Genomic DNA, 57,671 nt, shown 5'->3' on the forward strand with positions numbered 1-57,671 from the left:
CCCCAGTCCCCAATCCCCAATACCGAAGCCTTCAAGCAACGCTTATCCCAAATGCAAGTTGTCCTGCACAATCAAGATAACCGCGAACACGACCTACTTGATTCTGATGATTATTACCAATTTCAGGGTGGCTTAACCGCAGCCGTGCGTTCTCTACAGGGAAAAAACCCCCAAACATATTTTGGTGATAATTCCATACCCGCTCAACCACGAGTCCGCCAACTCAAAGAAGAAATTTCACGGGTGTATCGTTCTCGTGTAGTTAATCCTAAATGGATTGCCGGAGTTATGCGCCACGGTTACAAAGGTGCTTTTGAAATGGCGGCGACAGTAGATTTTTTATTCGCCTACGACGCTACAGCTAAATGTGTAGAAGATTATATGTATCAAGGCATAGTAGAGGCTTACTTGCTCGATCCAGTTGTGTCAGAATTTATTCAGGAAAAGAACCCTTACGCTCTGCGTGATATTGCTGAAAAATTATTAGAAGCACACAAGCGCAATTTATGGGAGGATGTAAATATAGGAACATTAGAAGCTTTGAGGAACCTAGTACATCAAGCTGAAGCAGTTATCGAAGAAAAATCAATGGTGTAGGAAACAAATATGGAAAATCTTGCGTATTTGCACCTAGCTTTCGCCTACGAAGACAGCACACCCAGTGAATTGGTATCCCTCAGTTCTTTGTTTAACAAAGCAGCTGCACCAGACTGGAAACGGCTTTCTGGTAGGGCTTGGAAGTATATGTTGCCCCTTGCTCTGTCCTTGTCTATTCTTGGCGCTGTCAGCAGCGTTATAGCACTCGAAAAAGGCGATCAAGGCCCCTCTGTTAGAAATCTCCAACAAAAGTTGAGAACAGCAGGTTTTTACCAATCCTCTGTTACCCAAGTATATGACGCATCCACACAAGAGGCTGTGCGCCGCTTCCAAAAAGCCGCCGGTTTACCAGTGGACGGCATTGTTGGAGCAAGCACACTGCAAAAGTTAGAAAACTGGCAAGCTAAAAAGCCCAGTACTACGACAACACAAGCAAAAAAAGCCACTGTTGTCAGTACACAAGCTAAAAAGCCCAGCACTACTAGTTCGGTTCGTTCAGCCACCAACCAACGCCGTAATCCTAACTACCTTGCTAAGGGTGATGAAGGTGAAGCTGTCAGAGCCTTGCAAGAACGCTTAAGAATCGCAGGCTTTTATTATGGGAACGCCACAGGAATATTTGGCCCAATTACCGAAGAATCTGTAAAGCGGTTCCAAGATTCTTATAAATTAAGCGTTGATGGAATTGCTGGCCCCGCAACATTGCGTAAATTGCCAGGAATTGGCATTGGCGATGGAGAAGAGGCTCCCAAAAAGGTAGTCAATCGAGACAAACTCCGTGTAGGCGATCGCGGTGAGTCAGTTAGAATCATCCAAGAACAATTGATCCAGGCAGGATATTTAGAGGGAGAGCCAAATGGCTACTATGGCCCCTACACTGCCGATGCTGTACGAAGATTCCAGGCAGCTAATTTCTTAGCAGCAAGTGGCGTTGCTGGCCCAACTACACGAGCTAAGTTATATAGCTCAGTTAATACTGCTAAAAAAAGCGAATTTAATACCCTGGAAATCCAAACGCGACTACGGGAGCGGGGTTTTTATAAAGGCAAGCTGAACGGTGTAATGGCAGATGACACCAAAAAAGCGATTAAACAAGCCCAAGAATTCTACGGCATCAGCCTCAAGGATCTTAAGAGCGGACGCTTTTAACATCCGCTTTGGTGTTGTTAGTATCAGTTCCCAACTCGTTGCTAGCCTCTAGTAACAGCAAATTACGAACTGCTCAAAATTCCACTTATTTGGTTAATTTGAGTAGGTTCGTCTGATTATTTACCCAAGTGCTAAAGCGGCATCAGCGCCCGTTGGCACTTGGGACACACAGCATGGATTGTCATTTGACAATCAAGCAGGTGGAAACCTTCTTTTTGAGCAGTTTTCGATCCAATTTTTAAAATTGAATCATTTTTAAACTCAATAGTTGAGTTGCATCTAACACAAATCAAGTGATGGTGATGATGAGGATAAGGCTGGTTGATCTCATAATGCTTATGTCCTTCACCCAGTTCTAATTCCCGTAAAATTCCCATCCTGGCCATCAACTTCAAAGTCCGATAAATAGTTGACAGACTGATCCCTTCACCATCAGTTTCTAACCGATGATAAAGATCCTCCGCACTTAGATGTTCACCTTGCGGAAGTTCTTGAAAAATGTGTAAAATTGTTTCGCGCTGGGGAGTTAATCGCCAGCCTCGCCCGTTCAGTTCTGCCTTGAGTGAAGTAGTTGTGTAGACAGTCATACTAATATTTCTCAACAAAGCTTGTTAGTTGAGAATATAACAAATCTTGGGAGCAATTTGCAACAATCATTGCCTATTGAGAATTTATGCTAAATATTTAAGAACAATTCATAAAATCTTGATCAAAATTCAAATAATAAGCTGTATTGCATTTAATTTGCATACAGTTAATAGTTAGGATACTTGTAACGATTGCATCCCTTGACTTTAAATTTTAGATGAGTGAATTTTGAATTGTTTAATCGATCCCCACCTTCAAGATATCTGAGCAAAGCTCTGGGGGAACTCTTATCTAATTAAATGCAAATTACTTGCTATAAGCGTCTAAAAGGCTTTCAATCTGTGATAAGATCAGTCCTTTGTCCCTAGTCATTTGTCAAGTGTAGTTTTCTAATGACAAATGACTAATGACAAATGACTCTCGATCATTGACTAACTTAGAGATTCCAAATAATCGCGGATCAGGTTGCGACGCTTAGGTTGGCGTAGCTTTTGCAAAGCCTTGGATTCTATTTGTCGAACTCGTTCGCGGGATAAGTCGAGAGCGCGGCCAATTTCTGCTAAAGAATAAGGATGACCATCTGCCAAACCAAACCGCATCAAAATTACATCGCGTTCCCGGCTAGTTAAATCTGACAGAAGATGATGCAAGTCTCTTTGTAAAGATTCTCGCATTAACATTTCTTCTGGGGTTACACTGTCGGTTTCTAGTAATTCGCCTAACTCAGTGTCTTTATCTTTTCCTACTTTGGTTTCTAAAGAAACGGAGCGAGGAACCCGCAACAAAACTTCTCGTACTTGAGTCGGTGTCATCTCTAACTCAGTTGCTAAATCTTCTAGAGTTGGGGTGCGACCTTTTTCTTGAGCAATTTTGCGTTGAGCCTTTTTGATTTTGTTTAACTTTTCGGTAATATGAACCGGAAGGCGGATAGTGCGACTAGAAGTTGCGATCGCTCGTGTAATTCCCTGACGAATCCACCAGTAAGCATAAGTACTGAAGCGATAACCCTTAGTTGGGTCAAATTTTTCTACAGCCCGCTCCAAACCTAGTGTGCCTTCTTGGACTAAATCCAACAATTCCAAACCACGATTTTGATACTTTTTAGCAACAGACACAACTAAGCGAAGATTCGCCTTAATCATGTGTTCTTTTGCTTGGAGTCCTTGGGACTGAACTTGCTCCAACTCTTCTACAGTCAACTTGGCAATTTCTGCCCAGCGACGTTTGCCATTTGCCAAAGTTGGCCTAAGATCGGATAAAACTATATCAGCAGTAGCAGCCCATCTTTCCAAAGATGGGCGATGTCCTAGTTCCGAGGTTAGACGTTCTTGAACTTCAATTAACCTCAAATAGGGCGTAATCACTTCATCCCCTTCCTTGGCGGCCTTAGCAAGTACTATCCGCATCCGCAAGTAACGCTGGACTTTTTGAGCTTCTGAAACCTCTTCATCGCGCCCCAACAAGCGAACCCGACCAATTTCTTGAAGATATAGACGTACTAGGTCTGTACTCCGACGGTTACTGCTAGCAGCAAAGTTAGCATTGTCAACAGAAGCGATCTCTAGCTCCTGTAGGTCATCTACCGATAACTCACTGTCATCAACCGTGAGATCCGAGTCCAAAGCCTGGCGGGACTTTTTGGTGTTGTAGGGGGCGTCTGCATAAAAAGATGTTGCTGGCATAAGATCGTCTCAATGGCTCCAGGTAACAATAGATTTCGGTCAGCTTAGATTACGGTCAGCTATTCAACTGTTGCTATTGTTCCCGCGATTAACGATGAACTAACATAGTTGAAGGTTCCATTACAATTTTTTTAGAAATTAACTGTAATGGTTTTATTGGATACAGTATTACTGGACTTAATTGGCTGCTAAATTTTTGATTTAACCAATAGCTATTTAAATCGGCAGCTAGGCTTTCAATATTTCAACTACTTAGTTAACATTTCAACCTTGGTGGGTTGTGATTGTAACTTTTGTAACACAGTATAAACATCCTTCAGTGAATGTCATCTTTATAATTGGCATAGTCACATTTACATGGTTACAAAAGTAATATCCTGACGATTTAGCAATTTTTTCTCAGGATTATTCAGGTATAAGTAGAACTAATAGATATCGGGCAAGTGATTAGTATTAACAGCAAAAATTCTATCGATACGGAGATAGAAAACGTAGGAAAGTTATTAAATACTCTCTCCGTGTCTTGCTAACCCGTCAATTTCAACTTGAATATGATTTACGCAAAACTATACTCATGCTGTAGGGGCAATTCATACCTGCTACAGCATGGGTATGCTCTCAATACTTTTCGGTTAAGAGGGAAAGGGGAAAGGGAAAGGGTTTAAATTTACCTTTACCCCAAACCCAGTAAGCTTTCCCCAGACCAAAAGAGAGATTATTGGGTTTATCCGAAAAGTATTGGGGATGCTCTAGTAGTTGTACTCTGGCTTGATATCTCGCAGCATCAGTTCATCAAGCGCTTGTCGGGGTGTGATTTCTCCCTGAAGTAACCGATAAACTTGCTCAGTAATTGGAACTGGAATGTTTTGTTGCTTGGCTCGTTGCATCAAAACCTGGCAAGTGTTCACTCCTTCGGCTGTTCCTTGTAAATTTGCAAGAGTTTCTTTAAGTGTCTTACCACCAGCTAGCTGGTAGCCGACTTGGTAATTGCGGCTTAAGGGACTATTGCAGGTTGCTAACAAGTCTCCTAGACCCGATAATCCATAAAATGTTTCCGTCTTTGCACCCCAGTCGTTACCGATGCGAACCATTTCTGTGAGTCCACGGGTGACTAAAGCAGCTTTGGCATTGGTTCCTAGATGTAAACCATCGCACACACCAGCTGCGATCGCAATCACATTTTTTAGCGTTCCCCCCAGTTCCACCCCCAAGGGGTCGGGATTGGTATATACCCGGAAACGATGAGAAGAAAATACTAACTGCACTACTTCCGCAGCTGTGGGAATATTACTGGCTACCACTGTTGCTGCTGGTAACTCTAGTTGAATTTCTTTAGATAAATTAGGCCCAGACAAAACAACCACTGCATGGTTAGGGAATACTGTTTGCCAAATTTGCGACGGCGTGCAAGTGGTTTGGGGATCTAAGCCTTTGGTCGCCGTCACAAAAATCGTCTCTGGAGAAAGGGGGAAAGACTTGACTTGGGAAGCAACATCTCTCACACCAATCATTGAGATAGCGGATAGGATTATTTGGGCATTTTCTAACACTGTTTGGAGAGTTTGGGAACCTTGACGCGACCACACGCGCACCTGATGACCATTCGCTGCGGCGAGATTTGCCAGAGATGCACCCCAAGCACCCGCACCAAGAATTGCTACAGATTTTGAATTAGTCATTAATCACCATTCTCCCCATTACCCAATCACCCTATTCTCTTAGCAATCTAAAATCTAAAATCTAAAATTAGCGCCGAGGATAACGTTCCATTAATTCCCTGACCTGTTCTGCATGATATGAGCTTCTTGTCAATGGAGAAGAAACAATTTGTAAAAATCCGATTTCTTCGCCGAATGTCTTCCAAGCAGCAAATTGTTCTGGGTTGATAAATTCATTTACTTGTAAATGTTTTTGACTGGGTTGGAGATATTGCCCAATTGTCAAAATGTCGCAATCTACGGTTCGTAAGTCTTGCATGACTTGGCGAATTTCGGCATCAGTTTCACCGAGTCCAACCATAATCCCAGATTTTGTGTATGTGCTAGGAGAAAGTTGGCGAGTTCGCTGTAATAATTCTAATGTGCGATCGTAGTTTCCTTGGGGACGCACCCGGCGATACAGTCGTGGAACAGTTTCGGTATTGTGGTTTAATACCTCTGGCGCTGCTTGTAGAATCAACTCTAAAGCATTCCAATTACCGCACAAGTCAGGAATTAGCACCTCAATTGTGGTGTTAGGTGAAACAGAGTGAACCGCATCAATACACGCCACAAACTGAGATGCACCACCATCAAACAAATCATCTCGATTTACAGAAGTGATTACTACATGATTAAGGTTCAGGCGGCGAACAGCTTCTGCTAGTCGTGCAGGTTCCGTGGGGTCTAGTGGTTTCGGTTTTTTCTCAAAATCAATATCGCAGTAGGGACAAGCGCGTGTACAAGCCGGGCCCATAATCAAAAACGTAGCAGTACCGGCATTGAAGCATTCGCCAATATTCGGACAGGATGCTTCCTCACAAACTGTATTGAGGGATAAATCCCGCAAAATGTCTTTAACGTTACCGATGCGCTCACGCTGAGGTGCTTTTACCCGCAACCAGTCTGGTTTTACAGTCACAATCCGCTTTTACCACTAGAGTTATACAAATTTAATCGTAGCAAGCAAAGCCTTGGGTGAAGCGATCATATATTCATATATATATAGATGTAATTCTGTCATTTAGCACGGGTTGTGATATTCTTAATTTACAATGCCATTTTTATGGCGGGATGTGGCGCAGCTTGGTAGCGCACTTCGTTCGGGACGAAGGGGCCGCTGGTTCGAATCCAGTCATCCCGATTTTGTTGTTGTAGAGCGACAAATTATTTGTCAACTGCTTTCCTATGGACTTAATGTAGCTGAATCTCTTTGAGTACACAAGGCACGCGATTGCTACTAAACTCATGGAGTTTTAGACAATCGGCAACCCAAAGATTAACAGAACTTGTTACCTACCACTGCGTGAAATAAGTCTCAAGATAGTGTATGCCTCACCACAGAAGGACTTAAGCTTGGCGTATAAGTTTTGGGAAATAGTGATGAATAAGGAAACAGTTCCTAGTCAAGCTGAAAAATCGAATCCAGAAGGTGAACCGTCGCAACTAAGTCCAGAGCTACTGGACAAAATCAAACACCCTGCGAGAATTGACGATGTTATTCGGGAGCAATCGCCAGAAGAACGCAAGAGTAACCCAGCTTTAGTACCAGAAATGATTGATGATTCAAGCGAGCAATGATCGGGTTGGCGATGGAGTAATCTAAAAGCTCAGGTTTCTAAATTTTTAGATAAGCCAATAATCTTGTTAGTAATTGTTGCTGTCTAAGACTAAACAGTTTTTCTTGATATAGTTCCGGCGTGTTGATGTGTAGTAGCACCGCCGGAATCTCATGTTTCACTTGATGAATTAGTGGATAAAATTATCTGTTTTTTTTAAGTGCGTTCACGTAGTTTGTCGGAGACATTCGCATCCCATTACTGAATAAAGATAGATGTCTCATTTTACCTTTCTAGCTGGGTGCATTAATCAACTATAAGTTTTTTTCTAAATAAAAATAAGCTAACTTTTTTCAATTATTTAAACTACCATGATTAAGCTGTAATCCATAATTTGTCTAAATAGATTCAGCCTAATTCAGTATACATAAAATTAGTATTAATTGAGTAAAATTGCTGCCCAAATGCCCGACTTCTTCAAGAACGGGGAATTTAAATCTAGCTTCAGGAATTTCATTCAACTCTAGATTACCCTTAAATTTAAAGTTACTTTCTGTCATCTATATTAAGTTAGATTATACAGAGTTTTAATTTTCTAACCAGGGTTGTATATACAGGAGTTATCACAAAATATATTCAGGAATTATGCAAGATTATGGAATAATATGAAACATTTACAAAGCGTCTCATTGGGGCAGCTTCTCCTGGAGAATAGAAGTAGCCTGCCGCAAAGTTCTTGCGAAAGTCTTCATATTATGAAACCATAGTTTGTAACTTACTGATACAAATGAGGCTAGTACGGCACGGCGTAAATAAACCACCTATTCCAAATCAACGAAATGCCTATGCTGTATTCATTTTTAATTTTTAATTTTTAATTTTTAATTCCGCCTTGCGGTACTAGCCTGTCTCTCGGCTCACTCCAGAAAAAAGTACTGGTACTAGTAACGATAATGACACGCTCTCCAAATTCAAAAAATAATCAGGAACCATCTAATCCTCGTTTATGGCTCCTCCTTTTAGGACGTACCAGTTTGGCTCTCGGTGTCATTTTGCTGGTTGGAATTGCAGTCGGTGCTTGGTGGGCTAGAAGCTATGTATATAAGGATTTAGCGCCATTAGTGCAGCAAAATCTCGAACAATTGCTTGGGCGACCAGTAAAAGTAGGGAAAGTTGAACGTTTTTCGCTCTCTAGTTTGAGATTTAGCTCTTTATCCATACCAGCAACTACCACCGATGCAGACCAAGTGGTAGCAAAAGCCTTGGATGTGCAGTTCTCGCCTTTGCAAGTTTTCTTAACTCGAAAACTGGTATTAAATGTAACTTTAGTTCAGCCCAATGTCTACATTCAACAGGATCGAGATGGTCGTTGGGTTACAGCCCAAGTCAAGGCTGGAGAAGGAAAAGGTGCTATTCAAACCGATTTGGAAACACTTCAAATTCAAGATGGAAATGTGGAGTTGATGCCGTTCGCCGCACCAACTAGACCGAAAGGTTCAGTAATATTAAATCAAGTTGGTGGTGTTGCCCGATTTTTTGATCAAAATCAAAGGATTGGTTATGACATCAATGCTCAACTGGCCAGGGGAGGCGCAGTGAAAATCGCTGGTGAAACCCAACTAAAAGCTCAAACAACTAGCCTCAACCTTTCAACACAAAATTTACAAGCATCTGATATAAGTCGATTAATTGAGTTACCAATTGCCTTGCAAGCAGGGTATTTAAATGCTGACTTAGCAGTTCAGATTCCACCCAAACTGTCAGACATAGCAATTACAGGCACGGCTACTGCTAATCAAATCACTGCCAAAATTCAAAATATCCCTCAGCAAGTTTCTAATTTTAATGGGAGATTTTCATTTCAAGGTCAGACAGTTGCTTTAGAAAATTTGAGTACGAACTTTGGCAAAGTCCCCATTCTGGCTAATGGAACAATTAATAGTCAAACTGGTTTTAATGTCTCTGCTCAGATAAAACCAGTTAGTGCTAAAAATATTTTAGATACATTGAATGTAAATTCGTCAGTCCCAGCTAGTGGCGAAATTCAAGCAAATATTCAGGTGTTAGGCGCACTTCAAAAACCAGTCCTTAGCGGTACAGTAAGCAACACAAAACCTATTCAAGTTGACCGCGTTCTCTTCAAAGCCATCAATACTGATTTCCGCTTGAATGTCTCTCAAACGGCATCTCAACTTGCTGTCTCTAATTTGAAAATAGTTCCCGCAGCCGGTGGTGAAATCACAGGAGGCGGTCAAGCTAATTTAGGAGCCAAAAGCGACATAAGATTTAATGCTCAAGTTGACGGTGTATCTGGGGATATATTAGCGCGTGGCTATGGCGTTAGTTTACCGATCGCAGTTGGAAATGTCTCGGCAAAAGCAGAAGTCTCTGGCTCACTTGGTAAACAGCCGTTGAACCTTGATGTTTCCAGTGTTCAGGTAACGCCGCCAACAGGGGGGCAAATTACAGCCAGTGGTCAAATTCAACTCGCTCCCCAAGGTCAAGTAGATATAGGTATTGAAGCTCAAGGTTTACCAGGAAATGTGATCGCTCAAGGTTACAATATTTCAACTCCTCTAAATCTTGGTGGTATATCTGCGAACGCTAAAGTTTCTGGATCGCTAGGTACACCTTTAAATGTCAATGTTGCTCGCGTTCAAGCAAATCCAGAGGTGGGAGGGCAAGTAATAGCTAGCGGTCAACTTCAGCTTGCACCTCAAGGTAGGGTGGCGTTGAATGTCCAAGCCCAAAATTTACCAGGGGATGCGATCGCACGAGCATACAAATCCTCACCCAGCATTACCATTGGGAATGTATCCGCAAATGCCGATATTTCCGGCACTCTGAGCAACCTGCAAGCAGTCGCGCGGGTGCAAGCGCCGAAAGCCACCTATCCCACTACCGGCAGGGTTGTTGTTACCAAACAAGGAGAGAATGTCGTCTTTCCAGATGCCGTGTTGAACGTGGCAGGTGGGACAATTAGGGCGAAAGGTCAACTTGCACAACAACGCTGGCAAGCAGCTGTCAACACTGCTCAAATTCAACTCAACCGTTTTTCACCACAACTACGAGGACGGCTCAATAGCAATCTTCAGTTATCAGGCACAACACAATCTTTCCAGCTTGCAGATATTCGCGCCGCCGGGCAAATCCGCCTTTCCCAAGGAGTAGCGCTACTGGCGAAACCGCTAACGGCTCAATTTCAGTGGAATGGAAAGCAGATTATAGTTGAAAACGCAAGTACCCAAGGATTGAGTGCTAATGGTGCGATCGCTATTCAGTCTCCACCAACAGGCGCACCTAAAATTGCGGGATTTGATTTAAATGTACTGGCACAGAATTTCAACTTAAAAAATACTGGTTTTCAAGTTCCTGGTGACGTAGCGTTAGCGGGGGTACTTGATTTTAATGGAAAAGTTACAGGTACTCCAGATGTACCTCAAGCTAACGGCAATATCCGGCTGCGGAATTTCCAGGTTAGTAATTTAGCGTTTGACCCACTTTTAACTGGAAACGTGAATTTTCAAGGGGGACAGGGAGCAAGTCTGCGATTAGCCGGGAAGCAAGACAGGATTGCGCTTAACCTGGGTGCAGATTATCGTCCAACTTCATTTTTAGTCAAGCGGGATGAGGCAGTTACTACAGGTAGAACTGAGGGAGAGAACTTACTCATCAACGCCCAACAGTTTCCGATAGCTTTGATTGGGGGCTTTTTACCTAACAATCAGTTGAAACCTTTAGGGGGGCAATTATCAGGAAATTTAGTTGTCAATCTTAATAATTATGCAGTTGCGGGAGACGTTGCGATCGCAGGGCCTCGTGTTGCCAGAGTTGCAGCAGACGAATTTCGCGGCAGCATCAATTATGCTGATGGTACTGCTAGCTTGGCTAATGGTCGATTGCGGATTGGAGATAGCAACATCGCCCTCAGTGGAAATGTGAAAACAGGGAATGACCCGCAATTTCAATTACAAGCTAATTTAGACCAAGCCAGAATTGAGAGACTTTTACAAGCATTTAATATCTTCGACTTTCAAGACCTTGGCACCGGATTGCAGCCTCCAACCTTGGCTGGAGCAGAAGTACTTAATACCAAGCCGATCAGTTTGCCTAATGCAGATTTGAAAACACAGTTAGCATATTTCTCTAATATTGCGGCATCCATAGCAAAACAACAGCAAGTAGAGGCAAAAAGAGACTTATCTTTACCCACCCTTGCAGAATTAACGGGTGCTTTGAGTGGAGGAATTACAGCTAATGGCTCATTAAAATCTGGGTTGAATGTCGGCTTTAATTTCCAAGGTGCTAACTGGAAATGGGGTGAATACTCCATTAATCAGGTTGTTGCTCAAGGCAATTTTGCTAATGGAATCGTCACACTTTCGCCCTTGAGTGTTGGGATAAATCAAGGATTAGTGGCTTTTTCGGGACAATTAGGAACTGAGCAGCTATCTGGAAAATTGAATGTAGCAAGTCTACCTTTATCACTTTTACAACCTTTTATAGAAAGATATCCCATAGATATCACTGGTAATGTAAATGCTGATGCCACATTAGGAGGTAGTTTACAAGATCCCAGAGTGCAAGGGGAAATAACACTGGCGAATGCAACTCTCAACCAGCAACCTGTACAAACAGGACTGGTGAACTTTGACTACAACAAAGCTCGTTTGAATTTCGACAGTACCTTATTAGTGACAGGAACACAACCAGTTACAGTTACAGGTAGCGTACCTGCGCCGTTACCATTTGCCGCAGTGCAACCAGATAGCAATCAAATCAGCATCAACGCCGATGTGAACAATGAAGGATTGGCACTGTTAAATCTGTTTACCAATAATCAAGTAACTTGGGTAGACGGTCAAGGAAAAATAGACTTAAATGTTCAGGGTACTTTAAACGAGCCAATTATCAATGGAAACGCCACAGTTAACAATGCAACTGTTCGCGCTCAAGCTTTATCTGAACCCCTAACAAATTTGACAGGGACAGCGCAATTTAATGGCAATACGGTCAGCGTTGAAAACATTCAAGCTACTTACAATAAAGGGCAAATCACTGCATCAGGCATCCTGCCAATTGTTGATCCTCAGCCAGGCGCAGCGAATCCTTTGACAATATCAATAGCAGACAAACTCAACTTTAAGCTTGCAGGACTGTATGAAGGCGGTGTCGGCGGCGATGTTGTAATTCGCGGAACAGCCCTAAAACCTGTAATTGGTGGAGACATTAACCTGAGTGATGGTCAGGTGATTATTGGAAATACTGCTAAAGCAAAACCAGCCGCTACAACAGAAGCTAACAGTAACGTCATAAATTTAAATAGAGAACAGGTTAACGCTAATGCTATACCTACAGCCCAAAGTAGCGCTAGCGCAGTGACTACACCAGAGAGTAGCGGTAGCGCAGTTACTAAACCAGATAATAATGCTAATGCCGCAGCAACTCCACCCAATTTACCTGTAGAGTTTGCAGATTTAAGGTTGAGTCTAGATGACAATGTTCGTGTTACCACTGAGCCCCTACTAAGCTTTGTACCAGGAGGAGCCGCATTAAGTCAGCCCATACTGAACTTTGAGGCAAAAGGCGACTTGACCATTAATGGTACATTAGCCAAGCCACTTCCTGAAGGATTGATTCGTTTGACAGGAGGACGACTGAGCTTATTTTCCACTGAATTTGCTTTGGCGCGAGGCTACGAACAAACTGCGCGGTTTACTCCCAGCCAAGGACTTGACCCTACTTTGGATGTCCGCCTGACTGCGATCGTACCGGAAGCATCAGCAATAAACAATAGAATTTTGGAATCCCCATTGTCTGCTGAAATCAGCGATGTTTCTGCGACTAACTTCGGTACTTTACGTACCGTTCGCGTTCAAGCAAGAGTGGACGGGCCAGCTAGTGAACTAGGCGACAATCTGGAACTGACAAGTGAACCTAGCCGTAGTCGGGGAGAAATAGTTGCTTTACTGGGTGGTTCGATTCTTGGTTCTTTCGGTCAAGCAGATGCAGGGCAAGGGCTGACTAATTTCGCTAGTTCTACCATTTTAGGTGGTTTGCAAGGAACTATCACTGCGATCGGTCAAGCTGTTGGTTTCAGCGAATTTCGGATATTCCCTACCCCTACTACTAGTAATGAAACAAGGACAGCTTCAGTTCTGAATTTATCAGCAGAAGGTGTGTTTAATATTAATAGAAATTTCTCTGCTTCTTTATCACGCCCTCTTTCTAGCGATGAGTCTTTCCGTTATAACGTCCTTTATCGACTCAACGACGAAATTTTGATGCGAGGCTCAACTAATTTGGGAGATGAAAATCAATTCCAAGTTGAGTATGAAACTCGATTTTAGAGGTTGTTTGAAAAGCATTTTGCTGTGACTTTAGGCACTTTGAGATCCCCCCTAACCCCCCTTAAAAAAGGGGGAACCGGAATCAAAGTTCCCCAATCTATCGAGGGATTTAGGAGGATCTAGAACTTTTGATACTGACAAGAGGACTTTTCAAACATCCTCTTAGATTGCTGCAATGTTGTTAATGCAGACTGATGCAATGCCATTGTTGCCCAATAGATTAGTTTGTCACTGATGATTAAACTAATGGTCTGGATGTTCATGATTTGTGACTACAGGTGATACTGCCGTTACTGCACTTTCTTCTTGGGCTTGCATTTACAGCAATTGGGGAATTGTCACAAATCGATTCTCTGCGAAACGCTACGCGTTAGCGGAGCTTTCGCTTTAGCGATACGCTCAGAGAAAGTGGGCATTGGGCATTGGTGCTGTAAAATATGTTAGATGAAGCGAAAATTTCAACAATATTTTTGGCGTTGTGCCTTAATAGTGTTTTTAACATTAACTGGATGTGGATGGGGTGTGGAGTCAGCGCAAGCACTGTTGCGTCAACATCATGATTCTCCCGGTATCTTACGCTATCACTCACAAGTATCTATCAAAGATGAAAAAGGATATGCTTGGCAAGTACTGCTGTTCAAACAGAATTACACCAGTGCAGTAAAAGATTTACGCTTACGCTTAGTTGCTTTTCCGGGTGTCGTTGAAATTGCTCACCCCCAACCATTATTGATTGAGACAGTAGCCGGAAAATTACTCAGTGCATCGGATGCTTATGCTTTAACTGCACCCGTCCCCAATGTGGGGGAATATAACTTAACTGATATCTTAACGAAGTTGCCAACAACTGATGCGCTCAAACTATATGTACCTCTCTCTAGTGGACAGCAATTGGTTCTCAACATATCCAAAACTGTAGTCACTGAGTGGCAATGGCTAGTTACAGAAATTGATTAGTAAAAGCATTTGAATATAAAAATAACCCAATGGTGATGGGGGGCATAATTACTGCCTGCGGAGGCAGAAATCCTGTCTTCATATATTTATAACGACGAGTTAAAGCCTCCCACATCACACGCAGGAGTAATGTTAGTCTTGAGACTCCTCAGAGATAGTTTCCGATTCGGTTTCAAGTTCTTCTGTTTGGACTTTGGCGACTGGAGGTTTAACGGGTTTTGGGCCACGCGCTAGGGCAGGATTCCCCTGCTGCCTGTTTTCATCTCCGTAAGATGCTTTTTTCCCTTTGTCAGACGAGCGGTTACGGCTCGGTTTTGAGCTTTTGGGGTTGGATTCAATAGGAGTTATAGAATCCTTATTTTCGGAATTGTTGTCAGTATTTGCTTGGGACTGACGTTCCGATTTTTTGATTGGACGTTCTACCATTGTTGATTTTTGTAAATTTATCTGTATAGTACATCGGTTTGGTGACTGTTAAACTGTTAATTAGCATTTTTTTAAAAGTTTTATTGTTAAAATTATTAAATAACTATGTTTATTGATTTAGAAAAGAAAGTAGCTACCTAACTTTATCAACTACATCAAAAAACATTCTTGCAGAAGAATTCAGGAGCCAGAATCAAGAAAAAACTTTCCAGGTTTTTCTATGACCACTAAATATATATATTTAGTAGGGGTCTTAAACTAATTTATTTATCTGCTTTTTCGCTCAGAATTAATTCTGTTAGCGGATAGCTAAGGTTTAGCCCATTCTGACTCCTGATCCCTGAATCCTAATCAACAAAATCAGGTCGTGCCTTACCTGTTGATTTCAACTTTTGCTCTAAAACTGTCCAATTTTCTTGCTCAATTAAATTAGTTAATTCATCAAGATTGTGACGATACTGTTGCAGCGATCGCAGCAATGCTTGACGATTATACCGCGCCATCATCACGCCCAACTCTGGATTCCCACCACCCACACGGCTAGTATCTCGAAAACCGGAACTAGCTAACTTTTGAGCTAATTCCAAAACATCGGGGTCAGTTTCACTCAAACAAGCAGCAATCAATGAGGAACTGACCATTACAGGTAAATGGGAAATCCAACTAACAGCGCGGTCATGTTGCTCTGGTTGACAATAGTAGATATTAGCTCCTAGCGATCGCACAATTTCTTCTACAACCGTAATTGCATTAGTTGGTGTTGTAGCTATCGGTGTTAATACATAAGGTTTATCAACAAATAAATTCCGTTGTGCAGCTTCTATGCCACTATCTGTTCTTCCCGCCATTGGATGACCGCCGATAAAATTATCCCAAAGGGGAGAAATCGCTTTGACTATCTGTGCTTTTGCTGAACCCACGTCAGTCACAATGGTAGCTGTAGACAAATGAGCGATCATTTGCTCCAATTGGGGCACAATAAGCGCTAGAGGTGTACAAATAAATACAACCTCTGCGGCTGCTAACAGACTCAGATCAACTGATGCTTCATCAACACTGCCGATAGCAACTGCCTTTTGACAGGTAGATTCACGGCGACTGACTCCTAAGATATGATGTCCTTGCGATCGCAAATCAAAACCCAAAGATCCGCCGATCAATCCCAACCCTAAAATCCCAATATTCATTTTTAATTTTGACATTCCGTTTTTATGACTTTACCAACTATTAAAGTTGGCATCCAAGGGGTAGCATCGATGACTGTAGAGGAATTACTAGAAAAGTACGCAGCAGGAGTCTTAAACTTTAGTGGTATTGACCTTGCGGAAGCTAATCTAAGTGGGGTCAAACTCAGTGGCGTGAATCTTAGCGATGCTAATTTGAGTATAGTTAACCTCAGTGGCGCGAATCTGAGCGAAGCTAACTTGAGCAATGCCAAGCTGAATGTAGCCAGACTCAGTGGCGTGAATCTATCCAACGCCATCTTAAATAACGCTAGTCTCAACGTCGCTAATTTGATTCGAGCCGATCTCAGCCGCGCTCAACTTAAAGGAGCCTTATTGATTCGCGCTGAGTTAATTCGCGCTGACCTCAGTCGTGCTGACCTGTCAGAGGCTGACCTCACTAGTGCTGATTTACGAGAGGCGACACTGCGCCAAGCGAATCTCCGCCACGCTAACTTAAGTGAGAGTGTCTTGAGAGGGGCTTCCATGACGGGAGCAAATTTAGAGATGGCTAACTTAAATGCCAGTGACCTCAGTCGTTGCGATCTCAGTGGTGCAAATTTGCGAGATACTGAACTCAGACAAGCGAATCTTAGCCATGCTAACTTGAGCGGAGCAGATTTGAGTGGGGCGAACCTCCGTTGGGCAGATTTGAGTGGGGCGAACCTCCGGTGGGCAGACTTGAGCGGTGCAAAATTGAGCGGGGCTACCTTAATTGGCGCAGATTTAACCAATGCGAATTTAACGAATACAATTTTTATCCACGCCGATTTAACTCAGGCAAAATTAATTAGGGCGGAATGGATTGGTGCTGACTTAACCGGAGCAACATTAACTGGGGCCAAGCTTTACGCCACCTCCAGGTTTGGTTTAAAAACCGAAGGTATGATTTGTGAATGGGTCGATCTTAGTCCAGCCGGCGATCGCTCCATTATCCAAAAGTTCCATTCCGAAGACTCACGAGACTTTTTTAACGAAACACCGCCGACAATCCGCATTATTGTTGATGCAGCCTTAGAACACGAAGCCAATTTTGCGATCGCAGGCGCTTACTATCAAATTGCTCAGGAATATCGTGTACTAAGACAACCCCCAAGCATCGAAAGTGGTCGTCGTCGAACTGTTTTCACATTTTATGTAGATAGCGATGAAGCATTATTTTCCACTGCTTACATTGTGATTCTTCCCTTTCTAGATGCGGCATCTACTCAAAATAATATTTCCAGTGTCGTGGAAATGATTAACAATGAAATTGTTGCAAATCAAGATTTAAAATTGCCAAAATCGCCTCTAATTGTGAAACAATTAAATATTCTTCTAGAGCAAGCCATGAGTCAGGCGACAACAATTAAACAGACGAAAAAAAATATTGAAGTAGCCACAAAGTTAAATTTTTGTAAAGCCCCAACTCAAATAGTTTTAACGAATTCTAGCGCCCACACATTGATTGTCCATGACCATCCCAACTTTGGGAAAAGATTTATTAATCGCTCTGCTCTTAATGCTTCAACTTATGATGATATATCTAATGAACCGACAAAACACATCTTACCTTCGTCAAGTATGATTATAGATTTCGTCAAAGGATTTCACTATATTAGTCATTAAATATGGGGAATGGGGAATGGGAATTAATTATTAGACAAATGACTAATGACTAATGACAAAATTTTGGAGGAAAAATGAGCAATCTTTTTAATAAAATGATCGGTCGCACTCGCTATGTAGTCTTTCGCCTATTTCTGCACTTGGGGGGAGGCGAAGTAGCGCCAATTTTGGGAGTATTAAATAGCGCTGGGCGAGATGCGATCGATGCCGATGGCGACTTAGAAGTTTTAGGAGAAGGATTGGTAGAAATTAGCCAAACTCTTCTACAATACGATGAATATTGGCTTTCTGCTGCCAACGAAGGCGACGTATTTTGGAGTGAAGGCGAGGCAGGAGATTATGTTAATGAATTATTTACTGACTCTGCCGAAAGATATCTCAGTGAACCAGATTACAGTTCTGATGGATTGAATGAACCTTTATCTATACCTGTAACTCGCAACGTCATTGTAATGATTACAGTAGCTTATGAAGGAGAAGTACCAGAGTTAGAAACCGATCTTTCTAACGTTCAGGCGCTCAAGGAAGGATTGAAAGCATTGATAAATCTGCACTATAAACATAGATTAAAGGCAATCCAGGTGCATTTTTCCCCAGCACAGTTAGGCGATGAACTCACTAGCGATCAACTGTTGCAATATTACCCAGAATTGATTCCTTTATAATATGTTGGGTAGTCCGTACTTACTACTCACATCGAGAAATTGTTAAGCTCAGAGATAGGACAATAATCCAATGATCATGACCATAGTACGTAAATTTACAGCCGTTTTTTTAGCTCTGAGTTTGTGTGTCACAACTGTCGCTTGTGGTGGGGGAAACGAAACTACTCCTCCCGCTAAGAACGTTAGCCAAACCTCTACTAACACAAAGCTGAGTGATGGAGAGTATAAAATACAACAAGCTACTTATGACGATGCAACTGGTGAATACAGCTTGTTTTTACTTAACAATAATCCCCCAACCTTTGCAACCGAAAATTTGCAAATGGCACGGTTAACTGATGATGAAATCAAGCAAGGTAAGAAGACTTATCTGAAGGTAGAAAAAGGACAACCGATTTTATATCTAACGGAAGACTTTAAAATAGATTACGTCCACAACGTTACCGAAAATAAAACCAATCCCCAAACAGGACAACAAGAGACGGTTGTAGTCCGTCGAGAAAATAGCTTCTGGACACCCTTTGCTGGGTCTGTGGCTGGTAGCTTGGCGGGACAGGCAATTGGTAGTATGTTGTTTAGACCACAGTATTATGTACCCCCTGTGTATCAATCAGGGCAAGGATTAAGTGGCTTTGGTGGATATGGTGGAAGCTATGGCCAAGCAGTCCAAAACTACCAAAGTCGCTATAATGCACCACCCGCAGCCGTGACAAATCGGACTGCATTCCGCAATACAGGGACGATTAGAAGGTCATATCCTGGAAATACGAATATACGCAATACACCACGTAGCACTACAGGTAATAACCGTCCTTCTGGTTCTGGTTTTGGTGGTAGTACGTTGCGACCATCTGGTAATTCCAGCACTACTAGACGCAATTCTGGCAGTGGTTTTGGTAGTGGACGTAGTACAGCACCCCGCCGCTCTAGTGGTTTTGGCAGCAGACGACGTTAGGAAATTTTCAATTTAATAAGTAGACTGCCTAAGAAGTTAAAGTAATGTATTGCATAAAGAAGCCGGAGGGTCACAAGTCAATCCTCCGGCTTCTCTTTATATCTATGCAATTTGTGATCAGAAATTATGAATTATTCGATCAAATAATATGAAATACTAAATATAAATATTGCTAAGAGAACAGGAATCATTTTATTAAAATCTATTTGCTTTTTTTGAACTATTTCTAAACAAGACATCGGAATCATCAGGGGCCAAAAGATAGTTGTTACCAAAAAGATCACAACTGACAAAAATTTATCTTCTGGAGTGGAAGCAGGATGACGTAGAGCAAATATTAACCAATTGATTAAAAAATAACATGTCATTAACAGATAACCAATAGTTAAAGTCAGTTGTATCTGATTCACCGTAAGTACTCCTGAAGTTATGTGAGCTTCACCAAACATCATCCGTACAAAGTTATAACATATTTGGTTTTCTTCCTTGCTCTAGAAAACCATAGTATCTTTATATACTAAATAAGTAACATTTTTGTTATGTCAAACTTCTCTTGCTGTTTGTAAAGCCTCATTAACCCTTAAATTTTGGATGATGAATATTTTTTATATAGCACGCTCCAAAACTTAAAATTTGGTCAGTTATTAAAGCAATAATTAAGCTGTCTTAAAAAATCGAATAATTTCGCGGACATGATCGAGAAATTGCCCGTCGGTGGAAAGTTGCGCGATCGCAGTTCGTGCTTCTCTTGCCAAACGCTCATGTTCAGTTTGATTTGTCGCCCGTAATTCCTCAAAATTAGCTGCAATCCGAGCTAAATCTCTGCGAGTCTCTTCGGCAAAGCGTTGTTGAGTTGCGGGTAATGAATAAGATTGTTCTGGGTTGAGTTGATCTTCCAATAACTGGATTTTTTGTTCCAATATCGAGAAGCGATCGCGCAGTTCAAAAATATCTTCGCGTGGATACTTCCATTCTTGGCGAATCATTGCTAACCGCGCATATAAATACTCATAAGCTCGAATAGCTGGACGCAGAATCGTTAATAACAAAGCTGCACCAGAGCTTATATATCCCACCGTACTAATACCAGTGGCAGCCAGAGTATAAAGACCAACGGCTGAGAACAAGTGTAAAGCAATGGCAACCCAGAGCGATCGCTTCGCCAACAATGTGACATACTTCACTTGTTTCTGATCGACTGGAATTCCTTTTTCAGTTGATTGTGCTGCTTCTGCTAAGACTTCTTTAGCTTGAAAATGCACATTCCACGGTACGGTAACAATTACTAACAGCCACCAAAAACTTGCACCACCAATTACCCAATCAAGAAAGTTACCAGCAGGGATGTGCAACCATTGCAGTAAGCCAAAAGCCGCTAGTACCACAACCACAATTCCAGCGATGGAACTAATGAAAAAGTTAATATACATCTTGCCCTGTCTCCGGTGAAACTATACCTCGATCGTGACTCTAGCCCAGCAGTTATACGTAAAATATTGTGATGGTTTTTCTGTTTGCACACACCAACTTTTCGATGAGATAGCTACGCCAATTAGGTTGAGTATCTTTGCTACCTTTTTGTGTAAAGTAGCAACAGACATGATTGTGATGGTTTTTCTAGTTGCACATATATAAATAAAATAAACGACTGCTTAGAAACAAAGAAGTGAGAAATAATGAAATACTGCTTTGTAGAGTTTCAAGTAGATGATTCCAAAAGATTCAATGCTCTTTGTAAAGTTTTCAACGAAATTAAAAAAGATAAAGACAATAATTTTTGGCGTAATGAAGAAGATTGGCTAATTTTTTTTGACCGCAAAGCATTATCACATTTTTGGTGAACTAGCGAAGAGGAAGAGACTGAATATTTCCGTCGCTGGTTTGCAACACCTGTGGAACAGAGGTGGACAGATCCTAGCCTCGAAACTCCTTGGGACTTTTATTCTATGTTTGATGCTTTTCAAAATGGTGAATATCAATTAATTGCTTGTAGAATGGTTTCTGCCAACAGAGCTAAACTTGAGCTTGAACCCTTTAGCTATCCCTATGGCGGAACTGGTGCAATACAGGCGTTAGTTGAATCCTTCGATTTTATAATTCTTGCAGAAGACGACGGTACAGGATACACAAAATTTAACCTGTAGTTTAGAAAAAGAGTGAGATAATTCAAACCTTTCCCCGTCTCTATTGGATGAGATAACTACGCCAAATTAGTTGAGTATTTTTACTACCCTTTTCTGGGATTAGCGATCGCCAAGTTTTACCTTCTTGCTGAATTTGCAAGTAAACATCAAAGGGTTGTTTTGGTTGCGTCAAGCGCCGTTTTGGTAGCTTGAGAATCAAGTCGTAGGTTCCCCGAACGTGGAAAGCTGGTAAATTTTCAATCGTTAGGGGTTGTTCTTGGGTAATTGATAGCCGCTTGATTTCAAATCCTTGAAAATCTAGATCCAACTGTTGGCTAAGTTTTTGTTGAGTTTGCTCTAACCCAAGTGCGATCGCTTTTTGCACTAACTCGCTAGTCGGTAACAATCCAATACTGCCACAGGCTGTAACTAGCATCAGCAATATTGCTGTCAAAACTAACCGCACTATGTTATTCACTGCCTAATCTGCTATTTTCTTCCTTATCAGTTTAACCGGATGCGCTGCTGCTTTTTCCGCGTCGAGTAACTTATACCAATTCTGTATGAAGATGTGCTAAACCATATTTAACTACAAGAAATGAAGAAAGAGAAACGAACCGCATACCCCTTCGGGGAAGCAAGCTACGCGCAGCGTCTCGTTAGAGAAGGACGCAAAGGACACAAAGAAAGAAGTTAAAAGGTTTTGGCGCAAACTAATAAAGAAATAGTATTAGGAATTATGCAAACAATAGCCGAAAAATTTTAATTACAGATAGGGGCGATTTATGAATTGCCACTGTTGTTAGAACTTCTCAATAAATTTTGTAAATCTTTAAAAAATTTGTTCTAAGCGTTGGAAATCGCGTTGCACTTCATACCAGAGACTTTTATTATGGGGGTCTGTTTTCAAAGCTTTTTTGAGATAAATTCTGGCTTTGAGCAATTGGTTTTCGGAAATTAGCGCCCGTCCCCAAATTTGATAAGCGATCGCTTGCCATTGGCGAACTTCTGCATCTGTTGACAAACGATCTGCTAAAGCTTCCACCAGTGCGATCGCTTGCGGAAATCGTTTCTCTTGCAAAAATCGCTGCAATTGTTCATAAGTCTTCCACTTCAGCCGTTCTTCTATTTCTAACAGATTAGGCGGCTTTGGTTTCCCTGCTTGCTGGTTTACCACCGTTGTGACTGGTGTTTTCTGTCGCTGCGTTGTCTTAGCAGCATCACGCCCAGTTGACACCTGAGTTGAATGTGCAGCAGTTTCCTCTGGCAGTACTACCGTCAGCAGGAGTTTGTAAGCCTCTGTCAAGGCAATAAACTTATCTTTGGCTTTGTTGTCATCTGGGTTGATATCGGGATGATATTGCTGCGCCAATCGTCGATAAGACGCTTTGATATCAGCAAAAGAAGCTCCCGATCTTAAACCTAGCAAACGGTAGCAATCTCCAAGATCCATCTTGAGCTATGAGCTATCGAATTATTTAGCTATCGGCTATTATCTGTCAGTATTCAGCTTTAAGCCTGGACTATTAATGATAAAGGCTAATTTTCTATTTTAAAGTTCAATGTTGACAGTTTGTTTGGGAATTGGGAATGGGGAATTGGGAATGGGGCATTGAGTTATTAATTCTGCTCCTTGCCCCTTTCCCCCTGCCCCCTGCTTCCCTTACTCGCCTGCTACTATAGAGGTTCGTTCTTCAATCACACGGTCAATTAAACCGTATTCTTTAGCCTCTTCAGCAGACATGAAAAAGTCACGATCCATATCTTTTTCAATTTTTGCTATGGTCTGACCGGTTTTATCGGCATAAATGCCATTAAGCTGGTGACGAATCCGCAGAATCTCTCTAGCTTCAATTTCGATGTCGGTTGCTTGTCCACGGGTTCCACCTGAAGGTTGGTGAATCATAATCCGTGAATGAGGCAATGCTAGGCGTTTACCTTTGGTGCCAGCAGCCAACAGGAAAGACCCCATTGAAGCAGCTAAACCAACGCAAATAGTCACTACATCTGATTTTATATGTTGCATGGTGTCAAAAATAGCCATGCCAGATGTAACCATTCCACCTGGGGAATTGATGTATAAATAAATATCTTTACCTGGATCGTCTGAGTCCAGATACAGCATTACAGCAATTATTTGATTGGCAATTTCATCATCAATATCTCGTCCCAAGAATATAATCCGTTCCCGGTAAAGGCGATCGTAGATGCTAATCCAATCTGTATATTGTCCTCCGGGCATCCGGTAAGGAACTTTAGGAACGCCTATAGGCATAATTTACTCCGTTTTTAATTAGTCATTAGTCATTAGTCATTGGTCATTAGTCATTAGTCATTGGTCATTAATAATTTTTAATTATTAACAAAGGACGAAGGACAAAGGACGAATGACAAATTAAAGGACACTAGCTGGAAGGGGGGGATTTGCGAGTTCTTCTTTCTCAAAAACTCGGTCAATTAGACCGTATTCCTTCGCTTCGTAAGGTGTTAGATATAACAACCTATCCATGTCTTTAGTAATTTTTTCTCGGGCCTGCCCAGTGGTCTGATGTAAGATATCAACTAATGCCCCTTTATTTACCAAAACTTCCCTTGCCCGAATTTGAATATCCGTTGCTTGACCTTGGGCGTAGCTCTTAGGCTGATGCAGGATAATCGAAGAGTGAGGCAAACTAGCGCGGCAACCTTTTGTCCCAGCACTGAGAAGCATGGCTGACATACCCATCGCGGAACCGACGCAGATGGTATGGATAGGAGGCTTGATATATCTCATGGTGTCATAGATGGCGAAGGCTTCGGTTTCAAAGCCAATGGGTTCGCCACTGTAACCAGATGTACCGGTGGAGTTGATATAGATTTTAATGGGCTTTTCTGGGTCATCGGATTGCAAAAACAGCAACTCAGCCACGATTAATTCCGTGACAGCAGGCACCAGTGGCATCCCAATATAGACAATTCGCTCCTTCAATAAGAGGGAAGGTAAATCTGGCGGTGGTGTCCGGTAAGAGCTATCGCCGTAATATGGGGCTTGAACAGCTTTGATTGGGGAAATGTCCATAGCAACTGATCGCCTGAAACTATGCCGTTAACTGTAATACATCCTAGCGCGATGCACGCTTCCCTCAAGGTGCGGATTTCTCCCTAATGCTGAAGGTGGCTTTGCATCTGCCAATGTTTGGCTTCTAAGATATTCTGATTATATTCATGTATTTGTGTTGGATAGGTTTTCCGTAGAGCTAAAGTGGTGCTTTGAAGTTATTTATTAATATGTATATCCTGAATAGGGACTTTAAGTTATGAAGGTTAGCTTGCAGCCTGCCTTGAATGATGGTAATTTGGACGCGAATCAGCCGAATAGTCAACGTCAGTTGGGAATTTCGATTTCGGCGATCGCAGAGACTCAAGACCGCCATGTGCCCTTAAATTTATGTTTAATTCTGGATCACAGTGGTTCTATGAATGGGCGATCGCTAGAAACGGTCAAAAAAGCAGCGAATCGTCTGGTAGATAGACTTAATCCTGGCGATCGCCTCAGTGTTGTAGTTTTCGATCACCGTGCCAAAGTTTTAGTACCTAGCCAAAGTGTCGAAGATCCAGAAAAAATCAAAAATCAAATTAACCGCCTAGCCGCCGATGGTGGAACTGCCATTGATGAAGGATTGCGCTTGGGGATTGAGGAGTTGGCGAAGGGAAAGAAAGATACTGTTTCCCAAGCCTTCTTATTAACCGATGGAGAAAATGAACATGGTGATAATAATCGCTGTTTGAAATTTGCCCAATTAGCTGCTAGTTATAATTTGACTTTGAACACTCTGGGCTTTGGTGACAACTGGAACCAAGATGTTTTAGAAAAAATTGCTGATGCTGGTTTAGGGACTTTATCTTACATTCAAAAGCCGGAAGAGGCAGTGGATGAGTTTAATCGCCTGTTTAGCCGCATTCAAACAGTGGGATTGACTAATGCTTATCTGTTATTGTCTCTGATGCCCCATGTCCGGTTAGCGGAACTTAAACCCATAGCTCAAGTTTCCCCAGACACAATTGAGTTACCACTGCAACAAGAAGCTGATGGACGCTTCGCTGTGCGGTTGGGAGATTTAATGAAAGATGCAGAACGGATAATCTTAGCTAATATTTATTTGGGACAATTGCCAGCAGGTGAACAAGCGATCGCTAATGTGCAAGTCCGCTACGACGATCCAGCCGCCAACAAGGTAGGTTTAGTTACACCAAATATCCCAGTTTATGCCCATGTAGTGAAAAACTACCAAGCAGATCCGAATCCCCAAGTGCAACAGTCTATTTTGGCATTAGCTAAATATCGCCAAACCCAGCTAGCCGAAACGAAATTGCAACAGGGCGATCGCAGTGGTGCAGCGACAATGCTACAAACGGCTGCTAAAACTGCACTGCAAATGGGAGATACTGGGGCAGCAACGGTGTTGCAAACTTCTGCCACACAGCTACAATCTGGTGGAGATTTATCTGAAAGCGATCGCAAGAAAACCAGAATTGTCTCCAAAACAGTTTTGCAAGATACCCCTCCTCAATGAAAGTTAAATTGCTCTCGGCGTTAAATGACAATAATGTTGATGTGGCTCAAACAAGTAGCCAACGTCAACTAGCAATGACGATTTCGGCTATCGCTGGTGAGTTTGACCAAAATCTGCCCCTTAACCTCTGCCTGATTCTGGATAGAAGTGGTTCTATGCATGGACAACCGATCAAAACGGTGATTCAGGCAGTGGAAGGATTAATAGATCGGTTGAAAATTGGCGATCGCATTTCAGTTGTGGCTTTTTCCGGTTCTGCGGAAGTCATTATCCCCAACCAAGCGATCGAAGACCCCGAAAGCATCAAATCTCAAATCAAAAGCAAACTCAGCGCTAGCGGCGGCACTGCGATCGCCGAGGGTTTGGAACTGGGAATTACAGAACTGATGAAGGGCACAAGAGGCGCTGTTTCCCAGGCGTTTCTGCTGACGGATGGGCATGGTGAAAGCAGTTTGCGGATTTGGAAGTGGGATATTGGGCGAGATGATAATAAGCGCTGTGTCAAACTGGCGCAAAAAGCTGCCAAACTGAACCTAACTATCAACACTTTCGGATTTGGCAATAGCTGGAATCAAGATTTGCTAGAAAAAATTGCCGATGTCGGTGGTGGTACTCTAGCTCATATTGAACATCCTGAACAAGCTGTGGAGCAATTTAGCCGACTATTGGGAAGGATTCAGTCAATTGGGCTAACTAATGCCTACTTGCTGTTATCTCTAGTGCCCAATGTCCGATTAGCAGAATTGAAGCCCATTGCCCAAGTTGCCCCAGACACAATCGAGTTACCAGTGGAACGAGAAGCTGATGGTAGCTTTGCTGTACGTTTGGGAGATTTGATGCAGGATGTAGAACGGGTAGTTTTGGCGAATATTTATCTGGGACAATTGCCAGAGGGGAAACAAGCGATCGGGCATCTGCAAATTCGCTATGATGACCCATTAGTTAACCAAGAAGGGTTACTTTCGCCCCTGATGCCGGTGTATGCAGATGTGGTGCGGACATATCAACCAGATTCTAATCCCCAGGTGCAGCAGTCAATTTTGGCATTAGCTAAGTATCGCCAAACCCAGTTAGCCGAGGCAAAATTGCTACAAGGCGATCGCACTGGTGCAGCCACGATGTTGCAAACGGCTGCTAAAACCGCTTTGCAAATTGGAGATAAAGGTGCAGCAACAGTGTTGCAAAGTTCCGCCACTCGCCTGCAAGCTGGTGAAGAACTTTCGGAAGCAGACCTCAAGAAAACTAGGATTGCATCAAAGACTGTTTTACAAGAATAGTAAAAATCCAGCGTTGCTGATTAACGGTATAAAAGTTTCGCGTCAAAGCGCAAAGCGAGAAAAAATATTTTATTCCTCAATTGAGGAACAAAGTAGTCGCATATTCCTAACTTATTGATTAACAACCACCAAAGAGTTTGACTTATGCTGATCCAGGAGATTGTCCAAGAATTGCAAGACATCCCTGAAGACAAACTAGCAGAACTTTATGACTTAATTCATTACTTTCGGCTAGGTTTAAGTCAAGAAAATACACAACCCCTTGCGGTGAGCGAAGTCGAACCGCGCACCCCTGGTTTATTGAAAGGACAACTCGGCGATGCTTTCTTTGAACCACTGCCAGAAGATGAACTTCAGCAATGGGAATGAGCTACTTCCGCAGATGGGGTGTTAACAATCTTGATTGTGCGATAATTAATGGCTTCAAAAACTTGTAGCGTACATCAAGCGTATGAGTGATATCGATAAACAATGGGAGAATTTAAAAAATAAATTTTATATTGGGTAAAAATTTTATGGAGAGATTACAAGGGTCAAGCCTTTTGGCATTTTTGTGTACCTTGGCTATCAAGTCATCGACGGTTATAAACTAAGCGGAATTATAGATATTGCTACAAAACCCGATTGTGATTCATCTGGTTTACCGACGGACACTACTTTGTGGCCAAAAGTTGGTCAACGAGTTCATTGCAAAGTGATCGCTTACCGAGAATATAATAAAGAAATAAATTTAACATTAGTTAAATAAAAAACATAAATATTTTGTGTGTTCCGTCCTCTAATGTTGTTGAGCGAGAATGTTGCTGTCGCAGAGAGTGGTAATCCCTGACAGTGAAACAGCTTCATAGCGGTTAGGTAGTTAAATTATGCGATGCATCTTGCTAAAGCTCTTGCTTGCAAAAACTAGCAAAACTCGGCTAAAAGTGCTACAGGTAAATGGTTGCTATCTTGAGAGGTACACATGAAAACCACTGGCATTCATCATGTAGCGATTATTTGTTCTGACTACGATCGCTCCAAAGCATTTTATGTAGAAGTTTTAGGCTTTTCAATTATTCAAGAGACTTTTCGCGCTGAAAGAAATTCTTATAAATTAGATTTAAAAGTTGCAGAAAATACTCAAATCGAACTATTCTCTTTCCCAAATCCTCCAGAACGGTCTAGTAAACCAGAGTCTTGTGGTTTAAGACATCTTGCTTTTCAAGTTGATGATATAGAGGAAACTGTCTTTTATTTAAAATCGAAAGGATTAGAGGTAGAAAATATCAGAGTTGATGAAATTACAGGCAAGAAATTTACTTTTTTTCAAGATCCTGACAATTTACCATTAGAAATTTATGAGCGTTAAAATTACTGGTAACGGGCGATCACTAAAGATAATGAAGCGATGTCTACGACGGGCTACGCCTAAGCTCCAGTGTAATTACGGCTTCTTGCTGCCAAAATTGCTAGATTCATAAACTATGCCTACACTTATAACTCTTCCTTTGTACCTTCACTTAACGAGGCAGAATGTCATCTAAACGAAGTTGAATACCAGGCAAAAGCAGCGAGTTAATTAATATTTCAGGGGAGATATATGTCATGAAAGTCAATCTCCTGAAGACAAGTTATTTTGATTCTAAGTCAACTTTACCGCATAAAATTATTTATCTCATTGTTTGGGGGACAGTAAATACTTCTACCAAAAGAATCGCCAGTTTCAGCATCCGTTAATTCCACAAGTTTAGCGTTATCAGTACAGACACTTCTACCTCTAGACATGCTGAACTCACCTTGGACAAAACCAGTCACTATCCACACCATCCGGTTGTTAGAAATCGCTGATTTGTACTCTCCTGTTTTGGCTGCAAATTCCTCGTATGTTGTAAGTTTCGCTTCTGTTATTTGCATCTTACTAGACTTTTTTAGAACACGTTCAATCGTAATCAAGCGACTTGCTGGTAGGCTATTATTTGCAGGATATATTCGTACTCTTGAGTTAAATGGTATTGGTTGATTGACTTGCTTTTTTATCTGTGCTGGTTTAGCTATGACTGTCTGCACGAGCAAGAAAGTAGTAGCACCAGCAAATACAAAAGCAGATAATGAAGTTATTGTAAAAATATTAACCATAGTGTAAATGCGCTTCATAATACTCAGAATGCTAACAACTCATAAACCAGTTTAATTAATTTACAATTACGTTTACAAGTAAAAGAATTACTTTCTTTAAAGAGTTAGATAATTTCACTATTAAATATTTATGAAAATTATAAAGATATTTGGATTAAATAATTTCGGATAAATGCAAATGGGTGAGCTATTTGGTAAAATTCTCAAATGTTTGACAATATCTGTAAATTTTTAGCTGAAAATTTCTCCAGCGACTTCGCCACTTGGTTATTAGGCGAACCCATTACTTTAACCGAACTAAGTCCAAAAGAATTATCTATCGAACCCATTCGTGCTGATGCCTTAATTTTGCTACAGTCGGAGCAAACTATCTTGCATTTGGAATTTCAAACCCAAGTGGATGCAGAAATTCCTTTTCGGATGATTGACTATCGATTGCGAGTGTATCGCCGTTTTCCCCACAAATCAATGCATCAAGTCGTAATTTACCTCAAGCAGACAAATTCGGATTTGGTGCAAAAAAATACATTTACAATTGCTGGAACACGCCATGAATTTGCAGTTATCAGACTTTGGGAACAACCAACCGAAGTATTTTTGAGAACACCTGGACTTTTACCTTTGGCAGTGTTGAGTAGTACAATTGAACCAGAAGTTATACTAAATGAAGTGGCGCGTGAAATTAATGGTATTACAGAATCAAGAACTCAAAGTAATATTGCCGCTTCCACGGCTATTTTAGCTGGTTTAGTATTAGATAAAGAGGTTATTAGACGAGTTTTGAGGTCAGACATTATGCGCGAGTCAGTGATTTATCAAGATATTTTACAAGAAGGGAAAGCTGAAGGGAAAGCTGAAGCTTTACTTGAAGTGGCAAGTAACCTTTTTAATACTGGTATGCCATTAGAACAGATAGCAAGATTGACAGGGTTATCTATTGAGCAGTTACAGTATTTGCAGGTAAGCAAATCTGGTGATTCAAAATAAATAATCGGTGCAGGTTGACTGCACCGATTGCACAATTTATATTTAATTGCACCGGACATTTCCCTCACGCCAATGCTGATGCTTGGGGTTTGGCAAAAATCATTCTTCCTGCGGTGGTTTGCAAAGCACTGGTGACTACTACTCGCAGTTCACCACCCACATAATTGCTACCTTCTTCAACTACTACCATCGTTCCATCATCTAGGTAGCCAATACCTTGACTGGGTTCTTTACCTTCCTTGAGAATTTTTAAATCCAGGTTATCGCCAGGTAAATAACTGGGACGGACAGCATTCACTAAATCATTCACATTCAAAACAGGCACTTTCTGAACGCTGGCGACTTTAGACAAGTTGTAGTCGTTAGTTAGGAGTGTACCGCTAATTTCTTGGGCAAAGCGTACCAACTTGGCATCGACTGTGGGAATATCTTCGTAGTCAACTGCATTAATCAAAATGCGATCGGGATATTCTTCCTTAATGCGGTTGAGAATTTCTAGTCCTCTCCTTCCCCGCACGCGCTTTTGGTCTTTGCTAGCATCCGCTACTTGTTGGAGTTCTTGCAAGACAAATTGCGGTACGAGAATTTGTCCTTCCAGAAACCCTGTTTCTAATAGCGCTTCAATGCGACCATCGATAATGCAACTGGTGTCTAAAACTTTCGTATTAGCTGGTTTTAGCGTTCCTTCCACAACCATCGATTCGACGGTGTTGGGATTAATGAACCGCAATAAACCTCGTCCGTGGGTGTCTGCCAAATTCATGCCAGTGACGGAGAGGATAATACTACCGACAACTGCCACAAGCGGCTTAATAAATCCAAAATCCGCGGGGATGGGTAGTAAGAATAGTGGGGCTAACATGAGGTTAGCTAGCAATAAGCCGATTACTAAGCCAATGGCACGAGTTAAGATCACTTCCAGAGGCATTTCTTTGACTTGTGATTCTAGACGGCGATATGTCGTCTGGAAACTCAACCCGATCGCACCACCAATAATAGCGGCAAAGACGGCAACAACTAAGCGTAAAGCTTCTAGATTCGTTACCTGATCGAGAGTGCCATTGGGTAGTAGTTCAATGCTGTAGAACCCTATTCCCGAAGCTGCCAGGATAAATGAGAAAATGATAATTGCGTCAAGCATGGTTATGTTGTTTTCCTGCAACTGTGTTCACCGAGAAACTTAAGTATTTTTTATTTCATCGGTAAGATAAACTGATCAATATTGACTTAGACTAAGGGTTTAGGCTGACAATATCTGCAATTATTATAACTAAAGGCTTTTATCTTAATATTTTTCATTGTTTCTTTGTAAAACGACAAAAATTTGTAAATAAACTGCTCATTTTCATTGTCTCTAATTCGCAGTTGGCTTAACTTAAAACTTTTCTCAAAATGAGTCAAAAATTTAGTGTTTCTGGAATTGCGAGTTCTGCTTATGTGCATATACCCTTTTGCAGACGGCGATGCTTTTATTGTGATTTCCCGGTGTCTGTTGTGGGCGATCGCTTGCGGGGCGAAACATCTGGTACTATCTCCCAATATGTTGAGGTACTATGTCAAGAAATTGCCATTACACCAGCCTTTGGTCAACCCCTAAAGACAATTTTCTTTGGTGGTGGTACTCCTTCGCTGCTATCAACAGAACAGCTACAACGAATAGTGGGAGAATTGGAGAAGCATTTTGGGATTGCATCTGGGGCAGAGATTTCTATGGAAATTGACCCAGGTACCTTTGATTTAGCACATATAGTAGGCTATCGCAGTGCTGGTGTGAACCGGGTAAGTTTGGGTGTACAAGCCTTTCAAGAAGAATTATTGCAAAGGGCGGGGCGATCGCACTCAGTTGAAGATATTTTCGCAGCTGTGGAGTTAATCCACCAAGTCGAGATTCCCGAATTTAGCTTAGACTTAATTTCTGGGTTGCCGCATCAGTCTTTGGATCAATGGCAGGATTCTCTAACTAAAGCGGTAGAACTTTTACCCACTCACATTTCCATATACGATCTTACCATCGAACCAGGTACAGCCTTTGGTCGTTACTACAAACCTGGTGATACTCCTTTGCCTACGGATGAAGCCACAGTCAAAATGTACCAGATGGCGCAGCAGGTTTTGACTGGTGCAGGTTATGAGCATTATGAAATTTCTAATTATGCCCAACCTAAGCATCAGTGTCAGCATAATCGAGTTTATTGGGAAAACCGCCCTTATTACGGCTTTGGTATGGGTGCAGCGAGTTATGTTGAGGGGAAACGCTTCACTCGTCCGCGTAAGACTAGGGAGTATTATCAGTGGGTACAAGCTGGCGGTGTAATTGATTGTGATGTTACCCCTCCAAAGGAAGTATTGTTAGAAACGTTAATGTTGGGGTTGCGTTTGGCGGAGGGTTTGAGTTTGGCGGCGTTGGCGGAGGCGTTTGGCGAAGAGAAGGTGGAGGAAGTTTGCAGGTGTTTGCAAGGGTATTTTGATAAAGGTTGGGTGGAAGTTACAGAGGGAAGGTTGCGTTTGATTGATCCCCAAGGGTTTTTGTTTTCTAATGTGGTGTTGGCGGAGTTGTTTGAGAAGTTGGGGTGACGAACCGCAGAGGCAAGGCAGCGCGATCTTCTCCCAAAGAGAGAGGCTAGCGCCAAGGGGGTTTCCCCATGAGCGACTGCCGCGCTGAGTTCGCAGAGAGAAGAGGGGAGGGGAGGTTTATGCAGAAAAATCAAGTTAGAAAAGCTGTAATTCCGGTAGCTGGTTTTGGGACTCGGTTGTTTCCAGCAACTAAGGTTGTGAAAAAAGAGCTTTTCCCGATTATTGATCGAGATGGGAGGGCAAAACCTGTGATTCTCGCAATTATTGAAGAGGCAATTAGTGCTGGAATTACAGAAGTTGCGATCGTGGTACAGCCAGACGATCAAGAAGTATTTGAAGATTTATTGAAAAACCCACCTAAAAAAGAACTTTTAGATAAACTTTCACCGCAAAATAAAGAATATAGCCGATATATCGAAGATTTAGGTAGCAAAATTACGTTTTTATTGCAAGAAGAACAATTAGGCTATGGTCATGCGGTATTTTGTGCTAAAGATTGGGTAAAAGATGAGCCATTTTTGTTAATGTTGGGCGACCACATTTATACATCTGATATTGAAAAATCTTGTGCTAGTCAAGTTTTAGGTACTTACGAACAAGTTAATCAAAGCGTTGTTGGTTTAACTAAAATGCCAGCAGAAATTATTCATAAAGCTGGTTGTGTTACAGGAGTTTGGCAAGAGTTAAACTCGATTTTGTCAGTTACACAACTCTATGAAAAACCAACCATTGAGTATGCACAACAGCATCTGCGTGTAGAGGGAATGTCAGAAAATGAGTTTTTAGGTATATTTGGATTGTATTTACTTACACCGAAAATTTTTGACTTTCTAGCAGAACACATCAAGCAAAATTTTCAAGAACGAGGCGAATTTCAGTTAACATCCTGTCTGGAAAGATTGCGTCAGGAAGAGGGAATGACAGGATATATTGTTAAAGGTAACTGTTTTGATACAGGTTTACCAGATGCTTATCGTCAGACAATGATTGATTTTAGAAATTTCTAAATTAATCTGAGTTTCAAAACAAAAAGATCCCCGACTTCTTCAAGAAGTCGGGGATCTGAGCGTCTCAGTAGCCTTTAATTACGAATTACGAATTATGAATTATTTTGCAACAGTTGCTCGCGGATTAGAAACCCTGGCGGCTCAGGAGTTAGAGCAACTGGGTGCCCATTCTGTGGAGCCAGGATTTTGCGGTGTAGCCTTTGAGGGCGATCGCACTTTGCTTTATCGCGTCAACCTCTGGGCTAGGCTACCGTTCCGAATCTTGGTGGATATCGATGAGTTTCCTTGCCAAAATGCCGATGATCTCTATCGTGGTATCCAGACTATCGATTGGGTAAACTATTTAACGCCAGACATGACGCTAGCTGTGAATGTCACGGGCAAAAACCAGCACCTCAACCACAGCCACTTCACATCTCTACAGGTCAAAAATGCGATCGTCGATCAGCAGCAGGAAAAGCTGGGTGAGCGTTCAAATGTAGAACTTCATCAACCAGATGTGCGGATTAATGTTCACATTGAGCGCGACTTTTGTACCGTCAAACTCGATAGTTCTGGAAATAGTCTACACCGCCGAGGCTATCGCCCTGCGGTTGGAGCAGCACCTCTTAAGGAATCTCTGGCTGCTGCCCTCATTCAACTTTCGGGCTGGCAGCCAAACCAAATGTTCTACGATCCTCTCTGTGGATCTGGCACTTTACCCTTGGAAGCTAGCTTAAAAGCACTGAACATAGCACCAGGGCTGTTTCGTGAGTCCTTTGGATTTGAAAATTGGCTCGATTTTGATCTGTCCCTTTTAGAAAAGCTGCTCCAAGAAGCTAAGGACAGCCAACTGGATATCCTTCCCGCACCGATTTGGGGAAGCGATCGCGATGAAAATATAATTGAGCAAGCGATTAACAATGCCCAAAACTGTGGCGTTGATAATCATGTATGGTTTTCTCAAATGGAGCTTGCCGATGTTGTCGCCCCCGCAGACAGTGGGATTTTATTCTGCAATCCACCTTATGGCGAACGGTTGGGGCGAGATATTGATTTAGGGGCATTTTACAAACTTTTGGGCGATGTGCTGAAACAACGCTTCAAAGGCTGGACTGCGTTTGTGTTGAGTGGCAACAAGGAACTGTCTCAATCCATTGGGCTGAAATCATCCAAGCGAATTGCGGTGTATAACGGAGCGTTGCCTTGTCAGTTAATGAAATATGAGTTGTATTAAGGCGATCGCTCTCAACTACTTCTGTTAGATCCAAAGACGTGATAAATCGCCGTCTCTACAATAATCGGTCTTTTGTAGAGACGGCGATTCATCGCATCTTTTGCCTTAACTATCTCCATAGACTCATCGGTGATATTTTTAATACTCTTTAACAAATTTAAATTTAGCCAAGAAAAGCTTGAAACCATTTATTAGTGGATATTCTGGCAGTGATGATGAAACGTTTACAAAAAGGTGGCAGTATAATCGGTGACTGACAACCTGCAATTTATTTATAGCTAAGGGGCTATTTATGTCAGATCAATTCACGTTTACCGTTACCAATGACACCGAACAGGCAATTACAGAGTTGTGGGTATCTGTCGATGATGAAGATTGGGCTTCATTTACCTTGAGTGATTCAGGGATTCCATCGGGTGAAACAGTAACAATTGCTTGGGCTGAATATACAAATGATTCGCCCTGTGAATGGTATATCTCTGCTGTCTTTGAAGATGAATCAGAAAGTGAGTCAGCTCTATTTAACTTCTGTGAAGAACCAGCTTTAACGTTCGGCTAAATTTCCCATTGCGATCGCATCCAGTATGATTTCGTTCTCAGTCGAAGCCTGGGAATGCCTAATCTGAAGGCTGCCGCCTCAAGACTTGCGATCGCAATTCCTCAAAATACTTAAAGCCACCGCCTCTGCCACCTTAATCCCATCGATACCAGCCGAGAGAATTCCCCCTGCGTATCCCGCTCCCTCCCCAGCCGGATAAAGACCGACTGTATTTAAACTCTGATAATCTTCTTTGCGTTTAATCCGAATCGGTGATGAAGTGCGGGTTTCCACACCAGTCAATACGGCATCATCCATTGCAAATCCTTTAATTTGTTTGTCAAAAGCAGGAAGTGCTTCGCGGATGGCGGCGATCGCATAATCTGGTAAACTCTGGCTCAAATCACCTAAATGTACTCCAGGTGTATAAGACGGTTTAACCGTGCCCAATGCTGTAGAGGGACGATTGTTGAGAAAGTCACCTACCAACTGCCCCGGAGCTTCATAAGTTCCACCACCCAATTTAAAAGCCTGTTCTTCTAAACGTCGTTGAAAGTCAATTCCCGCCAAAGCATTCCCCGGATAATCTTCGGGGGTGATGCCCACAACGATCGCACTGTTGGCATTACGCTCATTGCGAGAGTATTGGCTCATCCCGTTGGTGACAAGTCGCCCCGGTTCTGATGCAGCTGCAACCACCAAGCCTCCTGGACACATACAAAAACTATAAACGGAACGACCATTTTGACAGTGGTGAACCAGTTTATAATCGGCAGCACCTAAAATCTTATGACCAGCTTGAGGGCCGAAACGACATTGGTCGATGAGAGACTGGGGATGTTCCACCCGAAAGCCAATGGAAAAAGGTTTAGGCTCGATGTAAACTCCGCGATCGTATAGCATTTGGAAGGTATCGCGGGCGCTGTGCCCCACTGCCAGAACTACATAATCGCTGGCGATATATTCCCCACTGGCAAGGGTGACTCCCCGCACTTGTCCATTTTCGATGTTGATATCTTCCACCCGACTTTCAAAGCGAATTTCGCCGCCGAGGGATTCGATTTTGGCACGCATACTTTGGACGATTCCCACCAGTTTGAAGGTGCCGATATGTGGTTTGTTGATATAGAGAATTTCTGGTGAGGCTCCGGCGTTGACGAGTTCGGTTAATACTTTACGCCCATAATGCTGAGGATCTTTAACTTGACTGTAGAGTTTGCCATCGGAAAATGTACCCGCTCCACCTTCGCCAAACTGGGCATTAGATTCGGGGTTAAAGTCTGATTTTTTCTTCCAAAAGCCAAAGGTATCAGCAGTGCGATCGCGAACTTTTTTGCCACGTTCTAAAATGATGGGACGGAAACCCATTTGTGCCAGCATCAAACCTGCAAATAATCCACAAGGCCCAGTACCAATCACAATGGGGCGAATCGCCAAATTGCTCGGTGCTTTTGCCACTGGGCGATAACTCATGTCTGGCGTAACCATTACATGAGGATCTTTTTTCAGGCGCTTGAGTAGATGAGTTTCCTGAGTCGTTTCTACATCCAGAATATAAACAAGGGTGATCTCTCCTTTCTTACGGGCATCATAGCTACGCTTGAAGATGGAATAGCTGATCAATTCTTCGTCCGTGATTTGCAGCTTTTTGAGGATGGCAGACTTGATCTCATCTTCAGGATGATCAAGCGGGAGCTTTACTTCTGTTAGTCGTAACATAGCGAGGAGAAATTCATACTATCTATCAAAATTTTAATCAAAGTCAGTGTGGTACAGCTGATGCTTAAACCAGACTGACAGCCGACTCTAACATTCGTATTATCCCAAGTTCAGCATCTATTTCCACTTCCACACCGATTGGCAAGGTAAATTTATCTTTAATATGACCAATCATTGAACCGTACCAAGCAGGAATACCTAAAGGAAGTAGGTGTTGTTGCAATACTTGCATTAATGTAAATGATGGTTCATCCCCAAGACTACATTTAGTGCATTGCCCAAAGATAAAGCCAGCAATTTGATTAAGTATCCCAGCAGTTTTTAACTGCGTCAGCATTCTATCTATCCGGTAAACATCCTCGCCAACTTCTTCCACAAATAGGATGCTTTTGTTCCAAGAAGGTAGATAAGGTGAACCTATCATCGCTGATAGCACTGATAAGTTTCCACCGATGAGTTTACCTCTCGCCTTTCCTGGTGCTATTGTCTCCACCCGCACTTCGCTAGGCTTGAGATTTTCCATAGTCACTGCTTCACCATTAAAAAGGATGCGTTTGAAGTAATCGACTGTAAATTGATTCCAGGTAGATGTGGCAACTGGCCCATGAAAAGTAATCATTTTACTACGGGCGTTAATTGCCAACAACAGCGTTGTAATATCGCTGTAACCAATGATAATTTTCGGATAGGAGCGGATTAGTGAATAGTTGAGTAGGGGTAAAATGCGATTACAGCCCCAACCTCCACGCATAGGGATAATTGCTTTGATGGTGCGATCGCTAAACATCAAGTTTACATCCTGGGCGCGATCGATATCTTTACCCGCTAAATAGCCGTAACGGTCTAAAATATGCTTCCCCAACTTGACTTTTAACCCTAATTGGGAAAGTGATTGCTGTGCTGCTTCGATATCTTTAGCGTCAACAATACCCGCAGGGGCGATTAATCCTACAGTATCTCCCACTTGTAGGCGTGACGGCTTGCGGATGATGTTTGGAGATGGCTTACCTTCAGCAGTAAATGCTGGTATCTGGGTGGCTAAGGTAGCTAGTCCACAGGTTGTAATAAATTCCCGACGTTTGATATTCATAACCATTTAGTTGGGGACTAGAGACTGTTTTCGTAATACCCAGTACCCAGTTTTGTAAAGAGTAGTCATAGCACAATAGAGTTCAGTTAGTGCCAAAAATCTTAAACTGCGTAGGTTTGGGTTGCGGTTTCCCGACTTGTACCCCTACGGGGAAGCAAGCTACGCTCTTAGCGTTCCCATAGGGGTAGCAAGTGGCATTTGAGGAACGAAACCCAACCTTGTATCTTAGAAAGAGTAGTAGACCGTCCCAACCTAGGTCATAATAGACCGCTTTGTAGTATGTGGCACTACAAAAATCTCCATTACAGAACTCGAACAGTCGCCGGGGTCAAAACTTTAAACACTGAAAGTTCTCTTTTTGCCTACAAGCGAAATCCAGCAACTGGGGAAGGTTCAGCGGCGATGCGACCATCTTAACCCAATACTTTTCGGTTAAGGGGGAAAGGGAAAGGGTTTGAATTTTCCTTTCCCCATTGCCCTTTAACCTTTCCCCAGACCAAAAGAAAGATTATTGGGTTTAACCGAAAAGTATTGCATCTTAACCAAGAGGCACAAGTCTTTTTGCCCATACCAGGCACCGCTGAATCTAGCGCAGAGTTCCCCTATTGCGTCAATCTTCCCAGTCGCTATTTTTTGTTAGCGATCGCTTGACTTTTAAGACAGTCGCTACTATTTCTCTTAACCCAAGCGTATTGGAGTATAAGTCTGTAGTCAATTCACTTATTTATCCTTTACTAAGTTAGAAAATAGCCTCTGCCAATCGATAGAGTTAACAGTATTGTCTGTCTGTTTTACCTCAAAGGTGATATTACAAGCTGGTGCTATTTTTAGCGCTTGCACACAAAGTTCTGCCACATCTTCACGGCTGATTTTGCCCTTAATATTATCGCCTTGCTCGAATATTAATTCCTTACCCCCTGGTTCCTCAGTTAAAGCACAAGGTCTAATAATCGTATAAGGAATTCCGCTTTCTCTTAAACTATCTTCTCCCTTCAACTTCCAAGTTAGAATTCCTCCTAATTGGTCATTTAATTTCACTGCTGGCGGTTCTTCATCTAAATTAATGCCAGGGCGACCGGGACGAGTTACGCCTGCTGAACTGACTAGGACAAATTGTGGTAAAGTTGTACCGCCGTAAGCCTTAATTGATTCCAATTGAAAAGTAAAACCACCAGGGGAAAATTTGGGATTCAAAGCCCCATCATATTCAAATTTGCTCAACATTAATTGGAATGAACAAATTCTAGTCTGCTCAATAGGCGGCGCATCTTTGACAACTTTTGCCCGAAAGACGGGAATCAAATCTGCAAAGGGTATGTGAACATCTATCCAAGTATTAGCTACTGTGTCAAAAGAATAGCTGTAGCCAATGCCATCCCATTTTGTATCTGTTCGTAGGAAGATTTTATAACGTTGTCCATCACCTTTGACGTGCAATTTCACACCTTCATAACCGGATAAGTTGAAGGGGGGATCAAAATTCTTAGTTCTAACAGATGCAAATCCACCAGAGTTAGCGGTGGAGACATTACCAGCAAATAAAGCTGTATTTTCTACTAATTGAATATTACTGGCACTCACGCCACCCATGACAACATCATCCAACGCCCCCCAGTTATCTTTTAATTCTGCTGATGGCTTGGTGAAATCAAATATCGGTTTTTCGTTTGCTTGGGGTAAATATTTTGCAGCCGCTTGGACTAAGTTTTTGACACCTTGATATTCTACATTTTCTGGGGTGTCGCCAACAATTTCTGGCTGGTAAAATTTCACACCTTGATAATATTTGGCTCTATCGGCTGTGTCTCCCTCAACTGGTTGCACGCGCACTGCTGTGCAGCAAACTACAGCTTGGATATCAGCCATAACTAAAGGAGTTAAAGTTTCTGGTTTTGTGATATCTGCAACTACTAAGTCTATATCATTACCTAGAATCGACCGTGCTTTGTCAATGTCTCGAACTAGGGCGCGAACTTTATAACCCTGTTGGAGCGATCGCTGCACCACTCGTTTACCTACACCACCTGTTGCACCCGCTACAAGTATTACACCCACGTTTCTCCCTCCATTGGGTCTATCTTGATTATCCTTTGGATGGCCTTGGATTAACTGCTGTACCCAGTTAAGGAAAGGAATTACCTCAAAGTAAGTCAGGGTTTTGAGAAACCTGCCTAAGTCCCATTGAGAACGATTTTTGTCAGTCATATTTGCGTCCTCATAACTTTCTTCAGTCTAGCCCAATGAGCTAGTTATGTTGTCTTTAAGCCAGTCCCACACTTTTAATAGTTTTGTCCAAACCGCAAGTACTAAGCAGGTTCTGCCCATCTGGGCTGATGGCAAAAGAATTAATATTGGTTTTATGCGTCATCGACTGGGACTGAGAGCCATATTGATCGATCTAATGGTTGAGGTTGAGATTAAAGGCGACGAGGCGATGATTCAGATTTTGGCGGAATTCTCCAAGCGCAATGCATCTTACGTTAAGGGAATTCCCAAACTGACCATCTCACTTGATGAATCTCCTTTGTGGATTTTGGGACAGTATCTCACTCAACTCGCAATACTTTTCGGTTAAACCCAATAATCTCTCTTTTGGTCTGGTGAAAGGTTAAAGCGCAATGGGGAAAGGGCAATTTAAACCCTTTCCCTTTCCCCTTTCCCCCAAAACCCGAAAAGTATTGACTCAACTCGGACTGTCCACTGAGTCGTGGCGATCGCTGGAGGATGATCGGAGGGTTAGGTACTATCGATTGAATACTGAGGATGTCACGTTTGTCCAGCCTGTATTACCAATGATTTCGGAATCTCTTGTCTAACGTTGAGTTTTTTGTTGATAAATTTGCGGCGCAAGAATCACTTGAATTTGCTTTTCTTGGCATCTTTGAGAAAAAACGCTAATTTGCTCAAGCTCGTCTCCTTCAATTGACAAAGATTCTAAAAATCCTTGAAATCCTAAAAAAGCTAATTCGTAAATGGCTTTCTGGCTAAAACCACCTCCAAAATAGCCTGTGTGGGTATCAATACCTTGAGGATCTCTATTGTTAATAGATTTCCGAATAAATGCCAAGGTTAGGAGAATGTAATTCCCAAAATTTATCGCAGGCTTTTGGATGGCAGAACTAACAATTCCGATCTGATCTATCCGGTCATCTTTATAATCTGTACAGTCAAAATATGTAAATAAATCTGCGGGTTGTACCGACTCTTCTGACATTTTAGTTATCTCTTCAAGTTTTCTATGTTCGCTACTAGAAGAACGAATTTCTAAATATTTATAAGGGTTGTCAAGTCTATAACCTTTGCCATAGTCTTGCTTGTGCAAATTAACAACTCCATATCTGGGTGTGTGGCCCACTGAATCATTTTTATTGTTGAAATGCTTAACTGTTATATTACCAAGCCTGTATCCACTAATACGAGTTCGTGCTGGGAAACTAAAATAATTTGCGGCAGTAGAGGTAAATCGTAACGCTAAGTCTCCCTCATTACAAAATATATAAGCTTCTTCGCAGCGACGTAAAGAAGAACGAAGGAAATTAGCACGTCCTGGCAAGATACTTTCTACAGGAATATCAGGTGCAACTAGTACAAGTCTGCCTAATCGAAATACATTGCCAATATCCGAATCCGGTTTTTTATTAATAGATTTTACATCAAAAACATCAGAGAGAATACGAATTACATCTGTAACTACAAAACATCCCATACTATGACTAATAAAAGATAATTTAATCCGTTTATTTCGCGGTAGTTTTACCGTATAATCAAGCTGTCTAATCAATTCAACTAAATCTGTAACTCCGTAATTAGTCGCTCTATAAGTATCACGAAAATAAGTAGATAGTCTAAGAATAATTAATGTAAAAATAATGACAGATACAATGCCAGATAAAATTAACATCGCTGTGAAAAAGTGGACAGCGCTATTACTCAAAATATTTAGGAACAATAAAGCTATAGCAGACCATATACTAATTGTTAGTCCCAAAGCTAAATTGATAGCTAGTAAAATTGGTAGAGAAGAAAGTGCGTTGATTAGCTTTTGCCCGAAAGAACCAGACTCATCCGTTTTTATGGGATTTTCCGATGGCCATCTATATCCGATAAAAATATACTTATTTGGTTGCTGAATAGCCGTATTAATGTATTCATAAATCTTTTTGCAGCCTGTCTCTGTATCCGATGGTGTAGAACTATATCCATGAATATTTATAATAATTTCTGGTTCGGGGCTGGATTCCAAAGTTTTAGCAATTTTCTCAATCATGTCTTGGGTTGAAGGTTCAGCTTGTCCATCATTGATATTAAAAAGCTTTTTATTAGCAACTAATGATAAATATCTATTAGAATTATGTTCTTCTGTCTCAACGTTCAGTTTGGCAGTACTGACTACTAAATAGCCAGGGATTTTTTCCTGATTAATTTTTTTAAATTCGTAAATTTTATACGGTTGATTGTCTGGCAGATTTTGATTATCACAATAGTTCATCAGGTCTATTTCCTTTTACAATTAAGACTCAGTATATCGTAATCGCTTTTTGTTGGTGTTAGAGCAGCCTGCTTAGATAATGAATTCACTAAATATTTATATGAATTATCTATAAGCAAATCCTGCCTTCTTGTTTAATCTCTTGAAGTAAGCCTTTAACTAATTTGGGATTGCTGAATCAAAATAACGAATTAGAGGCTTATACTTTTTATTACATGAGTAGTCATTTTTAGTCTTGACTGCTTTTCTAAAAGAGTATTGACTAGGAAACGGGTAAACTTGCTACCCAAAAGGACAAACCATGTCAATTTGAGTGGTGTGCAATCACTAAACACTCATTTTTCACCCTAGAAAGCATATCGTTAAAAGCAGGAGTATAACAACCATCTTGATCAACAACCTTACGGAGAGTATACTCACCAGCCCTAGAAAGTCCGCCGAACCAAATGTTATTTCTGTACCAAATATCTCCATTAAGAGAATTTTTGTCTTGGGACATTGTACAACTTACAATCAATGTTGAAATTGGTATTCCCAGCAAAACAGGGATGACTTGAGCTTGTTGCAACGTTTCATCTTCAAATTGAATTTTGTAAATTACTTTAAACCATTGAATTAAACGTAGTAATATCCAACCCGCAATCGAGTTATGAAAAGTCCACTGTAATGGAGCAAAGGTTGGTAAAACCAAAGTTCTACTCTGCATATTCCATTCCAAATTGTACATAGTAATGCAAGTATCTGGCAGAGGATTCCCATCCATAAAAAATACACCCTTAAGGATAGATGGTAAGTTTGTTTCTTTAATTGGAATCATCCAGGTTGCAATATTATCTAGTTGCTTCTCTTCAATTAATTCGGTCATACTAATTTTTAATTCGTAATGAATATACACCCAAAAAGCACTTACAAACATCCTCTAATTCAAAACTTCCGGCTCTTAATTTTATTACTTACAGTCGTTGAGCAAAACCTTGTAGCACTAAATTATTAGGAGTAACGGCAGTCACTTTTTCAAAATCCCACTTGACTTCTGTAATTGAGTCCCATTGATAGTTCTGGAACAGATGTAAACAGAAAATCTTGATAAAGCCAATTGATAAGGATTTACCAGGACAGGCTCGCTCATGCTCTTCACCGTTCCAAGATAAAATATCTGAAAAATTCCGTGTAAGGTCAAAATCATCTGGATTTTGGTATCTGTTGGCATCCCGATTAGCTGTAAGAATAGAGCCAAGCAAACGAGTACCTTTTTGGAATGGACATTTTTGTTCTCCAATCTCAACTTCACCCCCTTCAGTGGTGAGTTGGCTAACAAACCGCACAGGTGGATAGAGACGAGCCGTTTCTAAAATCACTTGATTGAGAAGTGTTAACTGTTCTAGAGCATCTGGGTCTAAAGTTTTCTTACCATTCCAGACTGCATTCACTTCTGACACTACATCATTTCTGAGGGCATTATCCAAGCAGAGAACGCCAATAACTGATCCTAAAAGCGCACTCGTGCCGGCAGTACCAGCGATATGAATCATATCGAAAAGGGTATTAGCGATTTGGTGTTCGTTCAACTGATACTGAGCGCCTGTTTCAAAGTAAGATGCCCATAAAGCTGATTGTTTATATCGCTTGGTTAAATATTGACGATGCCGAATTTTTGGTGCTGTTAATATTGCCAGCAGATACTTGTTAATAAAATTAGGCAAGGATGCGAGAGCCAAACCTTTAATGTAACTATCGGATGCTGTAATTTCTTCCTCAGATAAAGATATCTGAAAAACCAGTTGATGCAAAACTGATAGCATGATCTTTGGTAAATCGTTACCGATGTGTAATTTGCCTTGTTTAGCAGCTTCTAACAAGCTTTGCTCAACTAGATTCCCTAAGAAGTCTATCTTTTGAGACGGTTCTGGTAAGGCTTGTAAGATTACAGTACGTAGTCCTGTGTGTTCGTTACCGTTCGTTCCCAAGCTCAGAGGATTATCAAGCAGGTAGTTAGGAGCTAATATTCTGATGATGCCTAAATCATTTCCTCGCAGTTGGGGTTGGGTTTGCATTAGTTCCCTCACCTGCGAGTGAGAGGAATGCATAATTGCTTGGTCTACCGCAAAATACTTGTCTCCAATATTGTCCTTACGGATGTAGAGAAAGTCCCGCCACGCTTTGAGTATGATTGAGGCATCTGTATAATAGAAAATCAAACGCAGAAACTTGCCGATCGCAGTGTCATAACCTACTTTGGCTAGTATAGGTGCAAGCCAAAGCTGGCGATCGTGACCTTTGAGAACTTTATCTTTAAGTGTCATAATATTTATTTTGAGTCATTTGTCATTGGTCATTTGTCATTGGTCATTTATTATTGGTCATTTATTATTGGTCATTTGTCATTGGTCATTTATCATTGGTCATTTGTCGTTAGTTATTTGTCCCTAATTCAGATATTGATGCTTTGAGGAATTTTAGAAGGAAGTAGATACTCATAGGGTGGACGGTGCAAATTACGTTGCTTGATGGTATCTTCTACCTGCTGAAGATTATTTTGGAATGCCTGCAACAATTGTTTTATTTTTTTGTCTGTAAAGTATCCTTGCTGATATTCGCCCAGCTTGTTGTAATACACAGATCCCAACAAGCTGAGTAAGTTGTATTGCCGTTGCGCCTGATCTAAAGGGGGGAGCAAATTAAGGTAGTCTTGTTCAGTAACTTCTCTTTTAAGAGTTGAGGCTGGTAAATAACCTGCCATTGGTATAGCTGCGGCATAGCCCATCAAATCTTTTTGCGGAAAGTTAACGGCTGCATGTTGGGCACTGGCAGTAAAAATAATCAGTGTAGTGGCATCAATTAGGTAATTTAGCGTTTTGATGCTTCCATCTTCGCCAAAATCAGGGATACGCCCACCATCGTAAGCTGGGATTTCGGCTGCCCACGCTTGCAATGCTCTGTCTTTTTGAATGTCTTCATCGGTTGTGTAGTAAAGGTTCAGGTAGTCCCAAACCCATTGATGAATAGCATCCCATACTAATAATGCATCATCCCGGTAAGGATAAATAGGCAAGAAACTGGGATCATCCACACCGCGCTGTTGGAATTGCTTAGGTAAGATGGCACTATTGAAACCATAGCTTTGCAACCCTAGCACCGCTAAAACGCGAGAATTATCGATTGATGCTGAGAGTAATCTATCGACACCACCGCCTGGAGCAATGAGAGTACGTTGGGCAGCATCGTTAATTGCTAAGGTGCTATCAAAATGCGGGCGCAGCAGGATTCTCAGGGGATGGGTGAGTGGCAATTGTCGAGCAGTTGCGATCGCAAAAACACCAACTAAAAGATGAGTTCTTGCTAGGTGAGTAACAGCTTCGTGGTAGTTAGCATCTGCTATTTGGACTACTGTTTTGGCAAAAAGCCAAGAGTATTTACCGGAGTTAGGGGTAACAATTGGATAATCTGGGTCTGGGGTTTGACCGCATTGAATGGCTACCGGACGCAATAGACGGGTGGGATCTGAGCCTTTGGGTAAAGCAAAAAGTGCTAGGGGAGCATAGAGATATTTTTGCTCGTGTGGGAATGTACCGTTGATCGCACCATCTAAAATTTTATAGTCAGCTAAGTAGAGTCTTCCTTCAAGCCCGGCTGCTGCTAATGAATCGTCATTTCCCATCACTGCTTGATAATGTTCGTCTGTGACTGGGAAGCGATCGCTTAGAGTGGTTACTCGCTCAATCATGACGGGATTGTAGCCAGCTACTCTCATGTACGCAAATACTTCATCTTCCTGGTAAGTTTTGGCGATGGCTGGTAGACTAATCACCGGAAACAAATTTTCGTAGTCCTTGAGACTGGTTGCATGTCCTGTAGGCTGTCCTTCATATAAAAGGGTAATTATCCTATTTAGAGCATCTCTGAGGATCGCAAGTCCGTTTTCTTTCAGAATAGAATGAAAAAGCTCGTCGAGTTCTCTAAAATCCTTAGATATCCCTTTGAGCAAAAGCTGAGGGATAATTTGCAGGATTCTTGCCAGAATGCTGATTCGGGCTGGTAATGCTCCCTTGAGCAAGGCTTCTAAAATAAATCTTTCGACATCATCACGAATCGATTTAGAATCTTTATTGCCTCTGTTGACAATCAAGGTATTGATAAAAAGAACTCGTAACTGCTGGGCTAATAAAAAATACCAGTTAGTGGTGAACTCTTCCGTAATAGAAAGCTGATCCACCATCGCAATAGATGGAATATGGTTGTAGTTATATTGATACTCTTGCCTAGCTATATCTAAAGTATGAGTACTTGATGAACTGATTGAATGATCTGGTGATAAAGCAGTCATTGGCTCTACTCATGTGTAGTACTGGGAAATTTAACACTTGAGGATAAACAGGTTTGAGTTACTAACTTTCGGTCAAAGGAACAGGGAACAGGCAACGGACAACAGTGAAGATTTTTGGTTAGATGCGGATCTTGTTACCTCGACCTTTCATCGGGTCAAAAGCCCCGTCCCAATGGGACGATTGTGTTGGACGGGTTAACAGTCCCCTTCCAACTCCTGCCCTGTTCCCTATTGCCTTTATCTAAACTTATTATCGCAATCAAGTTTGAAATTTTGATTTTTCTAAAGAAATTTTCTGGAATTTCTCAATTTTTGAGCCACACGCTAAATGTTTCGAAATTTTGCAAGGAATATTTAGCACTACAAATGATACTTGCCAAGATTTAGAAACAATTCTCTAATAACACTTTCGGACTAAGGCACTGTGTTGGAGTTGACATTTTAACTACTGAAACAACATCAGGAAGACGACTATTAGATTCTTCTTCTGCTTCCTATGTCTCCAATTTTTCCTTTACTTACACAGCGATGGGATACAATACTTTTCGGATAAACCCAACAATCTCTCTTTTGGTCTGGGGAAAGCTTAAAGGGTAAGGGGTAAAGGTAAATAAATTTAAACCCTTTCCCTTTCCCCCTTAACCGAAAAGTATTGCGATGGGATATTCTTTTCTCTTACCCTCCCTTTATCAAAAATCTATCTCTACCTCACTGCTTTTCTCCTTCAACAGTTAGAAGCAGCGAATTTTGCTCCCATGCAAAGCTAGCTATCAGGGCAAGTTCTCATACTGTGGCAAAAGGATTAATTTGTGGATATTAACAGACGAGATTTACTGAAGCTAGTTTCTGCTTCTGGTTTAGGTGGAGCTGGAGTATTTGCTTTACAAGGTTTCACTAAACAGGTTTTAGCACAAAATCAGCCTACCCCACTCCAGATAAAAAAAGGTGAAATGCTCTACAGGCAACTAGGACGCACTGGAGAACAAGTATCTGTAATTGGTCTAGGTGGTCATCATATTGGTAGACCAAAAGATGAGCAAGAGGGTATTAATCTGATCCGTACTGCCCTCGATCGCGGGATTAATTTTATGGACAATTGCTGGGATTACCATAACGGAGGTAGCGAAATTCGCATGGGTAAAGCTCTGCAAAATGGTTATCGTCAAAAAGCTTTTCTGATGACTAAAATTGACGGTCGCACAAAGGCGGCCGCTACTAAACAAATTGATGAATCTTTAAAACGTTTGCAAACAGACCGCATTGATTTATTGCAGCATCATGAAGTCATTCGTATGGAAGACCCAGACCGGATTTTTGCCCCTGGTGGTGCGATGGAAGCAGTTGTGGAAGCACAAAAAGCTGGCAAGATTCGCTACATAGGCTTTACTGGACACAAAGACCCTTTAGTACACCTGAGAATGTTGGAAGTTGCCAATCAAAACAACTTCCGTTTTGATGCAGTGCAGATGCCGTTAAATGTTATGGATGCCCATTTCCGCAGTTTTGAGAGGCAAGTTTTACCCAGACTGGTTCAGGAGGGAATTGCTGTACTGGGGATGAAATCAATGGGCGACCAAAACATTCTCAAAAGCAATGTGGTCAAGCCTATCGAATGTCTGCATTACGCGATGAATCTGCCAACTTCAACGGTGATTACAGGCATTGAAAGTATGCCCATCTTAAACCAGGCTTTCGAGGCAGTACGTACTTTTACACCCATGAGCCAAGAACAAGTTAAAGCATTACTGAATCGGACTCGCCAAGCTGCTCTTAAAGGTCAGTATGAACTGTTTAAAACCACTAGCCAATTTGATGGTACAGCCAAAAATCCTGAGTGGTTGGGATAAGTTTTAAGCAAACGGGTTTTGGGTTTAAGACCCCGACTCAATCAAACACGGACTTTGGTAATACGACTATTTAATAAAGCCACAGCAGACTGTTGCACCTAATTGGTTAAGATATCTAAGCATTCATCCCGCCATCAACATCAAGTGTTGCACCGGTGATGAAAGCTGCGTCAGGACTGGCGAGAAAAGCGACCGCAGCTGCAACTTCCTCTGGCTTACCGTAGCGGTTGAGCGCTGTGGCTGCTTTTTGGATTACCGCAAAATCACTATCAGATGGGTTCATATCAGTTTCAATTGGGCCTGGCTGTATAACGTTAACTGTAATCGCCCTCGACCCCAGGTCACGTGCCCATCCGCGCGTGTAGCCAGCGATCGCAGATTTAGTTGCTGAATAATCGGAGATTCCTGCCCAAAGCGAATGGGTTCCAACACAGGAGCCGATGGAGATGATCCGTCCACCTTCAGTCATGAGTGGTGCAGCAGCGCGGACGGCAGCCACTACGCCACCCACATTGATCGCAAACTGCCGTTCTAAGGATGCAATATCGCTTGCAGGATCGCCAACTATACCAAGGACAAATACGCCAGCGTTGTTCACGAGAATATCGAGACGACCAAAGCGTTCAGCGACCATCTTAACCAAATTTCCAACCTGGAGAGGATCGGCTTGGTCGGCTTTGAAGGCGGCGGCACTAACGCCTTTTTCTTCGAGTTCCCGGACAACGATCGCGGCCGTTTCGGATGAGGTGGCATAACTGATGGCAATGTCTGCGCCGTCTTCAGCCAGACGTTTAGCGATCGCAGCACCAATACCCCGTGAACCACCTGTAATGAGGGCAACTTTACCTGTGAGTTTCTTAATATTGCTATTCATGATTTTTGCTTTTTCGTTGTTGTAACCTGTTACCTCAGTTATTTTACACCGGGTACTTTTGTCAAGATTTTGACAACGCTATTAATAAATCAGCAATAGTAACCAAGCCTGATGTGTTTTACCCAAATTTGAAAAATCGCAATGCGTATTTACTGATGATCGTTCACTTCAGTAGAAATCTGTATTTGTGGTTCTTAGACTGACGCAAGTAAGTAAATTCGCCAGTTATTTAGCATAAATAGACTTAGACTATTACGTAAATAAACGGACTATACACACTGTCAGAGAAAGTTTATAGTCATTGCGTGGTGCTAAAGATTAGCGAGGCTAATCATTATTTAATTCGCATTTGAAGAGTTAACTTGACTTGAATTCTGGGAACTATCATATTAACTACCAAAATCTATTAGAAAATAACATTCAGACAAGTATTAATGTTTAAATTAATTGCCCACATCCCTGACTATAGTATTACAAGTTTAATTTATGAAGCTGCTGCCACAGTAATTTATCGAGCATACTCCAAGGCTAACGGGCACTTAGTTGTTATCAAACTGCTCAAAGCAGAATATCCTAGTATCAAAGAGATTGCCCAACTCAAACACGAATACGAAATCATTCAAAATCTGAATATTGCAGGTGTAATTAAAGCCCATAAATTAATCAGTTATGATAACGGCTACAATAATGGTCTAGCACTGGTTTTAGAAGACTTTGGTGGAGAAACCTTAAAACATCAGATATCTACGACAGGGATTGAACTTACAAAATTTCTTAATATTGCCAATCAAATTACTGAAACATTGGGAGAGTTACATACCCACCACATTATCCATAAGGATATTAAGCCCGAAAATATTCTTTATAACCCCAATACCGAAAAAATAAAACTGATTGATTTCAGCATCGCTTCGCTGTTATCCAAAGAAAGTCCAGAAATTACTAGCCTCAACCTTTTAGAAGGAACACTGGCTTATATGTCGCCAGAGCAAACCGGACGTATCAACCGAACTTTAGATTATCGGACAGATTTTTACTCATTAGGTGTCAGTTTCTACGAAATGCTGACTAGTCAGCTTCCCTTCCCCAATGCTCAAGACTCAATGGAGTTGGTGCATTGTCATATTGCGAAAATTCCTGTAGCTCCGCACGAGATTAATCCTAATGTACCATTGGGAATCTCTGCGATCGCTATGAAACTTCTCAGCAAAACTGCTGAAGACCGTTATCAGAGTGCTTACGGGTTAAAGGCTGACTTAGAGCAAGCAGCGATACAACTACAAACAAAAGGCAGCATTGACCTTTTTAGCCTAGGCCAGCAAGATTTTTCGCATCAATTCCAAATAGCTCAAAAACTTTACGGTCGGGAAGTAGAAGTGGCGGCTTTAATGGCTGCCTTTGAAAAAGTTAGCCTTGGTTCGAGCGAAGTTGTGTTGGTAGGAGGATACTCAGGTATCGGCAAATCCTCACTAGTTAACGAAGTTCACAAACCGATTGTGCGGCAACGAGGTTACTTCATTGGTGGCAAATTTGACCAACTCAAGCGAGATATTCCTTATGCTTCTTTGATTCAAGCATTTCGAGAATTGATGCGACAACTGTTAGCTGAAAACCAAGCCAGAGTCGAGGTTTGGAAAAATAAATTACTACAATCATTGGGAGTTAATGGTCAAGTTATTATTGATGTCATCCCGGAAGTAGAACTGATTATTGGGCAGCAAGCGCCTGTACCGCAATTAGGGGTTGCTGAGTCTCAAAACCGTTTTAATCGGGTGTTTAAGCAATTTATCCATGCCTTTACTGCTGCTGAACATCCCTTAGTCCTGTTTTTAGATGACCTCCAATGGGCAGATGCCGCCTCTGTAAACCTGGTCGAGAATCTGATGACTGACCCAGAAAGTCAGTATCTATTGCTGATTGGGGCTTACCGAGATAACGAAGTTAGTGCCACCCATCCACTGATGCTAATGCTAGAGACAATTCAAGCATTTGGGGCAACTGTTGAAGAGTTGCTTTTGAAGCCATTAGCAGCACCTCATATTACTCAACTGGTTAGTGACACGTTCAATTGCGAATCATCTCAGGCAGAACCTTTAGCTGATTTGCTGTTTCAAAAAACCCAAGGTAATCCCTTTTTCTTGACTCAGTTACTAAAAGTACTACATCAAGATAATCTCTTGACATTTGATTATCGTTCGGGCTTATGGCAGTGGGATCTCAACAAAATTCAGGAACAAGCCATTACTGATAATGTAGTCGATTTAATGGTGAATAAAATTCAGAGATTGTCAGAACCAACGCAGCAAGTTTTACAATTAGCTGCTTGTGTTGGGAACCGTTTTAATTTAGAAATTCTAGCTGTAGTCAACGAAAAATCTCCATCAGCAACAGCAATTGATTTATGGTCAGCTTTGCGGGCGGGATTAATTTTACCTTTAAGCGATACTTACAAAATTCCTCAGTTGTTGAATCAGTCAGAATTGGCAACATACTGTGATACGGCGGTAAAAGTTGACTATAAGTTTTTGCATGATCGCGTTCAGCAAGCTGCCTATTCTTTAATTCCAACCGACCAGCGAAAACAAGTACACCTGAAGGTAGGTAAATTACTATTACACAATACTGAAAAAGCCCAGTTGGAAGAGCATCTTTTTGAGATCGTCAACCACCTCAATGCTGGCAGCTCATTGATTGTAGAACTAGTAGAAAGATATGAACTGGCAGAATTAAATCTGAAAGCAGGGCAGCGCGCAAAATCATCTTCGGCGTTTGTAACTGCACTTAAACTTCTGGAGACAGGGATGAATTATCTACCTGTAAATAGCTGGGAAGATAAATATTTCCTGACATTAACTTTATATTTACAAGTTGGAGAAGCAGAATTTTTAAATGGTAACTATGAAAAAGCCTTGCTAATTTTTGAGCAGACTTTCAACAAGGTTCAAACTACTCTTGATATGTGCCGAGTAAATGAATATCGGATTATGTGTTATCGCATGGAGAATGATTTAAACTCCGCATATAAAATTGGGTTAAACACCTTGGAACTTTTAGGTTTTGAGTTTGCAGCTTATCCTGATGATGTATATCTATTAGAAAAACTCAATCAAACAAAAAAAGTTATTGGCGATCGCACAACTTTTAGTCTCGCAGAACTACCGCCAATGCAAGACGAAGAGAAGTTAATGGCTCAACGCATCTTAAAAGAAGTCTGGCCCATTGCCTACTTTTTAGGATCTAAAGCGTTGCATATCACATCAATGAACATAACTCAACTTTCAGTTCAGTATGGCAACTCAAGAATTTCTGTATTTGGTTACATGCTGTATTCTTTCAATTTAGTATTTGAATATGGTGAGGTAGATTCAGGTTATGAGTTTGGTGAATTATCTCTGCGTTTGCATGAGATTTTAAGAACGAAGGAATTGGAAGCGAATATTTTGAATATGTGGGGAGGTTTAATCTGCCACTACAAAGACCATATTAGCCAGGGTAAGCCTTATTTATTAAAAGGATTTAATAGTGGTTTAGAAACAGGTTCTTATCAATGGTCTGGTTATTGTTCAGTTAATTTTTTATGGCAATGCTTATTTGGAAATGAATCTTTAGAAAAAACGGCAGAAGTAGCCGAAGATTTTATTCCTAGCCTCCGCAAGATTGACAAAAATATGTTGAACTACCATCTGCTGGCTATGGAAGCGATCGCTAACTTGACTAAGCCAGCAGGTAAGATTGACGAACTTGTGGGCACTTGGGCAGATGAACGGCAAGTGCTAGAGTTTGCATTGGCATCTTCGGATATGTTGAGCGCATTTGTAGTTTACATCTATAAACTGGCACTCTGTAACTGGTATGGAGAGTATAGCAAAGCTGTTGAGTATGCAGAGAATGCCGAAAAATTTGTTGCGGGAGCGCGAGGAATTTTTATTAATCCTGTTTTCTATTTTCACCAAAGTATTGCCTTAGCAGAGGCTTATGTGGAAGCAGATACCGCAACTCAAGTCATTTATCTGCATAAACTAAATGCCAACTTAGAAAAATTCCAGCAATGGGCAATGCACTGCCCAACTAATTATCAACACAAGTTTCTGCTGATTCAAGCTGAAATTGCTCGGATTTCTAAACAAGATTATCAGGCAATGGAGCTGTATGATAAGGCGATCGCTTCTGCTGCCGAAAACGGTTATTTACAAAATGAAGCCTTAGCAAACGAACTCGCATTTCGATTTTACTGGGACAAGGATAGAAAAAACTTTGCCAAAGTTTATTTTAAAGAAGCCCGCTATCGCTATCTCAAGTGGGAAGCTACAGGTAAAGTCCGGCAACTGGATGAACAATACTCCCAACTTTTTAGAGATCCAGTCGGGGAGGTAAATGGGCGTAGTACAGCTACAAAGCAGATTCGGGATATTTCTGGAGCTAAAACCCAAACTTTAGATTTAAGCACAGCAATTAAAGCATCGCAGGCACTCTCAAGCGAGATGGAGTTAAATCCTCTGCTGGAGAAAATGATGACGATCGCGATCGAGAATGCTGGTGCCCAAATGGGTTATCTACTTGTAAAACGGGATAACCAGTGGGTGATCGAAGCCGAAGGAAGCATTGATCGAGATCAAGTAACAGTGCGATCGTCTAGTCTGTTTCAAGTAAAGCATAAGCTACCAGTTTTGCTGATTAACTATGTTGAAAGAACAAAAGAAAATTTGGTTTTAGACGATGCTAGCCACACAGAGCGTTTTGTAAGTGACAACTATATTGTTGCCAATCAACCCAAATCAATTTTGTGTTTACCTTTCTCTCATCAGGGTAAACTAACTGGAGTTCTTTACCTGGAAAATAACCTCACTACCGGAGTCTTTACCGCAGATCGATTAGAGGTACTGAACTTATTAACTTCGCAAGTTTCCATCTCTATAGAAAATGCTCGGCTCTACACAAATTTGCACATATACTCCCAGGAGTTAGAAATTTCGGAAACACAAGCGCGTGAGAAAGCAAAGCAGCTAGAACACACGCTCGATGAATTGAAGCTTACCCAGTCTCAGATGGTGCAAAGCGAAAAAATGTCTAGCCTAGGGCAGTTGGTGGCAGGTGTTGCTCACGAAATTAATAACCCAGTCAGCTTTATCTACGGCAACCTGACTTACGTAAATAATTATGTCAAAGACTTGATGAGTTTAGTACAACTTTATCAGCAGCAAAACCAGAATTTACCACCTCAAGTTCAAAATGAAATAGATGCAATTGACTTAGATTTTTTGATGGAAGACTTACCGAAACTGTTAGCTTCCATGCAAGTGGGAACCGATCGCATTCGTCAAATTGTATTATCTTTACGAAACTTTTCCCGCCTAGACGAAGCTGATGTTAAAGCCGTTAATATCCATGAGGGCATTGATAGTACTCTAATGATTTTGCAAAATCGGCTCAAACCCCAGCCAGATTCTCCCGGAATTCAGGTAATACAGGAATATGGCAACCTGCCACCTGTAGAGTGCTACCCTGGCCAACTGAATCAGGTATTTATGAATCTGCTCGCCAATGCGATCGACTCTTTAGAGGAATTTAACGAACATCGGACTTATGCAGATATCGCACTTCAGCCAAGTATCATTACAATTCGTACTACTGTTGAAGGCAATTTAGCCGTCATTCGCATTGCTGACAACGGTTCTGGTATCAGTGAAAATGTGCGATCGCAACTCTTCACACCCTTTTTCACTACCAAAGCTGTTGGTAAAGGCACTGGTTTAGGGCTATCTATTAGTTACCAGATTGTGACTAAAAAGCATCGAGGAAAGTTAGAATGTCTATCCGTTTTAGGACAAGGGGCTGAATTTATTGTTTCTATCCCCCTTAAGGCAAGGCTAGTACCGCAAGGCGGAATTAAAAATTAAAAATGAATACAGCGTAAGCATTTCATTGATTTAAGTAGGTCGGCGAAATTAAAGCTAACTGGCTAATAGGCATCATGTAAAAATAACTTGAACAATTTGCCAAATAGTTAGATCATCAGAATGTAAGCGAATGAAAGACCTATATGTCTGATCGGCAGGTAGTCGCAAGCATTCAAGACAAATATGATTCGTTAAAGCCCTATTTGAACGAGAAAACACGGCGTATTTGGGCAGCAATTGAAGCCCGAAGCCTGGGGTGGGGAGGCGTAAGCCAGAAAGCGAAAAGCAACTGGACTATCGCGGACTACAATTGTATGTCACCAATGCACCCACTACTCAACTCACACTACCACAAGCGTTTCGGCTTTTCTTAGCGCCATTCTTACTCGTAGTTATTGGCCTGGACTGTTTCATTGTTACGAAGTTGAAGGTTTACCTCGAACCAATAATGACCTTGAACAAACATTTGGTGTTTTACGACATCATCAACGTCGTTGTACCGGTCGTAAAGTGGCTCCTTCATCACTTGTAATTCGAGGAACAGTCCAGTTAGCTTCAGCCATTGCTACTGCACTTCATTCTTTTACCGCCCAGGATTTGGCTCAAGTTTGTGTTCATACTTGGCAACAATTACGCTCTGATTTACGCCAACATCAACTTAATCGCATTGAACAACTTCGATTCCGTCGAAATCCTCAAGCTTACTTGAGAAATCTTGAGAAAATACTTCTCTAGCAAACTTTGCGGTTCTAGGTTTTCTAAACCCCTTGCCAGGCAACTATTTCAGCTTTTCTTAGTGCCATTCATACCTTTGGTGATGAGTATGAAGTTTACAGGCAATGCACAAAACGATTAATTCCTTACCTGTTCTAATTTGTTCAGTTGATATACATAAGATAAATGAATTTTGACCTTAACCGAGAAGTATTGCAAAAACTGAGATACTCCTTATTAATTTTTCTTAGATAACTCCTCCATCTTCTTTCGCAAACTTAGGGGTCTCATATCAGTCCATACTTCTTTAATGTATTCCATACATTCTGATTTTATCCCAGTTTTACCTGCATCTGTCCAACCAAGGGCATTTTCTCTATCAACAGGCCAAATAGAATACTGCTCTTCATGATTAACTACAACTTTGTAAATTGTTGTATCTTCAGTATCTGCGTTACTCATTATTTTTTTTACTCCAAATATTTATTTATGATCTATTGAGATTGCTTTCGTGCTGAAAAAATAGCGTAGCTATTATATTGATAATCTGCTATGTTTCCCTCTTCATCGTAGACATTAATATCAGTAAAGCCTACATTCTGAAGAGCAGGTATAACTTCTGCTTGAGAATAAGCTCTAACTAAATTATTAATATCTAAACGCTGCCAACTGCCTCCTAACGGTTGAAAAATAGTAATAGTAAATTCTCCTGTTTTTTCTTTAGGATTATGGCTATAGCGACAAGACCAAGCGAAATCATGTTTCACATCACCCTCAGCGATTTTACCATTCCAAGATTTGTAACCATCTTCTAGTTTTAATCCAAACATAAAAATCCCGTTAACTACTAAACTATCATGCACCTGCATAA

The 57,671-nt window shown here is 41.5% G+C and carries 45 protein-coding genes, 1 tRNA gene and 2 pseudogenes (1 of these 48 running past the window's edge); 25 read left to right on the forward strand and 23 right to left on the reverse strand.

Going from position 1 to position 57,671, the window contains the following annotated elements:
- Both G1O98_RS00945 and G1O98_RS00950 read left to right on the forward strand, forming a co-directional pair.
- A partial coding sequence (locus tag G1O98_RS00945; RefSeq protein ID WP_175586458.1) for a cobaltochelatase subunit CobN occupies window positions 1-597 on the forward strand: 597 nt, incomplete at its 5' end.
- Window positions 598-606: 9 nt separating this feature from the next.
- The gene (locus G1O98_RS00950; RefSeq protein ID WP_163926760.1) at window positions 607-1,746 is read left to right on the forward strand and encodes a peptidoglycan-binding protein; all 1,140 of its coding nucleotides are present in this window, start codon (window positions 607-609) and stop codon (window positions 1,744-1,746) included.
- 131 nt (window positions 1,747-1,877) lie between these two features.
- Here the strand turns inward: G1O98_RS00950 and G1O98_RS00955 are convergent, their stop codons facing one another.
- From G1O98_RS00955 to lipA, 4 genes are all read right to left on the reverse strand, one after another.
- A complete protein-coding gene (locus G1O98_RS00955; RefSeq protein WP_114080112.1) occupies window positions 1,878-2,333 on the reverse strand; it encodes a transcriptional repressor in 456 nt (151 codons plus the stop codon).
- Window positions 2,334-2,765: 432 nt separating this feature from the next.
- Window positions 2,766-4,016: an RNA polymerase sigma factor SigC gene (gene sigC, locus G1O98_RS00960; RefSeq protein WP_163926761.1), complete on the reverse strand. Its 1,251-nt coding sequence runs from the start codon at window positions 4,014-4,016 to the stop codon at window positions 2,766-2,768.
- Between the two features lie 749 nt (window positions 4,017-4,765).
- Window positions 4,766-5,695, reverse strand: coding sequence for an NAD(P)H-dependent glycerol-3-phosphate dehydrogenase (locus G1O98_RS00965; RefSeq protein WP_163926762.1), 930 nt, complete (start codon window positions 5,693-5,695; stop codon window positions 4,766-4,768).
- Between the two features lie 67 nt (window positions 5,696-5,762).
- Entirely contained in the window at window positions 5,763-6,635 is an 873-nt protein-coding gene (lipA, locus tag G1O98_RS00970) for a lipoyl synthase (protein WP_163926763.1), read from the reverse strand.
- 148 nt (window positions 6,636-6,783) lie between these two features.
- Here lipA and G1O98_RS00975 point away from each other — a divergent pair.
- The 4 genes from G1O98_RS00975 (at window position 6,784) to G1O98_RS00990 (ending at window position 14,579) form a co-directional block, all read left to right on the forward strand.
- Window positions 6,784-6,857: transfer RNA gene (locus G1O98_RS00975), tRNA-Pro, on the forward strand.
- 239 nt (window positions 6,858-7,096) lie between these two features.
- Window positions 7,097-7,294 (forward strand): hypothetical protein, encoded by a 198-nt coding sequence (locus tag G1O98_RS00980; RefSeq protein ID WP_012407746.1) that lies wholly within the window; start codon window positions 7,097-7,099, stop codon window positions 7,292-7,294.
- Window positions 7,295-8,225: 931 nt separating this feature from the next.
- Window positions 8,226-13,622 carry a translocation/assembly module TamB domain-containing protein gene (locus G1O98_RS00985; protein WP_163926764.1) on the forward strand — a complete coding sequence of 1,799 codons (5,397 nt, stop codon included), beginning with the start codon at window positions 8,226-8,228 and terminating at the stop codon, window positions 13,620-13,622.
- 444 nt (window positions 13,623-14,066) lie between these two features.
- Window positions 14,067-14,579 carry a DUF3122 domain-containing protein gene (locus tag G1O98_RS00990; protein ID WP_167306168.1) on the forward strand — a complete coding sequence of 171 codons (513 nt, stop codon included), beginning with the start codon at window positions 14,067-14,069 and terminating at the stop codon, window positions 14,577-14,579.
- A gap of 132 nt (window positions 14,580-14,711) precedes the next feature.
- Here G1O98_RS00990 and G1O98_RS00995 read toward each other — a convergent pair whose 3' ends face one another.
- A complete protein-coding gene (locus tag G1O98_RS00995) occupies window positions 14,712-15,005 on the reverse strand; it encodes a hypothetical protein (RefSeq protein WP_163926765.1) in 294 nt (97 codons plus the stop codon).
- Between the two features lie 347 nt (window positions 15,006-15,352).
- Window positions 15,353-16,192, reverse strand: a complete 840-nt coding sequence (locus tag G1O98_RS01000) for a prephenate/arogenate dehydrogenase (RefSeq protein ID WP_163926836.1) — start codon at window positions 16,190-16,192, stop codon at window positions 15,353-15,355.
- Between the two features lie 69 nt (window positions 16,193-16,261).
- Between G1O98_RS01000 and G1O98_RS01005 the strand changes: the two genes are divergently transcribed.
- The 3 genes from G1O98_RS01005 to G1O98_RS01015 all read left to right on the forward strand — a co-directional run bounded on the left by G1O98_RS01005 (window position 16,262) and on the right by G1O98_RS01015 (window position 19,456).
- On the forward strand, window positions 16,262-17,836 hold the full coding sequence (locus G1O98_RS01005) for a pentapeptide repeat-containing protein (protein WP_163926837.1): 1,575 nt from the start codon (window positions 16,262-16,264) through the stop codon (window positions 17,834-17,836).
- A gap of 74 nt (window positions 17,837-17,910) precedes the next feature.
- Complete coding sequence (locus G1O98_RS01010) at window positions 17,911-18,501, forward strand: DUF1517 domain-containing protein (RefSeq protein ID WP_163926766.1); 591 nt, start codon at window positions 17,911-17,913, stop codon at window positions 18,499-18,501.
- Between the two features lie 70 nt (window positions 18,502-18,571).
- Window positions 18,572-19,456, forward strand: a complete 885-nt coding sequence (locus G1O98_RS01015; RefSeq protein WP_163926767.1) for a hypothetical protein — start codon at window positions 18,572-18,574, stop codon at window positions 19,454-19,456.
- 656 nt (window positions 19,457-20,112) lie between these two features.
- Here G1O98_RS01015 and G1O98_RS01020 read toward each other — a convergent pair.
- Window positions 20,113-20,886, reverse strand: coding sequence for a hypothetical protein (locus G1O98_RS01020; RefSeq protein ID WP_163926768.1), 774 nt, complete (start codon window positions 20,884-20,886; stop codon window positions 20,113-20,115).
- 462 nt (window positions 20,887-21,348) lie between these two features.
- On the opposite strand from G1O98_RS01020, the gene G1O98_RS01025 reads away from it, so the two are divergent.
- Entirely contained in the window at window positions 21,349-21,600 is a 252-nt protein-coding gene (locus G1O98_RS01025; protein WP_175586459.1) for a hypothetical protein, read from the forward strand.
- A gap of 40 nt (window positions 21,601-21,640) precedes the next feature.
- Here the strand turns inward: G1O98_RS01025 and G1O98_RS01030 are convergent, their stop codons facing one another.
- The 4 genes from G1O98_RS01030 to G1O98_RS01045 all read right to left on the reverse strand — a co-directional run bounded on the left by G1O98_RS01030 (window position 21,641) and on the right by G1O98_RS01045 (window position 24,637).
- Window positions 21,641-22,048, reverse strand: a complete 408-nt coding sequence (locus tag G1O98_RS01030) for a hypothetical protein (protein ID WP_163926838.1) — start codon at window positions 22,046-22,048, stop codon at window positions 21,641-21,643.
- Window positions 22,049-22,411: 363 nt separating this feature from the next.
- Window positions 22,412-23,032 carry a J domain-containing protein gene (locus tag G1O98_RS01035; protein WP_163926769.1) on the reverse strand — a complete coding sequence of 207 codons (621 nt, stop codon included), beginning with the start codon at window positions 23,030-23,032 and terminating at the stop codon, window positions 22,412-22,414.
- 210 nt (window positions 23,033-23,242) lie between these two features.
- Window positions 23,243-23,854: an ATP-dependent Clp protease proteolytic subunit gene (locus G1O98_RS01040; protein ID WP_012407740.1), complete on the reverse strand. Its 612-nt coding sequence runs from the start codon at window positions 23,852-23,854 to the stop codon at window positions 23,243-23,245.
- Between the two features lie 120 nt (window positions 23,855-23,974).
- The gene (locus G1O98_RS01045; protein ID WP_163926770.1) at window positions 23,975-24,637 is read right to left on the reverse strand and encodes an ATP-dependent Clp protease proteolytic subunit; all 663 of its coding nucleotides are present in this window, start codon (window positions 24,635-24,637) and stop codon (window positions 23,975-23,977) included.
- Window positions 24,638-24,875: 238 nt separating this feature from the next.
- On the opposite strand from G1O98_RS01045, the gene G1O98_RS01050 reads away from it, so the two are divergent.
- The 4 genes from G1O98_RS01050 to G1O98_RS01065 all read left to right on the forward strand — a co-directional run bounded on the left by G1O98_RS01050 (window position 24,876) and on the right by G1O98_RS01065 (window position 28,757).
- On the forward strand, window positions 24,876-26,132 hold the full coding sequence (locus G1O98_RS01050) for a VWA domain-containing protein (protein WP_163926771.1): 1,257 nt from the start codon (window positions 24,876-24,878) through the stop codon (window positions 26,130-26,132).
- Window positions 26,129-27,409, forward strand: a complete 1,281-nt coding sequence (locus G1O98_RS01055) for a VWA domain-containing protein (RefSeq protein WP_163926772.1) — start codon at window positions 26,129-26,131, stop codon at window positions 27,407-27,409. Before G1O98_RS01050 ends, G1O98_RS01055 begins: the two co-directional genes overlap by 4 nt.
- Before the next feature lie 144 nt (window positions 27,410-27,553).
- Entirely contained in the window at window positions 27,554-27,778 is a 225-nt protein-coding gene (locus G1O98_RS01060; protein ID WP_163926773.1) for a hypothetical protein, read from the forward strand.
- Between the two features lie 592 nt (window positions 27,779-28,370).
- Window positions 28,371-28,757 (forward strand): VOC family protein, encoded by a 387-nt coding sequence (locus G1O98_RS01065; protein WP_163926774.1) that lies wholly within the window; start codon window positions 28,371-28,373, stop codon window positions 28,755-28,757.
- Window positions 28,758-29,041: 284 nt separating this feature from the next.
- Here G1O98_RS01065 and G1O98_RS01070 read toward each other — a convergent pair whose 3' ends face one another.
- Window positions 29,042-29,524, reverse strand: a complete 483-nt coding sequence (locus G1O98_RS01070) for a hypothetical protein (RefSeq protein WP_163926775.1) — start codon at window positions 29,522-29,524, stop codon at window positions 29,042-29,044.
- Between the two features lie 207 nt (window positions 29,525-29,731).
- Here G1O98_RS01070 and G1O98_RS01075 point away from each other — a divergent pair, with 207 nt between their 5' ends.
- Entirely contained in the window at window positions 29,732-30,511 is a 780-nt protein-coding gene (locus tag G1O98_RS01075; RefSeq protein WP_163926776.1) for an Rpn family recombination-promoting nuclease/putative transposase, read from the forward strand.
- 64 nt (window positions 30,512-30,575) lie between these two features.
- On the opposite strand, the gene G1O98_RS01080 is transcribed toward G1O98_RS01075, so the two are convergent.
- Window positions 30,576-31,652: a PIN/TRAM domain-containing protein gene (locus tag G1O98_RS01080; protein WP_163926777.1), complete on the reverse strand. Its 1,077-nt coding sequence runs from the start codon at window positions 31,650-31,652 to the stop codon at window positions 30,576-30,578.
- 251 nt (window positions 31,653-31,903) lie between these two features.
- Between G1O98_RS01080 and hemW the strand changes: the two genes are divergently transcribed.
- From hemW to G1O98_RS01100, 4 genes are all read left to right on the forward strand, one after another.
- Window positions 31,904-33,085: a radical SAM family heme chaperone HemW gene (gene hemW, locus G1O98_RS01085; protein WP_163926778.1), complete on the forward strand. Its 1,182-nt coding sequence runs from the start codon at window positions 31,904-31,906 to the stop codon at window positions 33,083-33,085.
- A 119-nt stretch (window positions 33,086-33,204) separates the two neighbouring features.
- Window positions 33,205-34,092, forward strand: a complete 888-nt coding sequence (locus G1O98_RS01090) for a UTP--glucose-1-phosphate uridylyltransferase (RefSeq protein ID WP_163926779.1) — start codon at window positions 33,205-33,207, stop codon at window positions 34,090-34,092.
- A gap of 94 nt (window positions 34,093-34,186) precedes the next feature.
- Window positions 34,187-35,308 (forward strand): THUMP domain-containing protein, encoded by a 1,122-nt coding sequence (locus G1O98_RS01095; RefSeq protein ID WP_163926780.1) that lies wholly within the window; start codon window positions 34,187-34,189, stop codon window positions 35,306-35,308.
- Window positions 35,309-35,600: 292 nt separating this feature from the next.
- A complete protein-coding gene (locus G1O98_RS01100) occupies window positions 35,601-35,867 on the forward strand; it encodes a hypothetical protein (protein ID WP_114080135.1) in 267 nt (88 codons plus the stop codon).
- 78 nt (window positions 35,868-35,945) lie between these two features.
- Here the strand turns inward: G1O98_RS01100 and G1O98_RS01105 are convergent, their stop codons facing one another.
- From G1O98_RS01105 to G1O98_RS01115, 3 genes are all read right to left on the reverse strand, one after another.
- Window positions 35,946-37,565, reverse strand: coding sequence for an NAD(P)/FAD-dependent oxidoreductase (locus tag G1O98_RS01105; RefSeq protein WP_163926781.1), 1,620 nt, complete (start codon window positions 37,563-37,565; stop codon window positions 35,946-35,948).
- A 64-nt stretch (window positions 37,566-37,629) separates the two neighbouring features.
- Window positions 37,630-38,655 (reverse strand): LD-carboxypeptidase, encoded by a 1,026-nt coding sequence (locus G1O98_RS01110; protein ID WP_163926782.1) that lies wholly within the window; start codon window positions 38,653-38,655, stop codon window positions 37,630-37,632.
- A gap of 720 nt (window positions 38,656-39,375) precedes the next feature.
- Complete coding sequence (locus G1O98_RS01115; RefSeq protein WP_163926783.1) at window positions 39,376-40,860, reverse strand: CIA30 family protein; 1,485 nt, start codon at window positions 40,858-40,860, stop codon at window positions 39,376-39,378.
- Window positions 40,861-40,906: 46 nt separating this feature from the next.
- On the opposite strand from G1O98_RS01115, the gene G1O98_RS38900 reads away from it, so the two are divergent.
- Both G1O98_RS38900 and G1O98_RS01125 read left to right on the forward strand, forming a co-directional pair.
- Window positions 40,907-41,230 carry a hypothetical protein gene (locus G1O98_RS38900; protein ID WP_175586460.1) on the forward strand — a complete coding sequence of 108 codons (324 nt, stop codon included), beginning with the start codon at window positions 40,907-40,909 and terminating at the stop codon, window positions 41,228-41,230.
- 43 nt (window positions 41,231-41,273) lie between these two features.
- The gene (locus G1O98_RS01125) at window positions 41,274-41,471 is read left to right on the forward strand and encodes a hypothetical protein (protein WP_163926784.1); all 198 of its coding nucleotides are present in this window, start codon (window positions 41,274-41,276) and stop codon (window positions 41,469-41,471) included.
- On the opposite strand, the gene G1O98_RS01130 is transcribed toward G1O98_RS01125, so the two are convergent.
- From G1O98_RS01130 to G1O98_RS01145, 4 genes are all read right to left on the reverse strand, one after another.
- Complete coding sequence (locus tag G1O98_RS01130) at window positions 41,468-43,144, reverse strand: alpha/beta hydrolase (RefSeq protein WP_163926785.1); 1,677 nt, start codon at window positions 43,142-43,144, stop codon at window positions 41,468-41,470. The two genes, G1O98_RS01125 and G1O98_RS01130, sit on opposite strands and share 4 nt — an antisense overlap.
- A 304-nt stretch (window positions 43,145-43,448) precedes the next feature.
- Window positions 43,449-44,009: a hypothetical protein gene (locus tag G1O98_RS01135; protein WP_163926786.1), complete on the reverse strand. Its 561-nt coding sequence runs from the start codon at window positions 44,007-44,009 to the stop codon at window positions 43,449-43,451.
- 88 nt (window positions 44,010-44,097) lie between these two features.
- Window positions 44,098-45,447, reverse strand: coding sequence for a cytochrome P450 (locus G1O98_RS01140; RefSeq protein ID WP_163926787.1), 1,350 nt, complete (start codon window positions 45,445-45,447; stop codon window positions 44,098-44,100).
- 128 nt (window positions 45,448-45,575) lie between these two features.
- The gene (locus G1O98_RS01145) at window positions 45,576-47,468 is read right to left on the reverse strand and encodes a lipoxygenase family protein (RefSeq protein WP_163926788.1); all 1,893 of its coding nucleotides are present in this window, start codon (window positions 47,466-47,468) and stop codon (window positions 45,576-45,578) included.
- A gap of 809 nt (window positions 47,469-48,277) precedes the next feature.
- Between G1O98_RS01145 and G1O98_RS01150 the strand changes: the two genes are divergently transcribed.
- Window positions 48,278-49,315: an aldo/keto reductase gene (locus tag G1O98_RS01150; protein WP_163926789.1), complete on the forward strand. Its 1,038-nt coding sequence runs from the start codon at window positions 48,278-48,280 to the stop codon at window positions 49,313-49,315.
- Between the two features lie 115 nt (window positions 49,316-49,430).
- On the opposite strand, the gene G1O98_RS01155 is transcribed toward G1O98_RS01150, so the two are convergent.
- Window positions 49,431-50,189 (reverse strand): SDR family oxidoreductase, encoded by a 759-nt coding sequence (locus G1O98_RS01155; protein WP_163926790.1) that lies wholly within the window; start codon window positions 50,187-50,189, stop codon window positions 49,431-49,433.
- Between the two features lie 434 nt (window positions 50,190-50,623).
- Between G1O98_RS01155 and G1O98_RS01160 the strand changes: the two genes are divergently transcribed.
- The 3 genes and pseudogenes from G1O98_RS01160 to G1O98_RS39605 all read left to right on the forward strand — a co-directional run.
- A complete protein-coding gene (locus G1O98_RS01160) occupies window positions 50,624-56,086 on the forward strand; it encodes an ATP-binding sensor histidine kinase (RefSeq protein WP_163926791.1) in 5,463 nt (1,820 codons plus the stop codon).
- A gap of 143 nt (window positions 56,087-56,229) precedes the next feature.
- Window positions 56,230-56,398, forward strand: a pseudogene (locus G1O98_RS01165) (ISAzo13 family transposase); the annotation flags it as partial.
- Window positions 56,399-56,467: 69 nt separating this feature from the next.
- Window positions 56,468-56,689 (forward strand): annotated as a pseudogene (locus G1O98_RS39605) (ISNCY family transposase); the annotation flags it as partial.
- 348 nt (window positions 56,690-57,037) lie between these two features.
- Here G1O98_RS39605 and G1O98_RS01175 read toward each other — a convergent pair.
- The gene (locus tag G1O98_RS01175; protein ID WP_163926792.1) at window positions 57,038-57,262 is read right to left on the reverse strand and encodes an MbtH family protein; all 225 of its coding nucleotides are present in this window, start codon (window positions 57,260-57,262) and stop codon (window positions 57,038-57,040) included.
- Between the two features lie 32 nt (window positions 57,263-57,294).
- Window positions 57,295-57,671 carry the 3' portion of a class I SAM-dependent methyltransferase gene (locus G1O98_RS01180; RefSeq protein ID WP_163926793.1) on the reverse strand. 382 nt of this gene lie beyond the right edge of the window, so only the last 377 of its 759 coding nucleotides appear in the window; the start codon falls outside the window, past its right edge; the stop codon is at window positions 57,295-57,297.

Source organism: Nostoc sp. UIC 10630, from assembly GCF_010747425.1.
Taxonomy (GTDB): domain Bacteria; phylum Cyanobacteriota; class Cyanobacteriia; order Cyanobacteriales; family Nostocaceae; genus Nostoc.

What these genes read in the sequence shown, in the direction of transcription:
- G1O98_RS01125 (WP_163926784.1), top strand. Translation starts at nt 41,274, where the DNA reads ATGGGGAAAGGGCAATTTAAACCCTTTCCCTTTCCCCTTTCCCCCAAA.
- G1O98_RS01175 (WP_163926792.1), bottom strand. Translation starts at nt 57,262, where the DNA reads ATGAGTAACGCAGATACTGAAGATACAACAATTTACAAAGTTGTAGTT.
- G1O98_RS01080 (WP_163926777.1), bottom strand. Translation starts at nt 31,652, where the DNA reads ATGCTTGACGCAATTATCATTTTCTCATTTATCCTGGCAGCTTCGGGA.
- G1O98_RS01105 (WP_163926781.1), bottom strand. Translation starts at nt 37,565, where the DNA reads ATGTTACGACTAACAGAAGTAAAGCTCCCGCTTGATCATCCTGAAGAT.
- G1O98_RS01090 (WP_163926779.1), top strand. Translation starts at nt 33,205, where the DNA reads ATGCAGAAAAATCAAGTTAGAAAAGCTGTAATTCCGGTAGCTGGTTTT.
- G1O98_RS38900 (WP_175586460.1), top strand. Translation starts at nt 40,907, where the DNA reads ATGTTGTCTTTAAGCCAGTCCCACACTTTTAATAGTTTTGTCCAAACC.
- G1O98_RS01015 (WP_163926767.1), top strand. Translation starts at nt 18,572, where the DNA reads ATGATCATGACCATAGTACGTAAATTTACAGCCGTTTTTTTAGCTCTG.
- G1O98_RS01010 (WP_163926766.1), top strand. Translation starts at nt 17,911, where the DNA reads ATGAGCAATCTTTTTAATAAAATGATCGGTCGCACTCGCTATGTAGTC.
- G1O98_RS00990 (WP_167306168.1), top strand. Translation starts at nt 14,067, where the DNA reads ATGAAGCGAAAATTTCAACAATATTTTTGGCGTTGTGCCTTAATAGTG.
- G1O98_RS01040 (WP_012407740.1), bottom strand. Translation starts at nt 23,854, where the DNA reads ATGCCTATAGGCGTTCCTAAAGTTCCTTACCGGATGCCCGGAGGACAA.
- G1O98_RS01055 (WP_163926772.1), top strand. Translation starts at nt 26,129, where the DNA reads ATGAAAGTTAAATTGCTCTCGGCGTTAAATGACAATAATGTTGATGTG.
- G1O98_RS01160 (WP_163926791.1), top strand. Translation starts at nt 50,624, where the DNA reads ATGTTTAAATTAATTGCCCACATCCCTGACTATAGTATTACAAGTTTA.
- G1O98_RS01130 (WP_163926785.1), bottom strand. Translation starts at nt 43,144, where the DNA reads ATGAACTATTGTGATAATCAAAATCTGCCAGACAATCAACCGTATAAA.
- G1O98_RS01110 (WP_163926782.1), bottom strand. Translation starts at nt 38,655, where the DNA reads ATGAATATCAAACGTCGGGAATTTATTACAACCTGTGGACTAGCTACC.
- hemW (WP_163926778.1), top strand. Translation starts at nt 31,904, where the DNA reads ATGAGTCAAAAATTTAGTGTTTCTGGAATTGCGAGTTCTGCTTATGTG.
- G1O98_RS01035 (WP_163926769.1), bottom strand. Translation starts at nt 23,032, where the DNA reads ATGGATCTTGGAGATTGCTACCGTTTGCTAGGTTTAAGATCGGGAGCT.
- G1O98_RS01100 (WP_114080135.1), top strand. Translation starts at nt 35,601, where the DNA reads ATGTCAGATCAATTCACGTTTACCGTTACCAATGACACCGAACAGGCA.
- G1O98_RS00980 (WP_012407746.1), top strand. Translation starts at nt 7,097, where the DNA reads ATGAATAAGGAAACAGTTCCTAGTCAAGCTGAAAAATCGAATCCAGAA.
- G1O98_RS00995 (WP_163926765.1), bottom strand. Translation starts at nt 15,005, where the DNA reads ATGGTAGAACGTCCAATCAAAAAATCGGAACGTCAGTCCCAAGCAAAT.
- G1O98_RS01070 (WP_163926775.1), bottom strand. Translation starts at nt 29,524, where the DNA reads ATGGTTAATATTTTTACAATAACTTCATTATCTGCTTTTGTATTTGCT.
- G1O98_RS01000 (WP_163926836.1), bottom strand. Translation starts at nt 16,192, where the DNA reads ATGAATATTGGGATTTTAGGGTTGGGATTGATCGGCGGATCTTTGGGT.
- G1O98_RS01045 (WP_163926770.1), bottom strand. Translation starts at nt 24,637, where the DNA reads ATGGACATTTCCCCAATCAAAGCTGTTCAAGCCCCATATTACGGCGAT.
- G1O98_RS01005 (WP_163926837.1), top strand. Translation starts at nt 16,262, where the DNA reads ATGACTGTAGAGGAATTACTAGAAAAGTACGCAGCAGGAGTCTTAAAC.
- sigC (WP_163926761.1), bottom strand. Translation starts at nt 4,016, where the DNA reads ATGCCAGCAACATCTTTTTATGCAGACGCCCCCTACAACACCAAAAAG.
- G1O98_RS01135 (WP_163926786.1), bottom strand. Translation starts at nt 44,009, where the DNA reads ATGACCGAATTAATTGAAGAGAAGCAACTAGATAATATTGCAACCTGG.
- G1O98_RS00985 (WP_163926764.1), top strand. Translation starts at nt 8,226, where the DNA reads ATGACACGCTCTCCAAATTCAAAAAATAATCAGGAACCATCTAATCCT.
- G1O98_RS01020 (WP_163926768.1), bottom strand. Translation starts at nt 20,886, where the DNA reads ATGTATATTAACTTTTTCATTAGTTCCATCGCTGGAATTGTGGTTGTG.
- G1O98_RS01115 (WP_163926783.1), bottom strand. Translation starts at nt 40,860, where the DNA reads ATGACTGACAAAAATCGTTCTCAATGGGACTTAGGCAGGTTTCTCAAA.
- G1O98_RS00950 (WP_163926760.1), top strand. Translation starts at nt 607, where the DNA reads ATGGAAAATCTTGCGTATTTGCACCTAGCTTTCGCCTACGAAGACAGC.
- G1O98_RS01095 (WP_163926780.1), top strand. Translation starts at nt 34,187, where the DNA reads ATGAATTATTTTGCAACAGTTGCTCGCGGATTAGAAACCCTGGCGGCT.
- G1O98_RS01075 (WP_163926776.1), top strand. Translation starts at nt 29,732, where the DNA reads ATGTTTGACAATATCTGTAAATTTTTAGCTGAAAATTTCTCCAGCGAC.
- G1O98_RS01065 (WP_163926774.1), top strand. Translation starts at nt 28,371, where the DNA reads ATGAAAACCACTGGCATTCATCATGTAGCGATTATTTGTTCTGACTAC.
- G1O98_RS01145 (WP_163926788.1), bottom strand. Translation starts at nt 47,468, where the DNA reads ATGACTGCTTTATCACCAGATCATTCAATCAGTTCATCAAGTACTCAT.
- G1O98_RS00955 (WP_114080112.1), bottom strand. Translation starts at nt 2,333, where the DNA reads ATGACTGTCTACACAACTACTTCACTCAAGGCAGAACTGAACGGGCGA.
- G1O98_RS01050 (WP_163926771.1), top strand. Translation starts at nt 24,876, where the DNA reads ATGAAGGTTAGCTTGCAGCCTGCCTTGAATGATGGTAATTTGGACGCG.
- G1O98_RS01140 (WP_163926787.1), bottom strand. Translation starts at nt 45,447, where the DNA reads ATGACACTTAAAGATAAAGTTCTCAAAGGTCACGATCGCCAGCTTTGG.
- G1O98_RS00965 (WP_163926762.1), bottom strand. Translation starts at nt 5,695, where the DNA reads ATGACTAATTCAAAATCTGTAGCAATTCTTGGTGCGGGTGCTTGGGGT.
- G1O98_RS01060 (WP_163926773.1), top strand. Translation starts at nt 27,554, where the DNA reads ATGCTGATCCAGGAGATTGTCCAAGAATTGCAAGACATCCCTGAAGAC.
- G1O98_RS01155 (WP_163926790.1), bottom strand. Translation starts at nt 50,189, where the DNA reads ATGAATAGCAATATTAAGAAACTCACAGGTAAAGTTGCCCTCATTACA.